Genomic DNA, 57196 nt, shown 5'->3' on the forward strand with positions numbered 1-57196 from the left:
CCGCCCCCCTGCCGACACGGCGGCCGCCGTGCTTCTTCGACCCGCGCCACGGCATGTCCGTGGTGGACGTGCCCTACACCCCGCCCGGCGGCGCCCGGCGTGACGTCCCGGCCTGCCAGCTCGACGCCGAGCGGGTGCGGGTCGGTGCAGAGCCCGACATCCGCAAGGTGATGGTCGGCTCGCGGCGGGTGCCCTACTGGCAGGGCGGTCGCGCCTACCAGCCCTACGCCCAGGGCTACTTCGGCGGCTTCGGCCCGATGGACTGGATGTTCATGGGCATGCTCTTCGGCGGTGGCTTCGACGGCCTCGGCGAAGGCATCGGCGCGTTGGGCGAGGGCCTCGGCGACATGTTCGGGAGCATCGGCGACGGCATCGGCGGGATGTTCGACGGGTTCGACTTCTAGTCGGTCCTCCCGATTGGCGCATCGCTGCGTGCTGACACACTGACCCGGTGAGCGCGACGCAGCTGAACGTGACCCGGCTGGGGGAGCAGGGCCCCCAGATCGCCTTCTGCCACGGCCTCTTCGGGCAGGGCAAGAACTGGACGCAGATCGCCAAGGCGTTCGCCGCGGACCACCGGGTGCTGCTGATCGACATGCCCAACCACGGTCGGTCGGCGTGGACCGAGGAGTTCTCGTACGCCGACATGGCCGACACCGTCGCCACGCTCTTCTCCGCCGACGACCCGGTGACGCTGGTCGGCCACTCCATGGGCGGCAAGATCGTGATGACCCTGGCGCTGCGCCACCCCGAGCTCGTCGAGAAGCTCGTCGTGGTGGACGTCTCGCCCGTCGCCTACGACGCCGGGCGGCGTGAGTTCGCCGGCTACATCGAGGAGATGCGGGCACTCGACCTGGGCTCGCTCTCGAGCCGGGCTGATGCCGACGCGGCGTTGCGCGGCGCCGTACCCAACACGACGGTGCGCTCCTTCCTCCTGCAGAACCTGCGCCGGGACGGTGACTCCTGGCAGTGGCAGCTGAACCTGGAGCTGCTCGGCGACGAGCTCGGCGCGCTCGGTGACTGGCCGACTGTCGAGGGGGTCTTCGACAAGCCCGTGCTGTGGATCGGGGGAGCCAACTCGCCCTACGTCCTCGACGACTACGCCCCGGCGATGGAAGGGCTGTTCCCGCGCGTGCGCCGGGTGACGATCAAGGGCGCGGGGCACTGGGTGCACTCCGAGCAGCCCGAGGTGTTCGTCGAGGTGCTGAAGCGGTTCGTGCCGGCCTGAGTCAGGCCTTCTGCCGAGCGCGGTAGGCCGCGACGGCCTCGCGGTTTCCGCACGCCGTCGAGCAGTAGCGACGCGAGCGGTTGCGCGACAGGTCGACCACGAGACCGTTGCAGTCGTCGGCAGCGCAGAGGTCGAGCCGGTTGTGCTCGTCGGCGCGGATCACGTCTATCATCGCCATGGCGGTCTCGACCATCACCCGCTGGGCGAGCGGGGCCTCGTCGTCGATGGCGTGGATGTGCCAGTCGAGTCGGTCGTGGCGCACCAGTCGGGGCACGGCCCGGGCGTCGGCGAGGATGGCGTTGACCAGCTCCACGGAGCGTGCGCGGTCGGCGGTGAGGAGCTCGCGCAGGGCGTCGCGGATCGCGCGGACGGCCTCCAGCTCGCCCTCGTCCTGCTGGTGCCCGCCGGAGTACTCGTGCTCGGCATAGAACTCCGACAGCGCCTCGACGGTCGTCAGGGTGTCCGGCTCCAGGGCCGTGTTGGCGAGGGCGACGGCGGACTGGAGAGCCGCCGCGGTGTCATGAGTGAAAGCCACATTGACACCTTACCAATGTCGGACTAGCGTCATGACCCATGGCGACCATGACTCATGACAGGCTGGTGGCGGGCCGCTCCGGCACGACCACCGGACTGGCTTTCGCGGTCGCGTCGGCCGTCTCGTTCGGGCTCTCCGGTGCGCTGGCCCGCGGGTTGCTCGACGCCGGCTGGACGGCCGGCGCCGCGGTGTCGGCCCGCATCGCCATCGCCGCGCTGGTGCTCGTCGTGCCGGGCGCCCTCGCGCTGCGCGGCCGCTGGCACCTGGTGCGTGACAGCCGCCTGACCGTGCTGACCTACGGCATCGCCGCGGTCGCGGGCGCGCAGCTGTGCTACTTCTACGCCGTCAGCTACATGCAGGTCGGGGTGGCGCTGCTCATCGAGTACACCGCACCGGTTGCGGTGGTCATGTGGCTGTGGCTGCGCCACGGCAGCCGTCCCACCCGGCTCACCGTCGTCGGGGCGGTCATCGCCGCCCTGGGGCTGGTCCTCGTGCTCGACGTCGTCTCGGGTGCCGACCTCAGCACCACCGGAGTGCTCTGGGCGCTCGGTGCGATGGTCGGCGCGGCGACGTACTTCGTCATCGGCGCCGACACCGAGAACGGGCTGCCGCCGATCAGCCTCGCCGCCGCCGGACTGGTGGTCGGGGGAGTCGTGCTGCTCGCGGCCGGCTGGCTCGGAGTGCTGCCCATGCGGGCCACGACGGCGGACGTCGTCTACGACTCGCGCGTGGTCGTGTGGTGGGTGCCGGTGCTCGCGCTCGGCCTGGTGACCGCCGCCTTCGCCTATGTCACCGGCATCGCGGCCGGCCGTCGCCTGGGCTCGCGCCTGTCGTCCTTCGTGGCACTGCTCGAGGTGTTGATGGCGCTGGTCTTCGCCTGGGTGCTGCTCGGCGAGCTGCCGCGCACGGTGCAGATGCTCGGCGGCGTGCTGGTGCTGGCCGGCGTCGTCGTGGTCAAGCTCGGCGAGGGCACCAGTGCTCTCGCGGTCGAGCCGCTCCCGGAGGAGCAGGACCTCAGCGAGCGTCCTGCCTCTTGAGCAGCACCTCTCGGTGCAGCAGCAGCAGGGCGGCGGCGACGGGTACGGCGAGGAGCGCGCCGACGATGCCCATGAGCGAGCCGCCGACGAGTGCCGCGATCACCGTGACGGAGCCCGGGATGTCGACCGAGCGCTTCATGATCCGCGGATAGATGAAGTAGGACTCCACCTGCTGGTAGGCGACGTAGTAGATCGCCGAGATGATCGCCACCGTCGGTGAGACGGTGAGCGCCAGCAGGGTGATGATGATGCCGGAGACGACGGCACCCACGACAGGGATGAGCGACAGCAGCGCGACGATGAAGGCGAGCGCGAAGCTGTAGTCGCGCAGGCCGACGACGAACGTGAAGATGAGCGTGCTGACACCGGCGCACACCGCGACGAGGAAGGCCCCGGCGACGTAGGAGCCGGTGGAGCGGATGATCTGGTCGCCCAGGTCGCTGACGCGGGCCCGGCGCGAGGCGGGCGCGAGGTTGTAGGCGGCGTGCTTGATGCTCGGCAGCGAGGCCAGGAAGTAGACCATCAGCACGACCACGATGAACGCGTTGGCGAGCGCCGACAGCACGGCCAGGCCGACGCCCAGGGCGCCACCGAAGACCCGCTGGCCGAAGTCGCCCTCGGTGACGTAGTCCTGCAGCTTGTCGATGACCGCGAAGCGCTCGTCGAGCTGCTGGACGCGCTGGTTGCGCTGGAGGTCCTGCAACCAGCCGGGCGCGTTCTCGGTGATCTGGGCGATCTGCTCGCTGATCACCGGCGCCACGGCGATGACGAAGAGCGCGATCACGCTGATGACGACGGCCAGCACGATCAGCACGGAGATGCCGCGGCGCACACCGCGCTTCATGAACCACTCGACGGTGGGGTTGAGGCCGATCGCCAGGAACATCGCCATCACGAGCAGGATCAGAACGGACGAGATGCTGAGCAGCTGCTGGCTCAAGAACACCGCGATGATCGCGCCGAGGGCCCCGAAGAAGCCGATGTTGAAGGGAGAGTGGCGCAGCAGCGAGGGCGTCTCGGGTGCGGGCACGGCCGGGGGATCGGCGTACGCCGCTGTGCTGGCGCCGTCGACGACCAGGTCGGTCGCGTCGTCGATGCGCTCGGCGACGGCCACCGAGGTCTCCGCGGAGTCACGGGCGTCCTCGGCGGCCAGGTCTGCACGGTCGGCGGAGGCCTCCGCGCGGTCAGCCTGGTCGGCGGCCTGGTCGACCGCGTCCTCGACGTAGTCCTGGAGGGAGTCGAGACCCGGTGTCGGTCGTGGGGTGTCCTTGCCGGGGGTGACCGCCCGGAGGCGGTCGAGCCAGGTCAGGACTCGTCCTCGGCGAAGCCGGACACCACGTCGCGCAGCGCACCGAGCTGGGCGGAGACCGCGTCGCGGCGCTTGGTCATCCGCTCGACCTCGGCCTGGACGGCGGCGAGCTCGCGCTCGGCGTCGGCCGCGCCGCTGGACGCGATCGAGTCGGCCTGCGTCGTCGCGGAGGCGACGATCTGCTCGGCCTCGCGGCGGGCCCGGGTGAGCAGGCCCTCCGCCTCGCTCTGGGCCTGCTGGCGGTGGGCGTTGGCCTGCGTGGTCGCCTCGCGGGCGCGCTGCTCGGCCGCGTTGGCACGCTGCTCGGCCTCCTGGACCAGTCGCTGCGTCTCGGAGGTGGCGTTGGTGTGGTGGTCGGTGGCCTCGCGGGCGAGGCGCTCCTTCTCCACGGCCAGCGTGCGCCGGGCCTCCTGCACCTCGCGGTCGGCGGCGGCACGGGCCTGCTCGGCCTCGCGCTTGGCCGTCGTGAGCAGCTCGTTGGTCTCCTGCTGGGCGGCCAGGCGCACCTGGTCGGCCTCGCGCTTGGCGGCGGCCAGGAGGTCGGAGGCCTCGCCCTTGGCCAGGGTGCGCTCCTGCTCGGCGTCGGCGGTGAGCCGGCTGCGCATCTCGTCGAGCTCCTTGAGCTGGACCAGGCGCATGTCGTCGGCCTCGCGCGCTGCTTCGGCGCGCACGGCCTTGGCGTCGCGGTTGGCCTGGAGGCGGATCTCCTCGGCGTCGCGGGCGGCGGCAGTGCGGACGTCGGCGGCCTCCTCCTCGGCGAGCTTGAGCATCGAGGTCGCCCGACCGCCCAGGCCGGCGTAGGAGGGGGACTTGTTCTCGGCCAGCTCGGCGCGCAGGCTCTCCAGCTCCGACTCGAGCTGCAGCACGCGCTGCTCGGAGGCGCTCAGGCTGCTGCTCAGGCCGGACTTCTCGGCGGCGAGCTGCGCGAGGCGCTGGTCGACGGCGGGCTTGTCGTAGCCGCCACGGCGAACGACGGGCAGGGCTGCTCCGGCGGCTGCACCCGACGGCGACGAGGTCGCGGTCGTGGTCGGCGCCGGGGTCGAGGTCGAGGGGCGGGCGGACCCCTGGGCCAGCGACTCGCCGAGTGTCTGGGTGGAGGTCCTGGTCGGCGCGGTGCGCGCGGGCGCCGGGGGCTTCTTCGCCGAGACGCTGGGCGCCGTGGTGGCGGGCTGGGGTGCGGACTTCGAGACCGTGGGCATCACCTGGGTGGCCGTGTCATCCACCGAGGCGCCCTTCTGGGGCGCGCCCTTGGCTGCGGTCGGGGACGACACCTCGGCGTCGAGGTCGGTGTCGGGCTCCGGCTCCTCGTCGAAGATGGACAGGCCCTGATCGCTGCTCATGGTGGAGCACCCACTCTCTACGTCTCTGTGTCGTGCTTGTGTCGTGGCCGATGGCCTTCGCACCAGTCTGTCTGACCAGCGCGGACAAACACACCCCGGCTCGCGGACGAATCGCGTGCCGGGGTGTGAATGCTGTGTGTCCGGACTGGATCAGACCCCGCGGAAGCGGTTGATCGCGTCGATGTGCTTGGCCCGCATCTCCGGGTTGCGCACGCCGAGGCCCTCCTCGGGCGCGAGGCAGAGCACGCCGACCTTGCCCTGGTGGGCGTTCTTGTGGACGTCGAGCGAGGCCTGGCCGACCTCGTCGAGCGAGTAGGTCTTCGACAGGGTCGGGTGGATCTTGCCCTGCGCGATGAGGCGGTTGGCCTCCCACGACTCGCGGTAGTTGGCGAAGTGCGAGGAGATGATGCGCTTGAGGTTCATCCACAGGTAGCGGTTGTCGTACTCGTGCATGTAGCCCGAGGTCGACGCGCAGGTGGTGATGACGCCGCCCTTGCGGGTGACGAACACCGAGGCGCCGAAGGTCTCGCGGCCCGGGTGCTCGAAGACGATGTCGATGTCCTCGCCGCCGGTGAGCTCGCGGATCTTGGCGCCGAAGCGCTTCCACTCCTTGGGGTCCTGCTTGGTGTTCTCGTCGTTCCAGAACTTGTAGCCCTCTTCGGAGCGGTTGATGATCAGCTCCGCGCCCATGCTGCGGGCGATGGCGGCCTTCTCCTCGTTGGACACGACACAGATCGGGTTGGCGCCACCGTTGAGGGCGTACTGCGTCGCGAAGCCGCCGAGGCCGCCGGACGCGCCCCAGATCAGGACGTTGTCGCCCTGCTTCATGTCGCCGCCGTTCTTGGAGACGAGCTGGCGGTACGCCGTGGAGTTGACCAGGCCGGGAGCGGCGGCCTCCTCCCAGGTGAGGTGCGCGGGCTTGGGCATCAGCTGGTTGGACTTGACCAGGGCGATGTGCGCGAGGCCACCGAAGTTGGTCTCGAAGCCCCAGATGCGCTGCTCGGGGTCGAGCATCGTGTCGTTGTGGCCGTCGGGGCCCTCGAGCTCGACGGACAGGCAGTGCGCGACGACCTCGTCGCCGGGCTTCCAGGAGTTGACGCCCAGGCCGGTCTTGAGCACGACGCCGGCCAGGTCCGAGCCCACGATGTGGTGGTCGAGGTCGTGGCGCTTGGTCAGCTCGGAGAGGCGGCCGTAGCGCTCGAGGAAGCCGAAGGTGGAGACGGGCTCGAAGATCGAGGTCCACACGGTGTTGTAGTTGATGGCGGAGGCCATCACCGCGACGTAGGCCTCGCCCGGGCCGAGCTCGGGCAGCGCGACGTCACCGATGTGCAGCGACTTGCGCGGGTCCTTCTCCTTGGTGGTCATGCCCTCGAACATGTCCACGTCCTCCTTCTTCACGAAGGCGGCGCGGTAGTGGTCGGGGAGCTCGAGGTTCGCGAAGTCGTCGGACGTCGCGTTGCCACTCTGGATGGCGTCGAGGATGTTCTGCACGTATGTCTCCTGGTGAGGCAGTTGTGGCCAAGATCGAGGGTCAAGGTACCCGTGAGTAACCGGGTGTGGGGCGGGTTGTGACGTACTTCCCAACCGGCCCGTCGTAGGTCAGTGTGCTGCGGCCGGCTGCACCAGCTCGACGAGCACTCCGCCGGCGTCCTTCGGGTGGATGAAGTTGATGCGGCTGTCGGACGTGCCGCGCTTGGGTGCGTCGTACAACAGTCGCACGCCGCGCTCGCGCAGGATCGTCGAGACCGCCTCCACATCGGTGACGCGGTAGGCCAGCTGCTGCATGCCCGGGCCGGAGCGGTCGATGAACTTGGCGATCGTCGACTCCGCGTTGAGCGGGGCCAGGAGCTGGATGTGCGAGCCCGAGTCGCCGACGGCGAGCATCGCCTCGCGCACCCCCTGCTCCTCGTTGGTCTCCTCGTGCGCGACGTGGAGCCCGAACGTGTCGCGGTAGTAGGCGATGGCCTCGTCCAGGTCGGGGACGGCGATCCCCACGTGGTCGATGGCCGTGAACAGGTGCTGGGGGATCTCGACGGAGGCTGTCATGGGGACATCGTCCATCAGCGTGTCTCGTCAATCACCTCTCCGGGCGCACAGTGAGACACCGGCGGTATCGTCAGGAGCAGACGTCAACCCTGATTCTCCTGGAGGCAGCACTCATGTCCACATCTGTCATCGTCGCGGGCGCCCGCACCCCGATCGGCCGCCTCCTGGGCGGTCTCAAGGACCAGTCCGCTGCCGACCTCGGCGGCGTCGCCATCGCCGGCGCCCTGGAGAAGGCCGGCGTCACGGGCGACCAGGTCGACTACGTCATCATGGGCCAGGTCATCCAGGCCGGTGCCGGCCAGATCGCCGCCCGCCAGGCCGCGGTCAAGGGCGGCGTCCCGATGAACGTGCCTGCCATCACCATCAACAAGGTGTGCCTGTCGGGCATCAACGCCATCGCGCTGGCGGACCAGATGATCCGCGCCGGCGAGCACGACATCGTCGTCGCCGGCGGCATGGAGTCGATGACCCTGGCCCCGCACCTGCTGCCGAAGAGCCGTGACGGCTTCAAGTACGGCGACACCAAGCTGGTCGACTCCATGGCCTACGACGCGCTCTACGACCAGTTCACCGACCAGGCGATGATCAACCTCACCGACAGCCACAACGTCGCCGGCGCCAAGCTCACGCGCGAGGAGCAGGACGCCTTCTCCGCCCAGTCGCACCAGCGTGCCGCGCTCGCGCAGAAGAACGGCCTGTTCGACGACGAGATCGTCCCCGTGACCATCAAGTCCCGCAAGGGCGACATCACGGTCAGCCAGGACGAGGGCGTGCGTGGCGACACCACCGTCGAGTCGCTCGCCGGTCTCCGCCCGGTCTCGAAGGACGGCACCATCACCGCCGGCTCCGCCTCGCAGATCTCCGACGGTGCCTGCGCCGTCGTCGTGATGAGCAAGGCCAAGGCCGAGGAGCTCGGGCTCACCTGGCTCGCCGAGATCGGCGCCTCCGGCCAGGTCGCCGGCCCCGACTCCACGCTCCAGCTCCAGCCGGCCAACGCGATCGCGAAGGCCGCCGAGAAGGAGGGCATCGCCGTCTCCGACATCGACCTCTTCGAGCTCAACGAGGCGTTCGCGGCCGTCGGCATCGAGTCGGGTCGCCAGCTCGGCGTCTCCGACGACAAGATCAACGTCAACGGCGGCGCGATCGCGCTCGGCCACCCGGTCGGCATGTCCGGCGCCCGCATCGTGCTGCACCTGGCCCACGAGCTCAAGCGTCGTGGCGGCGGCGTCGGTGCGGCCGCCCTGTGCGGTGGCGGCGGTCAGGGCGACGCCCTGATCATCCGGGTCCCGCAGGCCTGATCCGTCCCCGAGGTGAGCGCACGCTCCACCACGAGCTCCACGGGAGGGGGCCGACGCCGCGCAGCGGTGTCGGTCCCCGATCTCGTCTCCCGCGCACGCGCCGGTGACGCCCGTGCCGTGGCCCGGCTGATCTCGCTCGTCGAGGACGAGTCGCCGCTGCTGCGCGAGGTGATGGCGTCGCTGGCGCCGCATGCCGGGCAGGCCCAGGTCGTCGGCATCACCGGCTCGCCCGGGGTGGGCAAGTCCACCTCCACCAACGCGCTCGTCACGGAGCTGCGCAAGGCCGGCAAGCGCGTCGGCGTGCTCGCCGTCGACCCGTCGTCGCCGTTCTCCGGCGGCGCCCTGCTCGGCGACCGCGTGCGCATGCAGGAGCACGCGCTCGACAGTGACGTCTTCATCCGCTCGATGGCCTCGCGCGGCCACCTCGGCGGGCTCGCCTGGACGACCCCGCAGGCGCTGCGTGTGCTGGATGCAGCGGGCTGCGACGTGATCCTGGTCGAGACCGTCGGCGTCGGCCAGAGCGAGGTCGAGATCGCCGGCCTCGCGGACACCACGCTCGTGCTGCTGGCTCCGGGCATGGGCGACGGCATCCAGGCCGCGAAGGCCGGGATCCTCGAGATCGGCGACCTCTACGTCGTCAACAAGGCCGACCGCGACGGCGCCGACCAGGTGCGTCGCGACCTGCGCTCCATGCTCGCGCTCGCCGAACGCCGCGAGGGAGCCTGGAAGCCGCCGATCGTCAAGACGGTCGCCGCCAAGGGCGAGGGCCTCGACGAGGTGGCCGCCGAGATCGACCGGCACTTCGCCTGGCTCGCGGACAGTGGCGAGCTCGCCCGTCGCCGTACGCGCCGCGCACGCGACGAGATCGAGGCGATCGCGGTGACCGCGTTGCGAGCCCGCTGGGGTGACGTGCACGGGCGCTCCGAGCTCGACGAGCTCGCTGCGGCGGTCGGCGCGGGGGAGTCGGACCCCTACGCCGCCGCCGACACGCTGCTCGCCGCCTTCGAGTCCTAGCGCGGGCGCGCCTGCGCGATCCGGGGACCGGGTGCTGGTAGACATGGGGCCGTCCTGTGCACTGCTTCTCGAGGAGTACCCGATGAACGTCAAGAAGCTCGCCATCGTGCTGGTCGTGGTCTTCCTCGGCTTCTGGATGTTCACCGACCCTAATGGGCTGGCCGAGGCTGCCAAGTCGGGGGCGGACCAGGCGTGGGTCCTCACCCAGCAGCTCTTCACGGCGATCATCGACTTCGTCGGCGCCCTGTCGTGAGGTCGTGACTCGGGACATGGGCTGCTGACGTGAGGGGCATCTTCGACCCCAACATCCGCCGGCACCTCCTCCGTGAGGAGGGCGAGGTGATCGTCGACGAGGTCCGCCACCACGGCATCGTCTACCTCCAGCCGATCGCGGAGGCCGTCGTGGCGCTCGCGCTCGTGGTCGCGGTCCCGTTCGTCGACCTCGACCTGGCGTGGTTGCCCTTCGCGCTGGCGCTCGCCATCCTCGCGCACGCGACCTGGCGTGCGCTGAGCGAGCACATGGACCGCTTCGTGATCACCAACATGCGGGTCTTCCGCGTGCACGGCGTGCTCTCGCAGCAGCTCGCCACCATGCCGTTGTCGCGGATCCTCGACATCACGGTGAAGAAGCCGCTGCACGGTCGGCTGCTGGGCTTCGGGCACTTCGTCTTCGAGTCCGCCGCGCAGGAGCAGGGGCTGCGCGACATCCGGTTCGTGGGCCGCCCCGACGACCGCGACCTCGCCATCCAGCGCGTCGTGCAGCGGTCCGGCCTGCGCGGGCCGCGCGTCTCCAACTGAGGGCCCCGCGGTGGACGAGCGGCTCGTCGAGCTGGTCCTGAGGGCGGTGGACCTGATCCCGCCGGGTCGGGTGGCGACGTACGGCGATCTCGGCCGGATCGTCGGCATCGGTCCGCGGCAGGTCGGAGCCGTCATGAGCCGGTACGGCGACGGCGTGACGTGGTGGCGAGTGACCAACGCCAGTGGGGGATTCGCGCCGGACCTGCTCGAGCGCGCCCGTCCGCACTGGCTCGAGGAGGGCATCCTCGTCAGGACGAGCGGTGGTGGCTGCCGGATCGAGGAGCACCGCGCGGACCTCGAGCGGCTCGCGGCCGACTGGCGTGACGCGGTGGCCGACCTCGCGCCACCGGAGGAGTGAGCAGGACCACTCCGCCTGAAGGTGCACGATGGTGCAAAGTTGCCTTACAGTGCAGGTATGACCATCGACCTCGCCTCCTGCGGGCTGCGCGCCATGAAGAAGGAGCGCACTCGTCAGGCCCTGAGCCAGGCGGCGGTCGCGATCGTCGCGACGGATGGCATCGACGCCCTGACGGCTGATCGGATCGCGGCGGAGGCAGGCGTCTCGCGCCGGACGCTGTTCAACTACTTCGCCCGGGTCGAGGACGTCCTCACCGCCTCGATCGAGCAGGTCACCCAGGACACCGTGGCCGCGTTCCTCGCCCGACCTGCCGTCGAGCCGCTGCGCGAGTCGGTCGTCGCTGTACTGGCCGGCCTGCTCGACGACCCGGTCTTCGCCCAGGCCTTCGTGCTCGAGCGGGCAGCGGAGTCGTCGCCGGCGACCCGCCGGTTCCTCCGCGAGTTCTCCGACTCCCAGATCGACGCCTTCGAGGTCGGCCTGCGACAACGCCTCGGGGCGGACGCCGACCCGGTCTACGTCGCCGCTCTGGCCGCGTCCGCAGGCGCCATCCTCACCCGGATGACACGCCTGATCGTGGCCGAGACCCCCGACGCCGACCCCAACGACGCCTCACTCGCCCGCCGCCACCACGACGCGATCCGGCGGGCCTTCGACCTTCTCTTCACCGGTTTCGACGAAGCCGCACTCTCGGAAAGCGACAGCTGACATGGCCTCCCTCCTCTACCGACTCGGCCTCGGCGCTGCCCGGCGCCCGATCGCGATCGTCATCGCGTGGCTGCTGGTCCTCGCCGCGGTCACCGCCGCGATGGTGTCGTTCCAGCGGCCGCTGACCAACGAGTTCGAGCTGCCCGACAGCGAGTTCGCGGCGGTGCTCGACGAGCTCGGCGAGCAGATCCCGGAGGTCGCCGGCGGCACCGGCACGGTCGTGCTGCACAGCGAGGACGGGTTCACCCCGGCCCAGCGCAGGGTGATCGACGAGACCATGGCGCAGTGGCGCACGCTGCCGCACGTGACCGGGACGGTCGACCCCTTCGAGACGCAGCGCCAGCTCGACCAGAGCTCGGCCGACCTGGCCGAGGGCGAGCAGAAGCTGATCGACGGCCGCAAGAAGTACGAGAAGGGCGCCCGCAAGCTCTCCCGGCTCAGGTGGCTGGTCGGCGAGGGCGAGCGCGACATCGCGCGCCTGCAGCGCACCGACCCCGACAACGCGACCCTGCCCTACCGCATCTCCGGCCAGGCCGAGCTCGACGCCATGCTCGCCGACGGTGAGCGCAAGCTCGACCGGGCTCGCACCCGGCTCGAGCGGGGACAGGACAAGTACACCGACGGCGCCACCCTGCGGGGCTTGGGCGACGGAGTCCGGATGGTCAGCGAGGACGGCACCACGGCGCTGGTGCAGGTCCGCTTCGACGAGAGCATGCAGCAGATCTCGCCCGACGACCTCGCGCTCGTCCCGCAGGCGGGAGAGCAGCTCGAGGACGCGGGGGTGGAGGTCGACTACGGCCAGGAGCTCGTCTTCGTCACCCAGGTCGGCGGCATCGGCGAGATCATCGGCGTCGCTGTGGCGGCCGTCGTGCTGCTGGTGATGCTGGGATCGTTCGTGATGGCCGGCCTGCCGCTGGCGATCGCCTTCGCCGGCGTCGGCGCCAGCCTGATGGGCGCGATGGCGCTCACGCACTGGCTCGACATCCAGCAGATGGCGCCCGTGCTCGGAGCCATGCTCGGTCTCGCGGTCGGCATCGACTACGCGCTCTTCATCGTCAACCGGCACCGCCGACAGCTGGCCGACGTCGTCCGCGGCGGAGCCGTCACCACGCGCGAGGAGATCCGGCACAGCATCGCGCTCGCGACCGGCACGGCTGGTACGGCGGTGGTCGTCGCCGGAGCGACGGTCATCATCGCCCTGGCGGCCCTCCTGGTGTCCGGCATCCCGACGCTGATCCAGATGGGCCTGCTCGCCGCGGCGACCGTGACCGTGACGGTCCTGGTCGCGCTGACCCTGACGCCGGCGCTGCTGTCCTTGGCGGGGCGCCGCGCCGTACCCCGCAAGGCCGTGGCGTCCACGGCGCCGCACCGTGACGGCTGGCCCGAGAAGTGGGTGGGTGTCGTGACCCGCCGTGCACCCGCAGCGATCGTGGCCGTGGTGATCGTCATGGGCGCGCTCGCCGTACCTGCCCTGTCGCTGCGGCTCGGCCTGCCCGACGGCGGCTCGGAGAGCCGCGACTCGACGGCCTTCCAGGCCTACGAGCGGGTCGCGGACGCGTTCGGCACGGGCGCCAACGGCCCGATCCTGGTCTCGGCGACGCTCGAGACGCCGATCGCTGCCGGTGAGCTCGTCGGCACCGAGGCACGCATCGGCGAGGAGATCGCGGCCGTCGAGGGTGTGCGCGACGTGCTGCCGATCGGCGTCAGCGAGGACCGGCGCACGGTCGCCTTCCAGGTCGTCTCCGAAGAAGGACCGTCGGCCGAGCGGACCGTCGCGCTGGTCGACGCGCTGCGCGGACCGGTGACGGAGTCGTTGGCAGGCGAGGGCGTCGACCTCGGCGTGACCGGCCAGGCGGTCGCCAACATCGAGGTCTCCGAGCGGCTCGCCGGAGCACTTCCGCTCTACATCGCGCTCGTGATCGGGCTCTCGCTGGTGCTGCTCACGATCGTCTTCCGGTCCGTGCTGGTGCCGATCCTGGCGACCGCTGGCTTCCTGCTGTCGGTGGTGGCGAGCTTCGGTGTCATCGTCGCGGTCTACCAGTGGGGCTGGCTGGGTGGCGTCTTCGACGTGCACAACCCCGGCGCGGTCTTCAGCTTCATGCCGACGCTGCTGATCGGCATCCTGTTCGGGTTGGCGATGGACTACCAGATGTTCCTGGTCTCCGGCATGCGCGAGTCCTACGTGCACGGCCAGACCGCGGGTCAGGCCGTGCGCAACGGGTTCGCGTCCGGTGCCCGTGTCGTCGCGGCGGCCGCGCTGATCATGGTCGCGGTGTTCTCCGGCTTCGTCTTCTCGCACATGACGATGGCCCGTCCCATCGGGCTGGGTCTCGCGGTCGGCGTGCTGCTCGACGCGTTCCTGATCCGGATGACGCTCACGCCTGCGGTGATGTCGCTGCTGGGCGACAAGATCTGGTGGATGCCGGTGTGGCTCGACCGCCTGCTGCCGCACCTCGACGTCGAGGGCTCGGCCCTGGTCGACAAGCAGCGTCCGCCGCGTCGCTCGGCGTCGCGGGAGGACGTGCTCGTCTAGCCTGCCTCCCATGGTCACCTCGGACGACGTCCGGCGCATCCTCGACCCGCTGCCGCGCAGCTACGAGGTCGAGGTGCGCGGGCGCTGGAAGTTCCGGGTCGGCCAGATCGTGTACGTCGCCTTCTCGGCCGACGAGGAGGCGATGGGCTTCGGCTACCCGAAGGCTGCGCGCGACGGGCTGGTCGCGTCGGCTCCGGAGACGTTCTTCCTGCCGCCGACCTCCGACCTGCGGTTCCAGTGGGTCTGTGCCCGGCTGGGACCGCTGGGTCTCGACGAGATGCGGGAGCTGGTGCTCGACGCCTGGCGCATGTGCACGCCGAAGATGCTGCACGACCTGCCGGAGCTCCCGGCGCCGGCGATGGCGGCCTGGTCCTTCATCGACGAGTCCGACTGGGCCTGGCTGTCACCGCTGCTGCACCCCGACGTGCACTGGCAGGACCGGTCGGTGGTGCTGCGCGGACGGCTCGACGTGCTGTCCCACCTGCGTCAGGTGCCGACCCCGAGGCCGCCGACGTCGGTCGAGGTGAGGGACGGACAGGTCCTGCGCTGGACGCGCTAGTGCCTCACGCCTGGTCGTCCTCGGTCAGCCGCTCGACGCGGATGGGATCGGCGAGCTCCTTGTGGTGGCTGCGGACGGCCGCGAACGTCCAGAGCTTGTTGAGCACGAACGACAGTGGGGTCACCACCGCGATCACGATCAGCTGGGCCCAGTAGAGGCGGGTCCGGAAGCCCGTCGAGTCGTCGAAGACGTCCGTCGGCAGGCTGAGCGGCGAGTGCGGGTGCAGGAGGGCCGTGAGCAGGGCCAGGCCGATGGCCTGCCCGGCGAGACCGACTGCGAGGAAGGGGAGGTACTCCCTGATCCAGGGGGAGTGGCCGGCGCTGCGGAAGGTCCAGCTGCGGTTGAGCTGGAAGTTCCAGAGGTTCGCGACGAAGAAGGCGACCGTCGAGTAGACGTGGTACCAGCGGAGGTTGAACTCGCCGAGCGGCAGCGCGAAGACCGCCTCGTCGAAGCCGGGGCCCAGCTTCTTGACCAGGATCAGGGTGACGAGGTTGACCAGGACGCCGGAGGCGCCGACGACGCCGAATCGACCGAGCAGCACGACGTTGTGCCGGTGGCGGGCGAGGAGGTCGGTGGCAGGCACGCGGCGAGGCTACCGGCGCCTCGACGTCGGGGGCGCATTCGCCCCGGCTGGGGCTGACACGGAACAATGGGGGCCATGACGCAGCAGCCGTTCTCCCGTCCCGGTGCGATTGACCTCTCGGCGCTCAAGCGCCCCGCCCAACCGCCCGCGGGCTCGCCCGCCCCGGCGTCGGGTGCGCCTGCCTCCGGTGCCGGCCACTCGGCGTACTCCGTCGACGTCACGGAGGCCAACTTCCAGCAGGTCATCGAGTCCTCGATGGCCGCGCCGGTCCTGCTGGTGTTCTTCTCGCGCACGCAGATGCCCGAGAGCGGCAACCTGGCCGACGACATGGTCGCGGTCTCGGGCGAGTTCGAGGGGCGCTACCTCGTGGGCCTCGTCGACATCGACGCCGTGCCGCAGATCGCGCAGGCGATGCAGATCCAGTCGATCCCGCTCGTGGTGGCGGTGGTCGACGGGCGACCGATGCCGTTGTTCCAGGACATCGTGCCGATCGAGGAGCTGCGCACCGCGCTGACCCAGGTCGGGCAGCAGCTCACGACCCAGGGCATCACCGGGCGTCACCAGCCGCGCGGCGTCGAGCCGGTCGAGGGCGAGGAGCCCGAGGTCGACCCGAGGTATGCCGCAGCGCAGGACGCGCTGGGGGAGGGCGACATCGATCGCGCAGTCGCGGAGTACCAGAAGCTCGTCGACGCCAACCCGGCCGACTCGGAGGCCGTCGCGGGACTGGCGATGGCGAAGGTCCTGCAGCGGACCCAGGGCGCAGACCTCAACGCCGCGCGCGCAGCTGCCCCTGCCGCTCCCGACGACGTCGAGGCGCAGACGCTGGTGGCCGACCTCGACCTCCTCGGCGGCCATGTCGAGGACGCCTTCACCCGCCTCATCAACCTGGTCGCGCGTACGGCGGACGCCGACCGCGCCAAGGCACGAGACCACCTCCTGGCGCTCTTCGCGGCCGTCGGCAACGACGACGAGCGGGTGCTGGCCGGGCGGCGGGACCTCGCGTCAGCGCTGTTCTGACCGCCTAGTGCCAGGTGACGGTGTCGGCGAGCGCGGCGCGCGAGGTCCGGAAACCGTTGACCGGGTGGTCGCGGTCGGCGTAGCCGAACGAGATGCCCACGACCACGCGACGATTGTCGGGGATGTCGAAGTGCTCGCGCAGGAACGGTGAGTACGACGCGAGTGCGGCCTGGGGCGCGGCGGCGAGCCCGAGGCTCTGGGCGCCGAGCAGGAACGTGTTGACGTAGAGGCCGCAGTCGACCGCGCCGTACACCCCGAGGTCGTCCTCCGTGGTGATGATGGCGACGTGCGGGGCGTCGAAGAGCTCGAAGTTGCGCAGTCCCTGGCGGAGGCTCGCGTCGGCGTCGCCCTTGACGATGCCGACGCTGTCGTACAGCTGGAATCCGCACTCGCGCCGACGGGCGCGGTGCTCGCCGGTGTAGGCAGCGGGGAAGTCGAAGTCCGGTGCAGGGGGCTGGCTGGCCACGTGCTCGAGCAGCCCCTTGCGGAAGCGGTGCGTGCCCTCGCCGCTGGTCACGATCACCTGCCACGGCTGGGTGTTGCACCACGACGGTGTCCGCTGCCCCAGGGCCAGCAGGCGCTCGATGGTCTCCCGCGGCACCTCGTCAGCGAGGAACTGGCGGCAGGTCCACCGCTCGTCGAGCAGGCGCGCCAGCGTCGCGTACGGGTCCTGGGGGTCAGACATGGATGCTCCTTGGGGCGGTCTTGTTTCGAGACTGGGGGCCGGGTCTCACCGGCCAGGCATCGAGCTGACTGTCAGGAGAGGTCGCCGACGAGCACCGGGCGGGCTGCTCCGCCGAGTGTGCGCGCGGCCCTCGGCAGGCCGGCGGTGTCCGCCGGGACCACCCGGAGGTTGCTCCACGTCAGGTCCCGACCGCGTCGCGTGATCGTCGCGGAACCTGCCGAGCGCACGTTGCGCACCCAGTCCGACTCGGGGCCGTAGAACAGCACCACCGCGAAGGTCGAGCCGGACCGGAAGCCCACGACCGGGGTGCGGTAGGTCTGCCCGGACTTGCGGCCGACGTGCGTGATGACCGCCCATGGCGCGAGGTGCGGTGCGTACGTCGACTGGATCGGGTTGGTCACGCGCTTGTTGAACCGTGCCAGTGCTCGAGGGGCCTTCATGGGACCACCCTAGTTTCGAGCGCCATGATTGCGTTCGCCCGGAGCGAACGGCGGCAAATCGCTCCGGTTGGGCCTTCCCTCGGTGTTCGAACGGGCGTACGATTGCTTCAGCACATGGTCCACAGCGGACCAGATCAGCGGGTGAGCAAGCTGCGGCTCATCCCATCGTGGAACTGCTGGTCGAACCCACCACCCGGAAAAGGCGCCCCGGACCCCAGTCACACGACTGCGGGTTGGTTCCAGCCGATGGAGGGGGTGCGCGATGACGACCGACGAGCAATGGCGTGCGCCGGGTGCCCCGGTCCCGCCATCGCCGGTGCTGACCGCCGTGCTGGAGCGGTTGGACGCGGCGTACGACGACTTGTCCGGGCTCCCCGTCACGACCCTGTCCGATGCCGACCTCACACGGTTGCTCGACGTCGCGACCCGGCTCGTCGACCGCTCGACCGGTGCCGTCACCGCTGCGGTCGGGGAGGCTGATCACCGCCGACTGGGTGACGTGATCGGGGCCCGGCACACCGGGCAGTGGTGGGCGGGGCGTTCGCTGCTCACGCGTCCCGAGGTCAACCGGTTGACCCACCTGGGGCGACGACTGTCCGAGGAGCTGCATGCCCCGGTGCAGGCCGCGCTGGCGGGTGGTGGGGTGCATGTCGACCAGGCGTGGGTGATCGTCAAGGCCGTCGATGCCATCCCGTCGGCGCACCAGCACGTGAAGCCGCGGGCCGTCGAGCACCTCCTGGTGCTCGCCAAGGACCACGACGCCAAGGCGCTCAAGGTCCTCGGGCGCCGGATCCTCGACACCGTCGCCCCCGAGGTCGGCGAGGCCGCCGAGGCCAAGGCGCTGGCCGACGAGGAAGCCGCCGCCGCGCGCAAGGTCTCCCTCACGCTGCGCGAGAACCCCGACGGCACCACCACCGGGAAGTTCACCCTGCCCACCGCCGGCGCCGCGGAGATGCTCCGCAAACAGCTCATGGCGATCACCGGACAGGCGCCCCGCGACGAGCGGCCGCTCCACGAACGCCTCGGGTGGGCGTTCATCGAGTGGATCGAGCGATACGCCGCCGACCGCCTCCCCACCAGCGGCGGCGTGTCCGCCACTGTCGTGGTCACGATGGGTCTCGGGACGCTGATGGGCGGACTCGCGGCGGCGTCGCTCGACACCGGTGGCCGGCTCAGCGCCGGCCAGGCCCGACGGCTCGCGTGCGAGGCCGGGATCATCCCCGCCGTCCTCGGCGGGACCTCCGAGGTCCTCGATCTCGGCCGCACCCGCCGGTTCCACACCAGGGCGCAACGCGTCGCGATCGCCCAGCGCGACGGCGGCTGCACCGCCGAGGGCTGCGACCTGCCGCCCGCCGCGTGTCACGTGCACCACGACCAACCCTGGTCCCAGGGTGGCCCCACCGACACGACCACCGGCCGGCTGCTGTGCCACCGACACCACCGCGTGATCCACGACGAGCGTTACGGGACCACCCACCTGCCCAACGGCAACGTCAGCTTCCACCGGCGGACGTAGGCCGACTGAGGACGACGTACTGCGTCCGATTGTTGGAGGACTCGAACTCGCCGACCGGCCGGAAACCGAGGGATGCGACAGTTCGAAGAGCGCGTGCATTGAAGGACGCGACGGTGACCCGAAATGCCTGTGGGTGGAACTTCTCGGTTCCGAACGCCAGGCCGGTCTGGATCGCGGCCTGTCCGAATCCCTGCCCGATGAGCGACGGCCGCAGGCCCCCGCCGGTGTCCAGCGCGTCGTCGTCGTAGGCCCATCCGGGGACCTGTCCGTCGGCGCCGAACGAGCGAAACCCGATGAGTTCGTCCGCCATGAGGACCGCGTTGAACCCGGCCACAGGGTCGAGCAGTCCCGCGGGCGTCGCGCCAGTCATGTCATAGCAGTGGTACGGCGACGAGTACTGCCACGTGCAGATGTCCTGGGCGTGGGCCATGTTCAGGGGTGCGATCCGCATGGCCGGACGTCGATCGGGCGACGGGGCCCAGTCGGTGGTCGTCATGCGCCTCATCCTCGCGCGCCGCGCGGTAGCGCGCCACCGACATCGAGCGGGCCGCGCCAGTCGGCGAGGATGAATGGGTGACGAATCAGCTGACCGATGTCGAGATTGCTCTCGTGGCCGCCGAAGCTGGCGCGCGGGTGGTGCGAGCTGCCTACGGGACCGGCCTGACCAGGCACGCCAAGTCGGGGCTCGACTTCGCGACCGACGCGGACCTCGACGCCGAACGCGCGATCTTCGAGGCGATCGCGGCTGCTCGCCCCGAGGACGTTCGGGTCGGCGAGGAGAGCGGTGAGGTGAGGGGCGTGGGTGGCGGCTCGGGCTCTCGCCGCTGGCTCGTGGACCCACTCTGCGGGACGTTGAACTTCGCCGCGCAGACCCCGCTGGTCGCCGTCAATGTCGCCCTGGTCGACGGGGCGGACGCGGTGGTCAGCGTGTCCGCTGATCCGATCACCGGCGAGACGTTCTGGGCAGACAAGCAGGGAGCGTTCGTACGCCGCGACGGAGCCGACGAGCCACTCCTCCCGTCGTCGCGATCACACTCGTCGACGTCAACTGCGACGGCCCGCTGGATCGACCCTTCCTGGGCCCGCAGCTGCTCGCAGACGCAGCCTTCCGGGCGTCGTTCGGTCCCCGGGTGACGTCCACGACGCTGGCAGTCGCCTGGGTGGCCGCGGGTCGCCGGGCGGCGTACATCAGTGACGGCACGTTCGTGGACAACGTGCACTTCGCGGCGGGGATCGGGGTGTGCCGCGCAGCCGGGTGCGTGGTCTCCGACTTGGCGGGCGATGCGCTGAACACACGTCGCGGGCTCATCGTTGCTGCTGATCGCGATGTCCACGACCAGCTCGTCGCGGTCATCGGCCCACACCTGGCGGCGCTGGACGACCAGGGGTGATTCACCGGAAGAAGGTGAACCACCGCTGCCCGGGCAGCAAGGCGACGCTGGGCTCAGCGAGCGGACAGTGCCTGCACGACGGCCGTCACTGCGGGGGAGTCGACCATCGACGCACGGTGCAGGACGGTGATCTCGCGGGTGGGCGCCGGCCGGTGGGCCGCGACGGCGACGACGTCGTCGCCCAGCGGGGCGCGACCGAGCCGCGGGATCAGCGCGATGCCCAACCCCGCGCCGACGAGAGCGAGGTGGGAGTCGAACTCCATGGCGACGTGCGCGATCCGGGGCGCACGCCCGGTGCCGTCGTACATCCGCATCAGCCACTGCCGGCAGATGCTGCCCTCGGGTGTCGCCACCCAGGGCTCGTCGACGAGGTCGCGCGGCGAGACCCGGGTGCGGCCGGCGAGCCGGTGACCCCGCGGCACGATGACGTCGGCGACATCGCGAGCGATCGTGACACCGACGAGGTGCTCGGGGACGTGCAGCGGCACGTCGCCCCAGCTGTGCACGATGCCGAGGTCCTGCTGGCCGGAGGCGACGAGGTCGATGGTGTCCCAGGGCTCGCGCTCGGTCAGGGTCAGCGCGAGGTCGGGGTGCTCGTCCAGGAGGGCACGGACGACCGGCGCCACGAGGCCGCGCATGGCAGTGGAGAACGCAGCGATCCGCAGCCGCCCGGCGACCCGGCCGGCGTCGCGGTGCAGCCCGGACTCGAGCTGCTCCAGGTCGGTGAGCAGGCGTGATCCGTCGGTGACGAGCCGCCGACCGTGCTCGGTGAGCATCACGCCGCGGCCCACGCGCTCGAGCAGTGCCACGCCGGCCTGCTTCTCCAGGCGCTTGACCTGCTGGGAGATGGCGCTCGGCGTGTAGCCCAGCGCCTCCGCCGCGCCGACCACCGAACCGTGGGTGTCGACGGCGCGCAGGCTGGTCAGGGCGGCGAGATCGATCATGTAGTGATGCTACTGCTTTCGATGTGCGACACATTGCTGGTGCTTCATGATCGTCCCCGGGACACTTGAGCGGTGAATACCCGTGACTCGCTCCTCGCTGCCCTCGTCGCGACCATCTGGGGCTTCAACTTCGTCGTCATCGACTGGGGCATGGCCGATGTCCCACCGCTGCTCTTCGTCGCCCTCCGGTTCGTCGCCGTCGTGCTGCCCGCCATCTTCTTCATCCCGCGCCCGGCCGCCCCGTGGCGCAGCATCCTGGCGATCGGGGTGTTCATGTCGCTCGGCCAGTTCGGCTTCCTGTACGTCGCGATGGCGGCCGGCATGCCGCCGGGACTCGCCGCCCTCGTGCTGCAGGCGCAGGTCGTGTTCACGATCGTGATCGCGGCCGGCGTGTTGCGGGAGGTGCCGACCATCGCGCAGTCCGCCGGGGTGGCGCTCGGGGTGGTGGGACTGGTCGTCGTCGGCCTCGGACGCGGCGGCCACGTCACCCTCGCCGCCCTCAGCCTGTGCCTGCTCGGGGCGCTGTCGTGGGGAATCGGCAACGTCGTGGCGCGCGCGACCAAGGTGCCCGGCGGTCTCTCGCTCACCGTGTGGTCGGCACTGGTCGTGCCGGTCCCGCTGCTCGCCCTGTCGTTGGTCATCGACGGCCCGACCGCGGTCGCGACGGCGCTGGCCGGCTTCAGCTGGCAGGCAGCGCTGTCCACGCTCTACACGGCAGGACTGGCCTCGCTGGTGGGCTACGGCATCTTCAACACCCTGCTGGCGCGCTGGCCCTCGAGCGCCGTCGTACCGTGGGTGCTGCTTGCTCCTGTGGTGGCCATGGCCTCCGCGTGGGCGCTCCTCGACCAGCGTCCCAACGCTGCCGAGGTCGGCGGGGGAGTGCTCCTGCTGGTCGGTGTCCTGGTGGCACTGCGGCCACGCAGCGCCGTACAAGAACAAGATGATCTCGTGGAGGAAGACCTGTGCCTGACGTGAAGATCGGCGACCGCACGGTCGCCCAGCTCGGCTTCGGCGCCATGCGCCTGACGGGGGCAGCCCCGTTCGGTGACGCGCCCGACCGCGACACCGCCATCGCGGTCGCGCGCGCTGCCGTCGAGGGCGGCTGCCAGCTCGTCGACACCGCCGACGCCTATGCGCTGGGCCTCAACGAGGAGCTCGTCGCCGAGGCGTTGAGCCCGTACGGCGACGACGTGCTGATCGCGACGAAGGCCGGCCAGGCCAGGCCGGGCACGCGGTGGGTGCCGCTCGGACGACCGGACTACCTGATCCAGCAGGCCCACGTGTCACGGCTGAGGCTCAAGCTCGACGTGATCCCGCTCTTCCAGCTGCACCGCGTCGACCCGACGGTGCCGCTCGCAGACCAGGCCGGGGCGTTGAAGGACCTGCTCGACGACGGTGTCGTGGCCGCCGTCGGGCTCTCCCAGGTGAGCGTCGCGCAGCTCGAGGAGTTCCGCAGCATCGTGCCCATCGCGTCGGTGCAGAACAAGTTCTCCATCTCCGACCGCTCCGATGACGACGTGCTCGAGCACTGCGAGCGTGAGGGCATCGCCTTCCTGCCGTGGCGACCGCTCGAGGTGTCGGACGCGGTGGCTGCGACCGTGCAGCCGATCGCGGACCGGCTCGGTGCGACCCCGTCGCAGGTCGCGCTGGCGTGGCTGCTCCAGCGCTCGTCAGTGATGCTGCCGATCCCGGGCACCGCCTCCTTGGAGCACCTCGCGCAGAACCTGGCGGCCCGGGACCTCACCCTCGATGACGAAGCGCTGGCCGCGCTGGGCTAGAGGGGCCTCGGTTTCGACACGGCGCTGGCGCGCCTGCTCAACCAGCGGGCAGCGCCGCGCGACCCGCCTCCAGCCTCGCGACAGGGACGCGGAACGGCGAGCAGGAGACGTAGTCGAGCCCGACCTCGTGGAAGAAGTGGATCGAGGCGGGGTCGCCGCCGTGCTCGCCGCAGACGCCGAGGTGCAGGTCGGGGTTCGCCTCGCGGCCGTCGGTCGCGGCCTTGCGGACCAGTGCACCGACGCCCTCGACGTCCAGCGACTCGAACGGGGAGACCGGGAAGACGCCCTGCTCGAGGTAGGTGCTGAAGAACGAGGCCTCGACGTCGTCGCGGGAGAAGCCCCACGTCATCTGCGTCAGGTCGTTGGTGCCGAAGGAGAAGAACTCCGCCGACCCGGCGATCTCGCCGGCCGTCATGGCGGCGCGCGGCAGCTCGATCATCGTGCCGATCTTGTGCGGGATGGTGACCCCGAGCTCGGTCTCGACGTCGCGGGCGATGTGCTCGATCCGGCCCTTGACCAGGTCGAGCTCGCGCACGCTGGCCACCAGCGGGATCATGATCTCGGGCTCGGCCTGACCACCGTCGCGGATCCGCTCGGCCGCGGCTTCCAGGATCGCGCGCGCCTGCATCGTGAACAGCCCCGGGATGGCGATGCCGAGACGCACACCGCGCAGGCCCAGCATCGGGTTGGACTCGTGCAGCCGCTGGACCGCAGCCAGGAGCTTGCGCTGCCGCTTCTTGCGGTGGCCGTGGATGTCGGCGACCGCCATCGCGACCGAGAGATCGGTGAGGTCGGGCAGGAACTCGTGCAGGGGCGGGTCGATCAGGCGGATCGTGACGGGCAACCCGTCCATCGCCTCGAAGATCTCCAGGAAGTCCTGACGCTGCAGCGGCAACAGCTCGTCGAGCGCTGCCTTCTGCCCCTCGTCGCCCTCGGCCACGATGAGGTTCTCGACGAGCTGGCGACGTTCGCCGAGGAACATGTGCTCGGTGCGGCACAGTCCGATGCCCTGCGCTCCGAAGCGGCGGGCGCGGGCCGCGTCGTCTGCGGTGTCGGCGTTGGTGCGCACCGCGAGCCGTCGCTTGGAGTCGGCGTGCGCCATCAGCCGGGCGACGGCCTCGACGAGGGGTTCGTCGACCTCCTCGCCCTCGAAGTGGCGCACCACGAAGGAGTCGGCGACCGCGACGGCCCCGTCGAAGACCTCGCCGGTCGACCCGTCGATCGAGATGACGTCGCCCTCGACGATCGTCTTGCCACCGCGGACGGTGAACTCGCCCGCGCGGGTGTCCACGTCGAGCGCCTCGGCGCCGCAGACGCAGGTGCGGCCCATGCCGCGGGCGACCACGGCCGCGTGCGAGGTCTTGCCGCCGCGGCTGGTCAGCACGCCCTTGGCGACCATCATCCCGTGCAGGTCCTCGGGGGTGGTCTCCTTGCGCACGAGGATGACGTCCTCGCCCTGCTCGGCCCACTCCACCGCCGTCGCCCAGTCGAAGACCGCCTTGCCGACGGCCGCACCGGGAGAGGCGTTCATGCCGACGGCCAGCAGCGTCTTGTCCGCCTTGGCGTCGAAGCGCGGGAACATCGTGTTGGCCAGCTGGTCGCCGGTGACCCGCCGCAGGGCCTCGTCCATGTCGATCAGGCCCTCGTCGGCCATGTGTACGGCGATGCGGAACGCGGCTTCGGGAGTGCGCTTGCCGACCCGGGTCTGCAGCATCCACAGCTTGCCCTGCTCGACGGTGAACTCGATGTCGCACATGTCGCGGTAGTGCTGCTCGAGCGTGGACATGATGTCGAGCAGCTGGTCGTGCGATGCCTGGTCGACCTTCGCCATGTCGGCCAGGGACACCGTGTTGCGGATGCCCGCGACCACGTCCTCGCCCTGGGCGTTCTGGAGGTAGTCGCCGTACACGCCCTGGTCGCCGGAGGCGGGATCGCGGGTGAAGGCGACACCGGAGCCGCTGGTCATGCCGCGGTTGCCGAAGACCATCGCCTGGATGTTGACGGCCGTGCCGAGGTCCTCGGGGATGCGCTCCTGGCGGCGGTAGAGGACGGCCCGGTCGGTGTTCCACGAGTCGAAGACGGCCTTGACCGCGAGGTCCATCTGCCGGCGCGGGTCCTGCGGGAACTCGATCTCGGCGTGCTCGCGGATCAACGCCTTGAAGGTCTCGACCAGGGCCTTGAGGTCGTCGACGTCGAGGTCGAGGTCGTCGGTGACGCCCTTGGCGTCCTTGGCGCCGTCGAGCGCGTCGGAGAAGTGCTCGCCGTGGATGCCCAGCACAGTGCCGCCGAACATCTGCAGCAGCCGACGGTAGGAGTCCATGGCGAAGCGCTCGTCCTCGCTCTGGCGCGCGAGCCCGACGACGGACTCGTCGTTGAGGCCGATGTTGAGCACTGTCTCCATCATCCCGGGCATCGAGAACGCCGCGCCGGAGCGGACGCTCACGAGCAACGGGTCGTCGGCGTCGCCGAGGGTGCGGCCCATGTCCTTCTCGAGCTTGGCGAGGTGGTCGTCCACCTCGGCGGCCAGGCCGTCCGGCTCGGTCCCGTGCTGGAGGTAGGCCCGGCAGGCCTCGGTGGTGATGGTGAACCCGGGCGGCACCGGCAGCCCCAGGTTGCTCATCTCCGCAAGATTGGCGCCCTTGCCCCCCAGCAGGTCCTTCTTGCTCTTGTCTCCCTCGGCGAAGTCGTAGACCCAGTTGCTCATACGTTGCATCTTGCCCCCAGGCGAGCCGCTTCGGACAGGGGGTCCGGTCGCGACCGGGTCGTCAGCTGCCGGACTCGGTGTACGTCGACGAGCCGCCGACCCCGCCCAGGACCGCCGCCTCGATCCGCCGTGCCGTGAAGTCCGTCGCACGTTCGCGCACCTGCGCCGGCGTGCAGAACTGTGCGTCGCGGATCTCGCGCTCCTGCTTGACGATCGTCTCGACGATCGCTGCGGCGTGGACCCCGCCGTCGAAGACCAGGCAGATCGCGTCGTCCCACCCTCCCCACGGTGGCAGCCAGTCGGTGAGCAGCAGGTCGCCGGCAGGGATGGTGAGGCCGAGCTCCTCCTCCACCTCGCGGCTGACCGCGAGGCGGGGTGACTCGCCCACCTCGACCACGCCACCGGGCAGGTCCCAGTCGGTCTTGTAGGTGAGCTGGCACACCAGCACGCGCCCGAGCTCGTCGCGGATCAGCATCTGGCTGATCGCCCGCTTGCGCGGCAGGAACGAGTTGAGCAGCGCGCGGAAGCCACCGGGCTCGTCGAGGGGCGCGTCGGTGCTGAGCCGTGCGTAGACGATGCGGTCCACGGCCTCGTCGCCGAGGGTCACTCCGCGCATCACGCCTTCGCGGTGCATCCCGGACCAGGTCGCCACCCGCTGACCGGTCTTGTCGTCGGGGTCGACCCAGACCTCGACGCGGGCGTGCTCGACGAGTGCGGCGCTGACCTCGCGGCGTACGTCCTCGACCGAGTGCTCGTGGCCCCAGGCGAGGCGCGCGATGCCCTCGGCCACCGTGGTCACGTCGATCGGCTGCATCACCCGGTCTTGTCGATCAACGCTGTTCTCCTCGGCCACAGCGCCACCCTAGCGAGGGCTGGGAGGGCTAGCGCACGACGTCGAAGCGCGCCATCATGCCGTGGTCCTCGTGGTCGAGCATGTGGCAGTGGATCATGAACGGTCCGGTGTAGTCCTCGAACCGGGCCGCCACCTCCACGACCTCGCCGGGCTCCAGGCGCCAGGTGTCCTCGAGGCCCTGCTCCCACGGCGGTGGGGCCTTCCCGTCGCGCAGGACGGTGCGCCACTGCTCGGCGTGGATGTGCACGTAGTGGGTCAGGTCGCTGGTGTTGCGCAGGCGCCACCGCTCGACGGTGCCGAGGCGGGCCCGGTGGTCGACCCGCTCCGGGTCGTAGGCGTGCTCGTTGACCGACCAGAAGGTCCCGTGCTCCTTGGTGCCGTCGAGCCCGAACGTCCAGGTCTTCGACACCTTCTTGGGCACGCGCACCAGGTCGGGTGCGGGCAGGCGTGCGGGCAGCCGCGACGGGTCGGCCGCCTCGGCGCCCACCCGGAACTGCATGAGCGCCGCCGCGCGCGCGTCGTCACCGGACTGGCCGGCGGTGGCGGGCACCGAGTCGAGCACGAGGTCGCGGCCGCTGGCCCCGTGGAAGTCGACGATCACGTCCGCGCGCTGGGCGGGGCCGAGCAGCACCCGGTCGCGCACCACCGGCCGCGAGAGCAGGCCGTTGCCGGTGCCGATCTGGAGCAGCGGCCGGCCGTCGGAGAGCCCGATCGAGTAGGCCGAGAAGTGGGACGCGTTGAGCAGTCGCAGCCGGTAGCGCGTCGCGCTCACCGGGAGGTACGGCGCGTGCCGACCGTTCACGAGCACGTGCGTGCCCACCGTGGCGTCGTTGGGCGGCGCGTGCGGCCCGACCCAGGCCATCGCCCCGTGGTGCCCGACCATCCGCGGCCCCTGCGCGAACGGGTTGGTGAGCGCGTTGTCGCTGCGGAAGGACCGGTCGGAGATCATCAGCGGCACGTCGCGGCTGCCCGCCGGCAACCGAAGCCTCGACTCGCTCGGGTCCTCGACCACGAACATGCCCTGCAGTCCGCGCCAGTTGTTGCGAGCCGTCCGGTCCATGCGGTGGTCGTGGTAGAAGAAGAATGAGCTCGGCTCCGGCAGCCCGCCGTAGGTCAGGGGGTAGTCGTAGGTGCGTGACTTCCCGGGGCGCACCAGGTGGGTCGTCGGCTGTCCGTCGTGCTCGGGCGCGTGGTGGTCGCCGTGCAGGTGCACCGTCATCGCGCCCGCCTTGCGGGGCAACCGGTGCACGAACCGCACCCGCGTCTCGCGACCTGCCGGGCGGACGATGGTGGGGCCGGGGTAGCTCCCGCCGTACGTCCACATCCGGGTCGTCGGTCCGGACGCCAGCATCCGCACGCGCGCCTCGCGGATCGGCACGGTGATCCGCGCACCCCGCACCTCCCGGGGTACGGCGAGTGGCTGGTCGAAGGACGGCAGCTGCGGCGTCACCGTCCCGCCACCGCCCTCGACCCGCACCTGTCCGCGCATCTGCGGGTGCAGCTTGCAGAAGAAGTCGTAGGCGCCCTCGGCCAGCGCCTCGACGCCGGTGACGGTGGCGCTGGTCCCGGCCGCGACGCGCACGTCGAACAGGGGAGCACCGGCGGTGTCGGTGGCGACCGAGGTGACGGTGTGGTCGAAGGTGTCGAGGTTGACCAGCGTGAGCGAGCCGCCCCCGCCGAGGGTAACCGTGGCGGGGGAGAACGACACCGCGCCGCGGTTCACGACGATCGTGGCGGACCCGGACGATGCGGTGGCACCGGCGCCCGGGGACGATCCCGGCGCGGCCGTGAGGGCGAGGGCGAGCGCGAGCCACAGCAGGCCCAGCAGCCAGGGGACGCGTCGAAGCCGGTGGTTCGGGATCACCGGCCAGTTATCGCACGCCGAGCGGGGCGCACGGGGCACGAACGGCCCGGCTATACGCCAACGTGGGGATGACGGGCCCCTGCGCCGGTAGAACAGTGATGGGCTCCACTCTCACATCTCAGGAGTCGCTCATGCGGGTTCTCAGCTCAGCACGCGCAGGAATCGCTGTGGCCTGCGCAGCAGTCATGGTGACGGCACCGGTCCTGGTGTCCACCACGGCAACGGCCAGGACGGCCGAGGCCGCAATCCAGTCCATCACCATCAAGGTCGCCAAGCAGGCGATCACGGTCCGCGGGGCCCGTGGTCTGGACGCCGGCCGCGTCAAGGTCAACGTCAAGGGGGCAGGAGCCGCCGAGATCGTCAGGTTCGACCGGGGTTACGAGGACCGGGAGTTCATGAAGGACCTCGCGGCCGCCGGCAAGGGCGACATCAAGGCCCTCAAGCGAGCCATCGCCAACGTCGAGTTCCTCGGCGGCTTCGAGTCGGGTGGCAGCGGGACCGTCGTCCTGCCCGGCGCCGGCGAGTACACCGTCTTCTCCTTCGCGTCCCGCGACCTGGCCCACTTCCGCGCCGGAGCCGTGCGGAAGGCCCCGAAGCCCGACGTTGACGGCAAGATCGTCGCCAGGTCCGGCCCGACGTGGGGTGGCTCGTCGATGATGCCGGCGAAGGGCGCGTTCTGGTTCAAGAACGCCGACCGGACCGTCCCGCACTTCGTGATCCTGCAGCAGGTCGAGGAGGGCACCACGACCGATGAGGTGCTGAAGTTCCTGCAGACCGAGGAGGGCCCGCCGCCGTTCCTCAAGGCCGGCATGGAGACCGCGTCGATCAGCTCAGGTCGCTCGATGACGGTGAACTACGACCTGCCGCCCGGCCAGTACGTGATCATGTGCTTCTTCCCCGACCCCAACATGGGCGGCATGCCGCACGCGTTGATGGGGATGCTGAAGATGATCCACCTGCACTGACGTGAGGGTCACCCCTCGTGACGGAACCACACCGTCGCGAGGGGTGGCACCACGATGTCGGCGTAGGCCGGCTGCCCGTTCGTCGCACCCGCGAGCGCGGTGATGCCGCCGAGGTTGCCGACACCCGATCCGGTGTACGCCGCCGCGTCGGTGTTCAAGATCTCCGCCCAGCTCCCGGCCGCCGGCAGGGGGAGCCGGTAGCCCTCGTGCGGGACGGCCGAGAAGTTGGCCAGGCACACGACGTCCGGCTCGCCGGGGGAGCGGCGGACGAACGACAAGAGGTTGCGGTCGGCGTCGTTGGCGTCGAGCCACTGGAAGCCCTCGGGTGAGTTGTCCCGGCCCCACAGCGCGCCGGACGCGGTGTAGGCGCGGTTGAGGTCGCGCACCATCGAGTGCACGCCTGCGTGCTCGGGGTGCTCCAGCAGCCACCAGTCGAGCTCGCGGGACTCGGCCCACTCCGACTCCTGGCCGAACTCGCAGCCCATGAAGAGCAGCTGCTTGCCGGGATGGGCCCACATGTAGGCGAGGTAGGCGCGGAGGTTGGCGAGCTGCTGCCACCGGTCGCCGGGCATCTTGCGCAGCAGCGACCCCTTGCCGTGCACGACCTCGTCGTGGCTGATCGGCAGCACGTAGTTCTCGGTGAAGGCATAGACCAGCGAGAACGTCATCTGGCCGTGGTGGTGGCTGCGCCACAGCGGGTCGTGCGCGACGTAGCCCAGCGAGTCGTGCATCCAGCCCATGTTCCACTTGAAGCCGAAGCCCAGCCCGTCGTCGGAGGTCGGTCCGGTGACGGCCGGCCACGACGTCGACTCCTCGGCGATGGTGACGACCCCGGGCACCCGCTTGTAGACGGTGGCGTTCAGCTCCTGGAGGAACTGCACGGCCTCGAGGTTCTCCCGGCCGCCGTGGACGTTGGGGGTCCACTCGCCGGGCTCGCGGGCGTAGTCGAGGTAGAGCATCGAGGCGACGCCGTCGACGCGGAGGCCGTCGGCGTGGAACTCCTCGAGCCAGTAGAGCGCGTTGGCGTAGAGGAAGTTGCGGACCTCGTTGCGTCCGAAGTTGAAGATGTGCGAGCCCCACTCCTTGTGCCAGCCGCGCTGGGGGTTGGGGTCCTCGTAGAGCGGGGTGCCGTCGAAGTTGGCGAGCGCCCAGTCGTCGGTCGCGAAGTGGCCCGGGACCCAGTCGAGGATGACGCCGATGCCGGCCTGGTGCAGGCGGTCGATGAGCACCTTGAGCCCGTCGGGGTCGCCGAAGCGCGCGTCCGGCGCGAAGTAGGAGGTCACGTGGTAGCCCCACGAGCCGCCGAAGGGGTGCTGCATGACCGGCATCAGCTCGACGTGGGTGAAGCCGAGGTCGGCGAGGTAGGGCACGAGTGCGTCGGCGATCTGGTGCCAGTCGTAGAGCTCGGCCCCCTGCTCGTGCCGGCTGGGGTGCTTGCGCCAGGAGGCGAGGTGCATCTCGTAGATCGACATCGGCGCATCGACCGCGACGGTGGCAGCACGGGCCGCCAGCCACTCCTCGTCGTGCCAGGTGTGGTCGGAGGCCCAGACCACCGAGGCGGACCGTGGCGGCTTCTCGGCGTAGCGGGCCATCGGGTCGGCGTGGTCGACCCAGCTCCCGTCGGCCGTGCGGATGCGGAACTTGTAGTGGGCGCCGACCCCGATGCCATCGACGTGTGCGCTCCAGATGCCGGAGTCGCCGACGCGGACCATGGGGTGCCGGGCGCCGTCCCAGCCGGCCCAGTCGCCGGCCACCTGGACCTCGAGGGCGTTGGGGGCCCAGACCCGGAAGGACACCCCGCTGCCCTCGACCTGGGCGCCGAGCACCTTCCACAGCTCTTCGTGACGACCCTCGTGGATGAGGTGGATGTCGAGCTCGCCGGGGGCTCCGGTGTTCATCGTGACTCCGTCCTGTCCTGGGCCGCCTCGCGGGCCAGGCGGTCGAGTGCATCGAGCGGGATGGCCAGCCAGCCGGGCCGGTTGCGGGCTTCGTAGACGGCCTCGTAGACGGCCTTGTCGGCGACGTGGGCGTCGAGCAGGGTCTGCTCCGCGGCGGTGAGCTCGCGCTCGGCGTAGGCCGCGAGGAAGGCGTGGGAGTTGCGCTCGGACCACTCGGCGGCGCGGTAGGCCTGCTGGCCCTCCTCGTCCACGTCGGCGTCGAGCGCGTAGCTGGTCATCGTCACCGCACGCGGCGCGTAGTCGAAGGAGCGCAGCATCCCCGCGACGTCACGCCACGGCGAGTCGGGCAGGAGCCGCTCGGACAGGGGCTTGGCCGGCTCGCCCTCGAAGTCGACGATCTTCCAGCCCTTGACGGTGCGCAGCGTCTGGCCGAGGTGCAGGTCGCCGTGGATCTGCTGCACGGGCACGTCGGCCAGGCCCGCCACTGCGTCGTACGTCGCCTGCAGGGCCGGCGCATGGTCCGCGAGCGCAGGCACCACGTCGATCGCGGCGCTCAACCGCTCGCGCATCGCCCCGGCCAGGGCGGCCATCTCGTCGGCCGAGCGCACGGACACCGGGAAGTGTGCGGCCAGCGTCTCGTGCGTCTCGGCCAGGGCGCGACCCAGGCGCGCGGCCTCGCCGGCGAAGTCGCCTCCGACCTCGTCGGCGTGCAGGTCGGCCTCGGCGAACAGGTTGCGCACGCTGGCCAGCGCCAGCTCCCAGCCGTCGGTGGCGGTGCGGAGGAACTGCTGGAGCATCGCGAGCTGGATGGTCGAGTCCGTCGTCTCGTCGACGACGTCGAGCCAGCCGAAGAGGGCGGCCACGTGGTCGGAGCCGGCGCGGGTGAGCACCTCGTGGATCGACACGTCGGGATTGACGCCGGGCGTGACCTTGCGGAAGACCTTCATCAGCGAGTCCTCGCCGAAGGCGACCGAGGAGTTGGACTGCTCGCCGGTGAAGAGCGTCGAGTGGGCGTCGGTGTCGAGCTCGTGGCCGGCGACGCGGTGGAACGCGAGCAGGTCGGCGGTGACCTTGCCGTCGGCAGCGGCCGCGAAGGCCTGCAGCCACAGGGCCATCGCCTGCCGGTCGTGCACCGCGTCGTAGGCGACGAGCTCGCGCCCACCCTCGGTGAGGGTGCCGATCTGCGCGTGGTCGAGGCGCTCCTCGCGGTGCGGGTAGAGCGCGAGCGGGACCTGGTAGAACTCGGGGTCGGCGCCGGCCGGCGCATCGGCGTACGAGATCTCCACCAGCTCGATGACGACGGTGAGGTCCGGCGTCGAGCCCGGCAGCGTGCCGACCCTGCGGACCTCGCCGACCTCCCAGTCGCGGCCCTTGCCGCCGAACCAGCGGGCGTGCTCGATGTAGTCCTTCAGTGCCGGGGCAAGCGTCATGCGTGGCCTTCCTCGCTGGGCTGTCCGTCGATCAACCGCATCCAGTAGAAGCCGTACCCGCCGAGCGTGAGGAGATACGGCAGCTCGCCGATCGCGGGGAACGGGACGCCGCCCAGCAGCTCGATCGGGACCATGCCCTCCCACGGGCGCAGGTCGAGCTCGACCGGCTGCGGGAAGCGGGACAGGTTGTTGATGCACAAGATGACGTCGTGCGACCCGTCCGCGTCGACGTGCTCGCGGATGTAGGAGAGCACCGTCGGGTTGGAGCCGCCGAGGTCGGTGAACGTGCCGAGCCCGAAGGCGGGGTGCCGCCGCCGGGCGTGCACGAGTCGGCGGGTCCAGTGCAGCAGCGAGGAGGAGTTCTCCAGCTGTGCCTCGACGTTGACCGACTGGTAGCCGTAGACCGGGTCCTGGATCGCGGGCAGGTGGAGCCTGCCGGGCGTGGCCGAGGAGAAGCCCGCGTTGCGGTCGGGGGTCCACTGCATCGGGGTGCGGACACCGTCGCGATCACCCAGCCAGATGTTGTCGCCCATCCCGATCTCGTCGCCGTAGTAGAGCACCGGCGAGCCGGGCAGCGACAGGAGCAGCGCGGTGAACAGCTCCATCCGGTTGGTGTCGTTGTCGAGGAGCGGGGCGAGCCGGCGCCGGATGCCGATGTTGGCCTTCATCCGGGGGTCCTGGGCGTATTCGCCCCACATGTAGTCGCGGTCCTCGTCGGTCACCATCTCGAGCGTCAGCTCGTCGTGGTTGCGCAGGAAGATGCCCCACTGGCAGCCGTCGGGGATCGCCGGCGTCTGTTCGAGGATCTCGGAGATCGGGAACCGCGACTCGCGTCGCACAGCCATGAAGATACGCGGCATGACGGGGAAGTGGAACGCCATGTGGCACTCGGGGCCGTCTTCGTCGCCGAAGTAGGCAACCACGTCGGCGGGCCACTGGTTGGCCTCGCAGAGCAGCACCCGACCGGGGTAGTTGGCGTCGACGAACTGGCGGCAGCGCTTGAGGAACTCGTGGGTCTCGGGGAGGTTCTCGCCGTTGGTGCCGGGGCGCTCGAAGAGGTAGGGCACGGCGTCGAGGCGGAAGCCGTCCAGGCCCATGTCGAGCCAGAACGCCATCGCCTCCATGATCGCTTCCTGGACCTTGGGGTTGTCGAAGTTGAGGTCGGGCTGGTGGTGGAAGAACCGGTGCCAGTAGTACTGCTGGCGCACCGGGTCCCACGTCCAGTTCGACGGCTCGGTGTCGACGAAGATGATCCGCGCGTCCTGGTAGAGCTCGTCGGTGTCGGACCACACGTAGAAGTCGCCGTAGGGCCCGGTCGGGTCCTGGCGGCTGGCCTGGAACCACGGGTGGGCGTCCGAGGTGTGGTTCATGACGAAGTCGATGATCACCCGGATGTCGCGCTTGTGGCACTCGTCGAGGAACTCGTGGAAGTCCTCGGTCGTGCCGCACTCGGGAAGGATGTCGGTGTAGTCGGCCACGTCGTAGCCGCCGTCGCGCAGGGGCGAGGTGAAGAAGGGCGGCACCCACAAGCAGTCGACGCCGAGCCAGTGGAGGTAGTCGAGCTTCTCGATCAGGCCCTTGAAGTCACCGGTCCCGTCGCCGTTGGAGTCGCGGAACGAGCGGACGAGCACCTCGTAGAAGACCGCGGTGCGGAACCACTCCGTGTCGGTGCCCGTGTTCAGGATCTGGGTGGCGTCACTGCTCAACGGGGGTTCCTCACGGTCAGGATGTGGGCGGGTTCGGTGCCGGGGTCGAGCCGGACGTAGTTGTCGGTGCTCCAGGTCCAGTCCTCGCCGCTGAGCTCGTCGTGCACGGCGAAGGACTCCTGCCCCTCCAGGCCGAGGGCGGCCAGGTCGAGGTGCACCATCGTCTCGCGGGTGCCGTGCGGGTCGAGGTTGACCACCACGATCACGACGTCATCGGGCTCCCCGGCGGTCGAGCCCGTCGAGATCTTGGAGAAGACCAGCACGCTGTCGTCGTCGCTGCCGTGGACCGTCAGGTTGCGCAGCAGCTGCAGCGCCGGGTGGGCACGCCGCAGGGCGTTGAGCCTGGTGATGTACGGCGCCAGCGACCGCCCGTCGGCATCCGCCTGCTTCCAGTCGCGGATCCGGATCTGGTACTTCTCCGAGTCGAGGTACTCCTCGGACCCCGGGCGCACCGCGACGTGCTCGAACAGCTCGTAGCCGGCGTAGACGCCCCAGCTCGGCGAGCCGCAGGCGGCCAGCACCGCGCGGATCTTGAACGCCGCGGGACCGCCGTACTGCAGATAGGCGTGCAGGATGTCGGGGGTGTTGACGAAGAAGTTGGGCCGCATCAGGTGGTCGGACTCGGTGGCCACCTCGGTGAGGTAGGACGCGAGCTCGGCCTTGGTGGTGCGCCAGGTGAAGTAGGTGTAGCTCTGGTGATAGCCGACGGCGCCCAGGCCGTGCATCATCGCCGGGCGGGTGAACGCCTCGGACAGGAAGAGCACGTCGGGGTCGGTGCGGCGGACCTCCTTGAGCAGCCACTCCCAGAAGGCCAGTGGCTTGGTGTGCGGGTTGTCGACGCGGAAGATCCGCACGCCGTGGGACATCCAGAGCCGCACGACGCGCAACACCTCGCGGCAGATGCCGGTCGGGTCGTTGTCGAAGTTCATCGGGTAGATGTCCTGGTACTTCTTCGGCGGGTTCTCCGCGTAGGCGATCGTGCCGTCGGCGCGAGTGGTGAAGAACTGCGGGTGGCTGGTCACCCAGGGGTGGTCGGGCGCCGCCTGCAGGGCGAGGTCGAGCGCGACCTCGAGCCCGAGCTCCGCGGCGCGGGCGACGAACGCGTCGAAGTCCTCGAAGGTGCCGAGCTCGGGGTGGATCGCGTCGTGCCCGCCGTCCTTGCTGCCGATGGCCCACGGCGACCCGGTGTCGTCGGGACCCGGGGTGAGGGTGTTGTTGGGGCCCTTGCGGTTGACCTCGCCGATGGGGTGGATGGGCGGCAGGTAGACCACGTCGAAGCCCATCGCCGCCACGGCGTCGAGGCGCTCGGCCGCGGTCCGGAAGGTGCCGGACGTGATCCGGCCCGTCTTCTCGTCCTGCGTCGCACCCTCGGAGCGCGGGAAGAACTCGTACCAGGAGCTGAACAGGGCGCGGTTGCGGTCGACCTGGAACGGATAGGGGCCCTCGTGGGTGACCAGCTCGCGCAGCGGGTGCCGGGTGAGCACGTCGACCAGCTCGGGGCTCTGCAGCGCCGCCAGCCGGGCCGCGACCGGGCGCGTGTCGTCGGCCGCCGCGTGGGCGCCGCCGCTGAGGATGCCGACCTCGCGGTCATCCAGGCCACCGCCGGCGATCACGCGGTTGAGCAGCAGGCGCGCCTCGGTGAACATCAGCTCGACGTCCACGCCCGCCGGGACCTTCAGCCCGGCGTCGTGCTCCCAGGTCGCGAGCGGGTCGGACCAGGCCTGGATCTCGAAGCTCCAGGCGCCCTCGACGTCAGGGGTGACCCACGCCTCGTAGCGGTCGGGCACCTCGGCGTGCTTCGTCATCCGGACCGGTGGGCGCTTGGTCCCGCCCGGGTCGGTGAGCACGACCTCGGCGCTCAGCTGGTCATGTCCCTCACGGAAGACGGAGGCACGGATGGGCAGGGGCTCGCCGATGGTCGCCTTGGCTGCGTGACGGCCAAGGTCGACGACGGGGGAGACGTCCATGACGGGGATACGGCCAACCATGCGTCCACACTTGCGACTCGGCGGGCCGCACGCAAGCCGGGGACATGCAGCGACGGCGGGGCGGCCCTCCCGAGAGGCCACCCCGCCGTCGTGACGGGTCGGAAGTTGCGCTGGTCAGCGCACCGTGATCCGCAGCGTCCGCGAGCGAGCCGGCTCGACCGCGTCGCGATCGGCCGGACGGAAGAGCACCACGAGCTTGTGGGTGCCCGGCGCCAGCCGGCGCTTGATCAGCGACGTCAGGCGCAGCGAGGAGGCATCCGCCTTCCGGTAGGTCCGGCCGTCGAGCTTGACCACGAACTTCCCGAGCACACCGGCCTGCTCGCCCGGCAGGACGAGTCGCGCGACGAGCTTGGGCGCAGCGTTGCGCGACGTCTGCACGGCGCGGAACAGGCGCACCTTCAGTCCGGTCTCGACCCGCGAGGTGCTGGTGCTCTCACCACTGGTGGGAGCAGCCGTGGTGGCCCCTGCCGAGGGCGTCGGCGACGCGGTCGGCGTGGACAGGTCCGACGCCGGCGGCGTGGTCGGGGACTGTGATCCCGGACCGCCCGGCGCCTTCGTCGCCGTCGTGAAGACCTGCAGCTCGGAGGCGTGCACGATGGTGCCGCGGTCCGAGGCAGTCTTGCAGTCGGTGTCGTTGGTCGGGTCGTTGTCGAGCTCGCCGGAGTAGCCCGCCTGGCCCGTGCACTGGTTGTGCAGGGTGACGAGGCGTACGGCGGCGGCCTGGGTGTCCGGCACGTCGAACTCACGCATCGTGAGGTCGGGGGCGACCGGACGGGGCAGCACGCTCGGGAACGCGTCGGCGGGCGAGGTGTAGAACCGTGTCCACGTGGCGGCGGGCGTCTCGCAGCTCGCCGTGCACGCCTCGAGGGCGAACTGGCGCAGGGCCGTGAACCGCGAGCCGGAGTCCGGGTCGTCGACCGCCAGCAGCGGCAGCTCGTTGGGGTCGGCGGGCGCCGGGTTGAGCATGGCGCTCACCTGGACCCGACGCACGGTCTGCTGGTCACCGGCGAGGTCGATCGACACCGACGGGTTGGTCTCGTCGACGTTGCCCTCGGTGACCCCTCCCCAGTTGGTGGCCTCGGTGCCGTCGATGAGCTGCTCGGCGTTGAGCGATCCCTCGGTGGCGCCGATGACCTTGGCGCCGGCAGCCGCACCGGCGACGTTGAGCTCGTCGGCGACCTTGACCGTCCGCGCCTTCGCGCCGTCGACCGTGAGGGTGAAGCGGGTGAAGCCGCGGTCGGCCGAGACCGCGAGCATGCGGTAGGTGCCCGGGGTCAGCTCGGCGGTCGCGCCCAGGGGCGTGTCCCCGATCGTGTCGGCGATCGGCGTGGCGCGGGCCTCGTAGGTGCCGACGTAGATCTTCGAGGGGCTCCCGGTCTGGAAGGTGACCGGGGCGTTGGGTGTCATCGCCGCGGCGAAGCTCGGGGTCGGCTCGTGGGAGTCGGCGTCGGGGGTGACCGCGTCGCGACCCATGCCGCGGCGGGCGAAGGCCTGCCACATCACGGCCTTGTCGGCACCGGCGAAGCGCATCTGGTCGGCGGCGAGCATCGCGTCGCGGGCGTCGAGCATCGACGTCGCGCCCTGCTGGAGCAGGAACGAGTCGAACATCAACTGGAGCCAGCGCCGGTTGCCCGGGCACTGCGCGACGGGCGTCATCGGCCGCGTCGGGTCGACACCCGACTGGGCGCAGGAGAGCTGCAGGGTCTTGTCGGAGGAGGGGTACACGGCGTCGTACTTCTCGACCAGGGCCTGGCGGACCTCCCACTGGGTGCCGTTCCAGATCTCGCCGTCGGCGTGGACCTCGGGACCGGTGCTGTCGAAGCCGTAGTCGGAGTAGTTGAGCGGGTTCTTGTCAATGGAGTAGTCGCGGATCGCGACGTCCTTGTTGCCGGTGGCGTAGACGCCGACGGCCCAGACGTTGCCGCCGTTGGAGTAGTCGTGCTCGTAGTGGTACTCGGCGGCGACCAGGTCGCTCCACGACTCACCCATGGCACCACCCTGCTCGGAGGACAGGCCGTCGTCGGGCCCGCCGACCATGCGGTTGCTGATGGCGTGGGTGTACTCGTGGCCGACGATGCCCATGTCCAGGCCGCCGTCGGTGCACGGGGCGTAGAAGGCGCCGGCGATCGGCTGGAAGAGGTACTGGTTGGTGATGCCGGGCGTGCCGTCCTGCAGCGTGATCTGGTTGGCGTTGTCGCGACCGAGGTAGGTCGGGGTGCCCCCGGTCAGGGCGCCGGCCTGGGCGTTGCCGACCTCGGGGTCGCCACCGACGCCGCCGCGCCCGCCGTTCTCCTGCTGCATGTTGTAGTTGCGCTCGGTGAAGCCGAGCTGGTAGCTGAAGTCGTGCATCCGGTTGTGGGCCACGAACAGGTTGGCCACCGACGCGTCGATGTCGTTGCCGCCCGGATGCAGCTCGGTCGGGTCGCACTTGGAGTTGTTCCAGGCGTCGGTGAACTCCGCGGTGTACTCACGGGTGGGGGAGACCGGCGCCTGGAAGAGGCCGCCGGGGGTCAGCGGGCTGACCCAGGCCTCGTGGGTGTTGGCGTTGTTGCCGATCGTGGTCGACGTCGGCACGTTGCCGCCCAGGACGGTGTCCCACGGTCCGAACGCAGACGAGGTCGCGAGGGCTCCGGGCGGGGTGTCGCAACCCGCCTCGGACGTCCAGCAGCCGACGACCGAGTTGGTCGGGACCTGCTCGGGGGAGTCGAGCGTCGGGTTGGCGGGGAAGTAGCGCCACCTCGGGTTGAGCTGGAGGTCCGCAGGCGAGGGAGCGGCCTGGTCGCTCGTGTAGACGCCGAGGGTGTACTGGCCCACGACCGCCGAGGCGGCGTCGAAGGGGCAGACCTGGATCGTGTAGGTGCCGGCCGGGATCGAGTCGGCGGAGTAGGTCATCAGCTCGGGGCTGGTGAGCAGGTCCTGGTCGACCAGCAGTGCGCCGGACGGGTCGAAGAGCTTGACCGTCACGTCGTCGACGGGAAGTGCCGCAGCGAGGGCGTTGATCGACTTGGTGGCGTCGTCGGTCAGCTCGAAGGCGTGCTTGGGACCGCAGGCGATCGCGGTGAAGGAGCCGGTGAAGACGTTCTGGTAGGACTCGTTGTCCACCTGGTTGCGGCGCACCAGAACGGCTCCGGTCACGGCGTCGACCAGCACGGTGTGGGCGAGGGCGTCGCCGGCCTCGGAGTCGACGACGTTGGCCTCGAGGACCGGGCGGACGCTGCCGTCGGCCAGGGCGAGGGCGCGCAGGCGGACCTGCTGCTGCTGAGCCAGGCCCGGGACCGAGAAGGTCGTCCAGTCACCGGGACGAGCACCCTTCACGAGGTCGGTGATCGTCGCGGCGTCCGTGACGCGGCCGACGTTCGCGGCGGCCTTGAGCCAGCCCTGGAGGGGCGTGAGCACCGCGGCGGGGGGAGTAGCGCTCGTGCGCACCAGCGACGACGACGCATAGGCCACCTGGCCGCCGGCGACGCCGAGGGTGACCATCCCGCCGGTGGCGGGGACGAGGGAGCCGTGCTTCTGGCGGAACAGGACCGCGCGGACGCCGTCCCCTGCACCGGCGAGCTGCTGGGCGTTGACGAGCTCGAGCCCGTCCACCTGGGCGGCGCTGAGGCCGAAGACGGCGGAGTTCTGGCGCAGCCACGTGCGGGCACCGTCGGCCGGCGCACCCGGCGCCGCGCCGAGCGAGCCGTCGGCCGGGAGCAGCGAGGAGGGGGTGCCGAAGGAGTTCCAGCGGACGGTCACGTCACCGAGGGCGTCGGCGGCGTTCTTCTGCGCCGCCGTCGGGGCGGCGGTGCCGCGGCTGTCGAGGTCGGCCAGGCCCGCGACGGGGTCGCCGAGGGTGCGGATCGAGTCGACGTCGAGGGTCGGCGGGGCAGCAGGGCTGCCGGAGGCCGGGAGCTGGGTGAGGCCGGCCAGCAGGCCGAGAGCCAGCAGGCCGGCGAACCGACCGCTGCGGCGGGGGGTACGAGAACGGGTCATGCGGCCTCAACTCCCGGACAGGGTCCGGAGTTACGACCCAATTCCCGGACGAATTCAGGCGCGCGTGCGCCTGCGGGCCAGAAACAGCCCGATCAGCCCGGCGTGGACCCGGGGTCACCGGCAAGAAATTGGAACGATCAAGCGTTGGTGGGCTACGGTCGGCCGGGTGCGAGCGATTCGACGATTCACCGTCCGTCCTGTCCTGCCCGAGGCCCTGGCCGGCCTGTCCACCCTGGCCGGCAACCTGCGCTGGTCGTGGCACCCGGAGACGCAGGACGTCTTCGCCTCGATCGACCCGGAGCTGTGGGCCGAGGTCAACCACGACCCGGTCCGCATGCTCGGCGCGGTCGGTCGTGAGCGGCTCGACCAGCTCGCCGGTGACGAGGAGTTCCTCGGCCGGTTGCGCGGGGCCGGGGAGTCGCTCGAGCACTACCTGACGGGCGAGCGCTGGTATGCCCGCAAGGCCGGCGACGACGCGCCGCGCTCGATCGCCTACTTCTCGCCGGAGTACGGCATCACCGCGGTGCTGCCGCAATACTCCGGCGGCCTCGGCATCCTGGCCGGCGACCACCTCAAGGCGGCCTCCGACCTGGGCATCCCGGTCGTGGGGGTGGGCCTGTTCTACCGCCACGGCTACTTCAAGCAGTCGCTCTCGCGTGAGGGCTGGCAGCAGGAGACCTATCCCGTCCTGGACCCCGACGAGCTGCCGCTGTCGCTGCTGCGCGAGGCGGACGGCTCCCGCGCGATCGTCTCGATCGCCATGCCGGGTGGCCCCGACCTGCTCGCCCGCATCTTCGTGGCCAACGTCGGCCGGGTGCCGCTGCTGCTGCTCGACTCCGACATCGAGGAGAACCCGCAGCACTACCGCGACGTCACCGACCGGTTGTACGGCGGGAACTCCGAGCACCGGCTGCGCCAGGAGCTGCTCCTCGGCGTCGGCGGAGTACGTGCCCTGCGGGTCCACTCGCGGCTCACCGGTGCCCCGGCCCCCGAGGTCTTCCACACCAACGAGGGCCACGCCGGCTTCCTGGGCATCGAGCGGATCCGCGAGCTCACCCTCAGCGAGGGCGGCCCCGGCCTCGACTTCGACACCGCGCTCGAGGTGTCGCGGGCCGGCACCGTCTTCACCACGCACACCCCTGTCCCGGCAGGCATCGACCGCTTCCCGCGCGAGCTGGTCCAGCAGTACTTCGGCGGCGGTTCCTCGCCGACCCCGGGCGTGCCCGCCGAGCGGGTCCTGGCACTGGGTGCCGAGGACTACGAGGGCGGCGACGCCGGCGTGTTCAACATGGCGGTGATGGGCTTCCGGCTGGCGCAGCGCGCCAACGGCGTCTCCGAGCTGCACGGCCACGTCAGCCGCGGCATGTTCAACGGGCTGTGGCCGGCCTTCGACGAGGCAGAGGTGCCGATCGGCTCCATCACCAACGGCGTGCACGGCCCGACCTGGATCGCGCGCGAGATCTTCGACCTGGCGACCGAGCTCGGCGCCGACGTCGACAACGACGACACGGACGCGCTCTGGCCGCTGATCGACCAGCTCCCGGGCAAGCGGCTGTGGGACCTGAAGCGGACGCTGCGCGCGCGGCTCGTCGACGACGCCAGGGCCCGGCTGGCCAGGTCCTCGGCCAAGCGCGGCTTCGCGCCGGCCGAGCTCGGCTGGATCGAGACCGCGCTCGACCCCGACGTGCTCACGATCGGCTTCGCCCGCCGGGTGCCGTCCTACAAGCGGCTGACGCTGATGCTGCGCGATCCCGAGCGGCTCACGCGGCTGCTGCTCGACCCCGAGCGCCCGATCCAGCTCGTCATCGCCGGCAAGTCGCACCCCGCCGACGACGGCGGCAAGAAGCTGATCCAGGAGCTGGTGCGCTTCGCCGACGACCCGGCGGTCCGGCACCGCATCGTGTTCCTGCCCAACTACGACATCGCCATGGCCCAGCCGCTCTACCCCGGCTGCGACGTCTGGCTCAACAACCCGCTGCGTCCCTACGAGGCGTGCGGCACCTCCGGCATGAAGGCCGCCCTCAACGGCGGACTCAACCTCTCCATCCTCGACGGCTGGTGGGACGAGTGGTACGACGGCAACAACGGCTGGGCGATCCCCTCGGCCGATGGGATCGACGACGTCGACCGTCGCGACGACCTCGAGGCCGACGCGCTCTACGACCTGCTCGAGCACGAGGTCGCGCCGCGGTTCTACGACGTCGACGCCGAGGGAGTGCCGACCCGCTGGCTGGAGATGGTCCGGCACACGCTCAAGTCGCTCGGGCCCAAGGTGCTCGCCACGCGCCAGGTGCGCGACTACGTGCGCGAGCTGTATGCCCCGGCGGCGCACACCTCACGCACCCTCAACTCCGACTACCACGGTGCCCGCGAGCTCGCCCAGTGGAAGCAGCGCGTCCGGGCGGCCTGGCCGTCTGTGCGCGTCGAGCACGTGGAGTCCGGCGGCGTCGGTGACGCCGCCGAGGTCGGCGCGACCCTCGCCGTACGCGCCTTCGTGGCGCTGTCCGACCTGGGCGTGGACGACGTCGAGGTGCAGGTCGTCCACGGGCGCACCAGTGCCGACGACGAGCTGCTGGACGCCGCCACGACCGTCATGCACGTGAGCGAGTCCTACGACGGCGACCGGCACCGGTTCGACGCCGACGTCGCGCTCGACCAGTCCGGGCCGTTCGGCTACACCGTCCGGGTCGTGCCCCGCAACGCCGCCTTGGCGTCCGTCGCGGAGATGGGCCTGGTCGCCACGCCCGCCTGAGCGATCAGTCGGACTTCGGGGCCCGCATCGCCGTCCGGGTGACGGTGAGCGCGATCATCCGCGCCACCACGAGGGCGAGGTAGAGCATCCCGGCGATCTGCTCGATCATCACGAACGAGCGCGCGTGCGGCCGGACCGGATAGATGTCGGACAGGCCGGTGCTGGTCATGGTGGTGACGGAGAGGAAGAGCATCTCGAACCAGGCCCTGGCGTCGAGCGGGTTGCCGACGACCGAGAACGAGCCGGGCCAGACGATGTCGACGGCGAGGTAGACGTAGGCGAAGCCCCAGGCCACGACGGTGAAGGTCGCGCCGGTCGCATAGAGCTCGTCGGTGGTCACGACGTGGTCGGCGAACATGTACCTGAGCAGCGCGTAGGCGGTGTAGAAGTAGAAGACGGCGTGGGAGACCGACGACCACAGCACCACCGACTCGACGCCGGGGGAGACGGCCTCCCAGATGGTGAGGACGACCACAGGCAGGCCGAGGATCGCCGAGACCCAGTTGAGTGCCGGGGTCATCCGCACCGCCATCACGGCCAGCACGAGCACGAGCAGCGCGAAGGTGGAGAACACAGCCCGGCCGAGCGGCGCGTCCCCGAGGAACGGGTAGATGACGATGCCCAGCAGCTGGACGATGAGCAGATCGGCGCACGGGTGCTTCACGACCGGGATGCGTCGCCAGTTCATCACGTCACTTCACCTCGCGCAGGACGATGACGGAGCGGGCCTCCTGGGTCATCGTGCTGCCGGTCTCGACGAACGTCCCGACCGGGTTGCCCGGGTCCGTCGAGAGCACCACCTCGCCGGAGTGCACCCAGTCGTTCTTCGGCAGGGTCACCTCGACGTCGTGCGCGCAGGCGCTCAGCCAGATGACGAACGACGCGTCGCGGAGCTGCTCGCCGTGCGGGCCGGGGGAGCGCAGGGGGTCGCCCGAGACGAACATCCCGACGACCTGCAGCCCGTCGTCGTGCCAGTCGTCGGCCGTCATCTCGCGCCCGGTCGGGTGCAGCCACACGAGGTCCTTGGGCCCGCCCTTGATCGTGGGCCGTCCCTCGAACCAGTGCCGCTGCCGCAGGGCCGGGTGGTCACGCCGCAGCCGCAGCGCGGTCTTGGTGATCTCGTAGACGTCGAGCCACGCGTCGTCGGGTCGCCAGTCGATCCAGGAGATCTCGTTGTCCTGGCCGTAGGCGTTGTTGTTGCCGCGCTGGGTGCGCCCGCGCTCGTCACCGGCGGTCAGCATCGGCACGCCGTTGGAGAAGCACAGCGACACCATCAGGTTGGCGGCCTGGCGACGGCGCAGCGCGATGATCTCGGCGTCGTCGGTCTCGCCCTCGACGCCGCAGTTCCACGAGCGGTTGTTGTCGGTGCCGTCGCGGTTGTCCTCGCCGTTGGCCTCGTTGTGCTTGTCGTTGTAGGAGACGAGGTCGCGCAGCGTGAAGCCGTCATGGGCGGTGATGAAGTTGACCGAGGCGTACGGCGAACGGCCGTCGTCGGCGTACAGGTCGCTCGACCCGGCGATCCTGGTGGCGACGGTGCGCACCCCCGAGGTGTGCCCGCGCCAGAAGTCGCGCATGGTGTCGCGGTACTGGTCGTTCCACTCCACCCACGGCGGCGGGAACTCGCCGACGCGGTAGCCATCCATGGAGGCGTCCCACGGCTCGGCGATCAGCTTCACGTGGCGCAGGACGGGGTCCTGGCCGATCGCGGTGAGCAGGTGGCTGCCCATGTCGACCTGCTGGTCGGTGCGGGCCAGCGCGCTGAGCAGGTCGAAGCGGAAGCCGTCGACGTGCATCTCGTTGACCCAGTAGCGCAGCGAGTCGAGGATCATCCGCAGGCTCTGCGTGTGGGTGGCATCGACGGTGTTGCCGCAGCCGGTGACGTCCCAGTAGGTGTCCGACGGCGCCTCGGCCAGCGCCTCCACCACGTTGTCGGCGTTGACGCGCTGGTAGTAGCCGAGGTCGTCGAGCCCGCGGAAGGACAGCGTCGGACCGAGCGGCCCGGCCTCGGCGGTGTGGTTGTAGACGACGTCGAGGATGACCTCGAGACCTGCCTCGTGGAAGGCCTTGACCATCTGCTTGAACTCACGCACCTGCTCGCCGCGATCACCCGAGGCGGAGTAGGCGTTGTGGGGCGCGAAGAAGCCCAGCGAGTTGTAGCCCCAGTAGTTCACCAGCCCGCGCTCGGCCAGCGACGGCTCGGAGAAGAACTGGTGGATCGGCAGCAGCTCAACGGCGGTGACGCCGAGGTCGCGCAGGTAGTCGGTGACGGCCGGCGTCGCCAGTCCCGCATAGGTGCCGCGCAGCTCCTCGGGGACCCGGTCGTGCAGGGCGGTCATGCCCTTGACGTGGAGCTCGTAGATCACCGAGTCGCGCCACCGGCGCCGCTGCGGGACCTCGCCGCCCCAGTCGAACTCGTCGTTGACCACGACGCTGCGCGGGACGTACGGCGCCGAGTCGAGCGTGCTCCGTTCCTCGGGCTCGCCCAGGACGTAGCCGAAGATGGCGGGCTCGGGGGTGAGGGTGCCGGAGACGGCCTTGCCGTAGGGGTCGAGCAGCAGCTTGTCGGCGTTGAACCGCAGACCCCGCGTCGGGTCCCACTCGCCGTCCACGCGGTAGCCGTAGCGGGTCCCCGCGGCCAGACCGGGCACTGCGCAGTGCCAGATGCCGAGGGAGTGCTCGGTCAGCTCGATGCGCTGCTCGGTGTCGTCGCCCTCGTCATCGGAGAACAGGCAGACCCAGGCGGCGGTGGCGCGGGGGGCATAGACGGCGAAGTTGGTCGACTCGGCCGACCAGGTCGCGCCGAGCGGCCAGTTGCGCCCGGGCCAGACCATGGTCGTCTCGCCTGCGTGGTTCCACATTCCAGGTGTCACCCGGGCATTGTGCCCGCACCCCGCATGGACGCGGGAACGGACCTGAGGATAGGAATGCCCACATGAGCGACGCGAACCAGGACAGCACGCAGGATTGGGTCCGGCTGGAGGTGGCCGACGGCGTCGGCACCATCCGCCTCGACCGACCGAAGATGAACGCCATCAGCTTCGCCGTACAGGCCGGGCTGAAGGCCGCCGCGGAGGAGGCGACCGAGCGTGACGACGTCAAGGCGGTCGTGCTCTACGGCGGCGAGCGGGTCTTCGCGGCCGGCAACGACGTCAAGGAGATGCAGGACCTGGCCTATCCCGACATGGTCAAGGCCGCCGCGTCCGTCCAGGGAGCCGTCACGGCCATCGCGCGGATCCCCAAGCCGGTCGTGGCTGCCGTGCGCGGATATGCGCTCGGCGGCGGGTGCGAGCTCGCGCTGGCCGCCGACATCCGGATCGCCGCCACGGACGCCACGTTCGGCCAGCCCGAGGTCCTGCTCGGCATCATCCCCGGCGCCGGCGGCACCCAGCGGCTCTCGCGGCTGATCGGCCCCAGCAAGGCCAAGGACCTGATCTTCACGGGCCGCTTCGTCAAGGCCGACGAGGCGCTGGCCCTCGGCCTCGTCGACCGGTTGGTCGAGCCGGACGAGGTGTACGCCGCTGCGCTGGCCTGGGCCGGACAGTTCTCCGGAGCTGCCGGCCTGGCCCTCCGGGCGGCCAAGACGTGCATCGACCGGGGACTGGAGACCGACCTCGACACGGGCCTGGAGATCGAGCAGCTGCAGTTCGCGTCAGTTTTTGCGACCGAGGACCGTGCCATCGGCATGCGCTCGTTCGTTGAGAGCGGGCCGGGCAAGGCGACGTTCGTGTCCCGGTAGCGAACTCACGACCACAAGCAGCACGTAGTAGGACCCGAACACCCCGACGGAAGGACGCACGTGGCCAAGGAAAAGATCGACACCGAGGACAACAGCTCGACCCGCAGGTCCCGCGCAGCGGGGGCCACCTCCGCAGTGCGCGCGCGCATCGCCCAGGTGGTGTGGCTGATCTGCGTGCTGGCCGCGCTGACGCTCGCGCTCGGTGCCCTGCTGATCGCGCTGAAGGCCAACCGTGCCAACGACCTGGTGCAGTTCGTGCTCGATGCCGCCAATGCCGTCGACCTCGGTGTCTTCGACAAGAACGAGGGCATCAAGCAGTTCACCGGCTCCAACGCCGAGACCAAGAACGCGCTGTTCAACTGGGGCCTCGGAGCGATCGCCTGGCTGGTCGTGGGACGCATCCTGGATCGGATCATCCGCCCCTGAGGGTGTTTCCTCCCCTGACGACGATGTGCCTATGGTCGATGGAGCTCGGGCCCGCCCCGAGTGATCGCTGGACACACCATCTCTCGAGGGGGACATTGCATGTCTGCATCCATCCGCACCAAGCACGCCCTGGCCACCGGGCTCGCCGTCGTGCTCAGCGGCGGCGGCCTCGCGGTCGTCGCCGCACCGGCGCACGCCACGACGGGCAGCGTCACCTACACCTGCTCGGCAGCCGGTCAGACGTTCGACCTGCCGGTCGTCATCGACAGCGATGCCCCGGCCAAGATGTATGTCGGTGACTCCGTGACGCCGACCATCACCGCGGACACCGCCCTGCCGGGCTCGCTGGCACAGCTCGCCAAGACCTCCTTCGGGGCAGAGTCCTTCGACGGTTCGGTCGTGGCCGATGGAGCGCTCAACGGCACGCCCGTGCCGGTGAACCAGACGATCCCCAACACGTTGCTGGGGGACCAGACGACGCCCACCCCTGTCCCGTTCAGGGCCACTGGCCAGGCTCCGCTTCCGCTGAAGCCCGGTGCTCCCGGTGACCTGGTCCTCACTGCCGGCAACTTCGACGCCACCTTCAACTTCAAGAAGGCAGATGGCACGGCCGCCGCTCCGCCGATCGGCGCCACCTGCACGCTGCCCGGCGGCAAGGCGCCGGTGATCGACACCGTCGTCGTGGTCTCCAGGTCGAGCACCGCGCTCACGCTGAGCCGCACCCGAGCCGGCTACGGCGCCCCCGTGACGGCCACCGCCAAGGTGACCACCCCCGGTGGCACGCCCGCGGGTGACGTCACGTTCGTCGTCGACGGTGTGTCGACCAAGGTCCAGGTCAAGGACGGCGCGGCCTCCCTGGTCATCAACCAGGCCGCGGTGGGCGACAACCCGGTCAGTGCGACCTTCACGCCGAAGGACACCACCCACTACGAGGGCAGCTCGGCCACCCCGGTCAACCTCGAGGTGACCAAGGCGGCCACGTCCACCCGGGTCAAGATCATCGGCAAGCGGGTGGGCGAGCGCACATCCGCCAGGATCAAGGTCGTCGGCATCAACAAGACGGTGCCGACCGGGAAGGTCAAGCTCGTGCTGCGCAAGGCGGGCAACAAGGGCTTCCACAAGGTCCGGCGGGGCACGCTCGCCAAGGGCACGCGCGGCTTCAACCTGGGCCGCCTGGGCAAGGGCAAGTACAAGGTCGCGGTGAAGTACAAGGGCGACAGCAACCACCGCCGGTCCAAGACGGTCAAGCGGTTCCGCGTGCGCCGCTGACGCGGTCGCGAGGCAACCAGCACGATCACGACGCCGCCCGGAGCACTGCTCCGGGCGGCGTCTCGGTATGTGACTGGCGAGTAATCAACCCTTGGAACCAGTTGCACGTTCATGACAGGGTGCTGCGCGGCGTCTCGTTCTGGGAGGAAAGGGCCGCCGGGTCGTGGCTCGGCCACGCTCAACTCAAATTCCTGGGAGGGAAACTGATGGGTTCCATGCTGTCCAAAAAGTGCTCCATCGCTGCTGTTTCGGCCGTGATGATCGGTGGCACGGCGCTGCTCGCCGTGCCGGCCGAGGCGGTCTCGCAGACGCTCACCTACACCTGCCCCGTGGGTGGTGCCGACCGTCAGTTCAAGCTCATCGCTGACACGACGCTGCCCGACACCGCCGTCGCCGGCAGTGCCCTGAGCGGTGCTGCCAACGCGTCGGTCGTGATCGGCGACGACGTGCGCAGCCTGATGTACGGCTTCCTCGGGGCCCGTGCTGTCAAGGGCACTGCCTCGATCTCGACAACGGCCTTCGGGGCGCCCAAGGCCTTTGCGGCGACCATTCCGCTCACCACCGTTCCGGCGACCGGCGAGCTGACCGTCCCTGCCGCTGGTCCGGTTGCGCTGACGGCGCCGGCGACCGCGGGCGTCTACGAGATCCGGGCCGGCAACTTCACGACCGCGATCACCCTGGTCAAGGAGGACAACTCCGAGGTCGGTCCGATCAACGTCTCCTGCACGCTCGACGCCGGGCAGAACACGCTCATCGACACGGTCACCGTGACGGCACCGACCACCGCGACGCCGCCCCCCACGACCGCCCCGGTCGTGAAGGTGGCCACGACGACGACGGCCAAGGCCAAGTACGCCGCGGCCAGCAAGAAGGCCACGGTCAAGGTGCTCGTCAAGGCGGCCACCGGCACCCCGACCGGCAAGGTCGCGGTCACGGTCAAGAAGGGCGCCAAGAAGATCAAGACGGTCAGGGTCGACCTGTCCGCGGGCAAGGCCAAGGCGGTCTTCAAGAAGATCTCGGCCCAGGGCAAGTACAAGGTCGCGGTGAAGTACGCCGGCTCCGCCACCACCAACCCGTCGTCGGCCAGGACCACCTTCAAGGTCGCCTGACGCCGTACGCCTCGTAGGCTCCTGAGGAGCCGGTTGTGAGTAACCCCACCGCGGACGGTGTTCCGCGGTGGGGTTACTCGCTTGTAACCTCACCACCACAATCCTCGGATTCGAGCGGGCCGGCTGGCTCGCGGGAATCAACATCACAGGAGGGGCCGCGAGGCCACACACCATGAACATTGTCGTCTGTGTGAAGTACGTACCTGATGCGACTGCTGATCGGCAGTTCGAGTCGGACAACACCGTTGACCGCGTTGGCGTGGACGGACTGCTGTCGGAGCTCGACGAGTATGCCGTCGAGCAGGCCCTGCAGATCAAGGAGAAGGCCGGCGAGGGCGAGCACACCGTGACCGCGCTGTGCGTCGGTCCCGAGAAGGCCGTCGACGCTGCCCGCAAGGCCCTGCAGATGGGCGCCGACGCGGCTGTCCACGTCGTCGACGACGCGATCGCCGGCTCGGACGCCGTCGCGACCTCGCTCGTGCTGGCGAAGGCGATCGAGAAGATCGGCTCGCCGGACCTCATCGTCTGCGGCATGGCCTCGACCGACGCCTCGATGAGCGTCGTGCCGGCCATGCTGGCCGAGCGCCTCAACCTGCCCCAGGTGACGCTCGCCTCGGTCGTCGAGGCCCAGGGCGACCAGGTCCGGATCAAGCGCGACAACGAGGGCTCGACCGAGGTCATCGGCGCGACCCTGCCGATCGTCCTCTCGGTGACCGACCAGACCGGTGAGGCCCGCTACCCGTCCTTCAAGGGCATCATGGCGGCCAAGAAGAAGCCGCTGGAGACGCTGTCGCTCGCCGACCTCGGTGTCGAGGCCGACCAGGTCGGCCTGTCCGTCGCCTGGTCGCAGGTCGAGGACACCACCGCCCGCCCGCCGCGCACGGCCGGCGAGATCGTCACGGACGAGGACGGCTCGGGCGCGGTTGCGCTGGCCGACTTCCTCGCCTCCAAGAAGTTCATCTAAGGGAGCGCCATCAATGTCTGAAGTTCTGGTTGTCATCGACCACGCCGACGGCGTGGTCAAGAAGCCGACGTTCGAGCTCCTCACCATCGCGCGTCGCCTCGGCGAGCCGTCGGCCGTGTTCTTCGGTGCGGCCGCGCAGGCCGACGCCGTGGCCGAGAAGGTCAAGGCCTACGGCGCCGAGAAGGTCTACGTCATTGACGATGCCGAGCTGAAGGGCTACCTCGTGGCCCCCAAGGCCGAGGCCATGCAGCAGCTGGCGGAGAAGTCCTCGCCGGCGGCGATCCTCTTCCCCTCGACGTTCGAGGGCAAGGAGGTCGCGGCTCGCCTCGCGATCAAGATCGAGTCCGGTCTGATCACCGACGCCGTCGACGTCCAGGCCGGTCCGGTCACGACGCAGTCGGTCTTCGCCGGCAGCTACACCGTCACCGCGAAGGTCACCAAGGGCACGCCGATCATCACGGTCAAGCCCAACTCGGCCGCCCCCGAGGAGGCCGCTGGCGCGGCCGCCGTGGAGGCGTTCACGCCGACCATCTCCGACGGTGCCAAGACCGCGCAGATCATCGCCTCGCAGCCGCGTCAGTCCACGGGTCGCCCCGAGCTGACCGAGGCCGCGATCGTGGTCTCCGGTGGTCGCGGCACCGGCGGCAACTTCGAGCCGATCGAGAAGTTCGCCGACTCGCTGGGTGCCGCTGTCGGCGCCTCGCGTGCCGCCGTCGACTCGGGCTGGATGCCGCACGCGTTCCAGGTCGGCCAGACCGGCAAGACGGTCTCGCCGCAGCTCTACGTCGCCAACGGCATCTCCGGTGCGATCCAGCACCGCGCCGGCATGCAGACCTCGAAGACGATCGTTGCCGTCAACAAGGACAACGAGGCCCCGATCTTCGAGCTCGTCGACTTCGGTGTCGTCGGAGACCTGCACACGGTCCTCCCGGCCGCGACCGAGGAGATCACCAAGCGCAAGGGCTGATCGCTCAGCCTGTACGTCGAACGCCCCCGACCACCAGGTCGGGGGCGTTCGTGCGTTCCGGGGCAGAGGTGTCGAGCCGCCAAGGTCAGTAGATCGTGCGCCGCACCTGCCAGCCGTCGCCCGCGGCGCTGACGGTGAGCGCCACGGCCCGGGTGGAGCCGTAGAAGGAGTACATGACCGGGCTCTCGTAGAGCTCGGGCACCACCTGGCGGCAGCGATCGGTGCCCACGCGCAGGCGCGGGAAGCGTGTCCTGGTCTGCTGCCAGCCGTCGGGCGTCGACACGTCGAGCCTCGCGGGCCAGCCGCGCGCGTTGGTGGTGGTCAGCCGGATCGCCGCGTCGGGCGCCACCGGCTGGACCACGTCGCAGCGGGCCCGGGTCGGCAGTGGCAGACGCACGAGCCCCCGCTCGCGGGAGAAGACCAGCGTCCGCTTGCGGTTGGACGCGGCGACGTACGACCCGTCGGGGGAGACGCCCAGCGGGCTCGCGCGGAGGCCGACGTTGTGCCAGGTGCGCGCGTCGGGGCTGACCAGGACCCGGTCCTGCCCGCCACACCTCAGGCGGAGCGCGAACACCCCCAGCGGCTCGCCGTGGAAGTTGTCGCCCCAGGTGCACCGGTCTGCGGTGCGGGCGATCCCGACCGGCGCCGACCACCGCTGTGCCACCGGGTCGTAGGACTGAGCCGTGAACGCGTGCTTGTCGGCGGAGCCCACCGCGAGCATCGGCAGGCCGGGCGAGGTGGCGAACAACGTGGGAGCCGTGCCGCGGCCGCGGTGCCGCACCAGGCCGGGTGCGTGTGCGGGCGCGATCGCCGTGACGGCCCAGGGCGACGCCGTGTCGGGCCGGGTGATGCCGACCACCGTCTCGGGGAAGTCGGGGGCGCCGAAGAGCACGGTGGTCGCGTCGACGTTGGCGAGGTCCAGGTCGGCGCAGGCGTCGTCGACGGTGAGGTCCTGCCTGGACGTCGCGCCGGACGCGGAGACGTTGAGCACCCGCACCACTCCCGCGCACCTGCCGTCGTCGTCGTGCGCGCCGCCGTACAGGACCGAGACGTCGCCGGTGTCGGAGATCGTGCCGGTGATCGAGTACTCCTGGCCGGGCAGGTCGCGCTCCACGATCCGGAAGCCGGCCGCGGACCGCGTCACCCAGCCGTCGTGCAGCGGCCAGATCGCGTGGGCGCCGCTGGGCGAGATACCGGGTTCGTCGTGGGCCTCGCCGGGCAGCGTGAACTGGCTCCACGAGACGGTGTCGGGGGAGTGCAGCGCCTGCGAGTGGGTGGGTGCCTGGTCCTCGGCATAGCTGCCCTTGTCGCACACGGCGATCAGCGCGACCGCGTTGCCGGCGGCCCGGCCGTCCACGTCGCCGCAGAAGAGGTTCTTCTTCCTGAGCACGGCGACGCGCTTGCCCCACGAGCGGGTGGCGGCGTCGTAGCGGCTGCCCCACACGGTGCCCAGGTCGCGCGAGACGGTCGCCTTGAAGCGGTCGCCGTCGGCGAGGTCGAGGATGACGCCACCGTGGACCTCCTCGGGCAACCCGGTCACCGGGTTTCCCCGCTCCTGCCCGGTGGCCGGGCCGGCGCTGACCAGCAGTCCGGCCGCGAGCAGTGAGACGAGTGCGATGTTCCCCCGCATGACGAACCCCTTCCGAGCGTGAGACGCATGCAGGCACCGGCCGGTGCCGACCTACGCTTTCAAGCATGAGCACTGCCTATGACGCCGACGGCGTGCGTGAGGTTGCGACGCGCGCCCGGATCGCGAGCCACGACCTGGCCCTCGCGACCCGAGCGACCAAGGACGCGGCCCTGCACGCCATGGCCGACGCCCTCCTGACCTCCGCTCCTGCGATCCTGGCCGCCAACGCCGAGGACATCACGCGGGCCGAGGACAACGCGACCCCGCCCAACATCATCGACCGCCTGCGCCTCACCGACGAACGGCTCGAGGCGATGGCGTCCGGCCTGCGCGACGTCGCCGGCCTGGCCGACCCGGTCGGCGAGGTCGTGCGTGGCTCGACGCTCGCCAACGGCCTCGAGCTGCGCCAGGTCCGCGTGCCGTTCGGCGTGGTCGGGATGATCTACGAGGCACGCCCCAACGTCACCGCCGACGCGGCCGGCATCTGCCTGAAGTCCGGCAACGCGGTGCTGCTGCGCGGCTCCTCCAGCGCCCGCTCGAGCAACGCCGCCATCGTCACCGCCCTGCGCTCGGCCCTGCTCGCTGCCGGTCTCCCGGAGGACGCCGTACAGCTCGTCCCCGGCGACACCCATGACTCGGTCAAGGCACTGATGCGCGCCCGCGGCCTGGTCGACGTGCTGATCCCGCGCGGGGGAGCGGGCCTCATCCGCAGCGTCGTCGAGGAGTCGACCGTGCCCGTCATCGAGACCGGTGTCGGCAACTGCCACGTGTACGTCGACGCGTCGGCCGACCTCGAGATGGCCCTGTCGATCGTGGTCAACGCCAAGACCCACCGCACGAGCGTGTGCAACGCGGCCGAGTCGCTGCTGGTGCACGCCGACATCGCCGACGACTTCCTGCCGCAGGTCATCGACGCGCTGCACGAGCGCGACGTGACGATCCACGGCGACGAGCGGTTCCGCGAGTACGACGGGGTCGTCGAGGCGACCGAGGAGGACCACGGCGCCGAATACCTCTCGCTCGACATCTCCGCCGCCGTGGTGGACGACGTCGAGGGTGCGATCGAGCACATCCGCGCCCACTCGAGCGGGCACACCGATGCCATCGTCGCGAGCGACCAGGCCACGATCCGCCGCTTCATTGCGGCCGTGGACTCGGCTGCCGTGCTGGTCAACGCCTCCACCCGCTTCACCGACGGCGGGGAGTTCGGCTTCGGCGCCGAGATCGGCATCAGTACCCAGAAGCTGCATGCCCGCGGGCCGATGGGACTGCCCGAGATGACCTCCACCAAGTACGTCGTCATCGGCGACGGCCACACCCGATAGGATCGCCCCCATGTCGCTGAGCACCCTGAGCACCCTTGCCGCCGAGTCCCACGGTGAGCCTGCCGTCCACCCCTACGTCATCGGCGCCGTCGCGCTGGCGATCCTGCTGGGCATGCTGCTGGCCCTGATCTCCTTCGGCGGCGGGCGCGAGCACTCCTGATGCGCCGCGTCGGTGTGATGGGTGGCACGTTCGACCCCATCCACCACGGCCACCTCGTGGCCGCCTCCGAGGTGCAGGCGTGGTTCGACCTCGACGAGGTCGTCTTCGTGCCGACGGGTGCGCCCTGGCAGAAGGCCGACCGCGACGTGTCGCCGGCCGAGGACCGCTACCTCATGACCGTGGTGGCGACCGCCGCCAACCCGCTGTTCCGGGTCTCGCGCGTCGACATCGACCGCGACGGCCCGACCTACACGATCGACACGCTCCGCGACCTGAAGGCCGCCATGCCCGATGCGGAGCTCTACTTCATCACCGGTGCCGACGCCCTCGCCGACATCTTCACCTGGCGCGACGTCGAGGAGCTCTTCGAGCTCGCGCAGTTCGTCGGCTGCACGCGACCGGGCTATGAAATGGACAAGAAGACCCTCGATGCGATCCCCTCGGATCGCGTGACCATGGTCGAGATCCCCGCGCTGGCGATCTCGTCCACCGACTGCCGCGACCGCAAGCGTCGCGGCGAACCCGTCTGGTACCTCGTGCCGGACGGCGTCGTGCAGTACATCGCCAAGCACGGCCTCTACGCCTCATCGACAGTCAAGGATCCTCAATGACCGCCACCGACCACGCCATCGAGCTCGTCCAGATCGCCGCCCTCGCTGCAGCCGACAAGATCGCTCTCCAGGTCGTCGCCTACGACGTGAGCGAGGCCATCGCCATCACCGACGCCTTCCTGCTCGCCTCGGCCTCCAACGAGCGCCAGGTCAAGGCCATCGTCGACGAGATCGAGGACAAGCTCCGCGAGGCCGGCGCCAAGCCGATCCGTCGCGAGGGCCACCGCGAGGGTCGCTGGGTGCTGCTGGACTACGGCGAGATCGTCGTCCACGTGCAGCACGAGGAGGAGCGCGTCTTCTACGCCCTCGAGCGCCTGTGGCGCGACTGCCCGTCGATCCCCGTGCCGCAGCCGGGACCGCCCGCGGAGTCCTCCGAGGCGTGACTCCTCCGCTGGTTGAGCAGCGAGGAACGAGCGTGTCGAAACCTAGGACGCTCGTCCTGCTCCGTCACGGCCAGACGTCGTGGAACGCGGAGCAGCGCGCCCAGGGCCACACCGATGTCGAGCTCGACGCAGTCGGGCGTGCCCAGGCGGCTGCCGTCGCGTCGGCGATCGCCGCGCTGCGTCCGGCCGCGCTGTGGAGCTCCGACCTGCTCCGCGCCAGCGCCACGGCCGACGAGGTCGCTCGCGCCACAGGCCTGACCGTGCGCCTGGACAAGCGGCTGCGTGAGTACGACGTGGGGGAGCGCTCGGGCCTGACGATGGCCGAGTTCGCCGCGGCCTTCCCCTCCGAGCACGCGGCCTGGATGGCCGCCGGAGGAGCCTTCGAGGGCGCCGACCTCGTGCCGGGCGCCGAGAGCACCCACGACGTCCAGGCGCGCATCGTGCCCGCCCTGCGCGAGGCGCTCGCCTCGGTCGAGCCGGGAGAGACCGTGTGCGTCGTCGGGCACGGCGCCGCCACCAAGGTCGGCCTCGGCGGGCTGTTGGGGTGGGACGCCGCCACCCGGCAGAGCCTCCGCGGCCTGGACAACTGCGGGTGGGCAACGCTGGTCGAGACCGGCGTCCAGGACGGGCTCCGGCTGACGGCGTACAACCGAGTGGCACCCGATTTCACATCTGCCGGAAGCGTTGGCTAAGATTCCGCGAGTTGTTCGACGCAAGGTTGGTCGGACAGTCCCGATGGGGGTGTGGCGCAGCTGGTAGCGCATCTGCATGGCATGCAGAGGGTCAGGGGTTCGAGTCCCCTCACCTCCACCATCACCGCAGGTCAGAGGCCATTTTCTCGCTAAAGAGAGTGGCCTCTGGTCGCATTTATGGCCCAATTGTGCTGCTTTTCTGCTGCCGGCACCGGGGGTTCGAATCGATGGAGGATTCTCGGGAACGCGCGGACCGCATCACAGGGTCACGGTTCGAGTCCCCTCACCTCCACCGACAGCGCAACTCGGGCCACGGTGGGTTCGCTCCGACGCAACCCGCCCGCACCGAGTCGGGATGTCATGAGAAGCGTCCGTCCGAACCCCGTTTCCCAAGGCCTACCGGTGTTGGCGGCTGCGGTGGACGGCTCTAGGTTGATCGAGTGAGCGGCACGCACAGCCCCCAAGCCATCGTCGCGTCGCCGGCGCAGGCGGCGCTGTTTCTTGTCCTGACCGTGAGGTCCGGGTCAGAGGAAGTCGTGCGCGACGCCCTGGCCGGCGTCCCGGCCTTGACCCGCGCGGTCGGGTTCCGCGCACCGGATGACGAGCTCAGGTGCATAGTCGGGATCGGCGCCGAGTTCTGGGACCGGTTATACGACCGACCGCGACCGGCTGGTC

The 57196-nt window shown here is 70.4% G+C and carries 51 protein-coding genes, 1 tRNA gene and 1 pseudogene (1 of these 53 cut by a window edge); 32 read left to right on the forward strand and 21 right to left on the reverse strand.

What is annotated here, in order from left to right; translation table 11 throughout:
- Positions 1–404, forward strand: a pseudogene (locus CF8_RS22985) (hypothetical protein); the annotation flags it as partial.
- Positions 405–451: 47 nt separating this feature from the next.
- Positions 452–1228 carry an alpha/beta fold hydrolase gene (locus tag CF8_RS06960; protein ID WP_010832420.1) on the forward strand — a complete coding sequence of 259 codons (777 nt, stop codon included), beginning with the start codon at positions 452–454 and terminating at the stop codon, positions 1226–1228.
- A gap of 1 nt (position 1229) precedes the next feature.
- On the opposite strand, the gene CF8_RS06965 is transcribed toward CF8_RS06960, so the two are convergent.
- Complete coding sequence (locus tag CF8_RS06965; protein WP_010832421.1) at positions 1230–1763, reverse strand: CGNR zinc finger domain-containing protein; 534 nt, start codon at positions 1761–1763, stop codon at positions 1230–1232.
- A 38-nt stretch (positions 1764–1801) separates the two neighbouring features.
- On the opposite strand from CF8_RS06965, the gene CF8_RS06970 reads away from it, so the two are divergent.
- The gene (locus CF8_RS06970; protein ID WP_010832422.1) at positions 1802–2800 is read left to right on the forward strand and encodes an EamA family transporter; all 999 of its coding nucleotides are present in this window, start codon (positions 1802–1804) and stop codon (positions 2798–2800) included.
- Here the strand turns inward: CF8_RS06970 and CF8_RS06975 are convergent.
- The 4 genes from CF8_RS06975 to mce all read right to left on the reverse strand — a co-directional run bounded on the left by CF8_RS06975 (position 2778) and on the right by mce (position 7495).
- Positions 2778–3914, reverse strand: a complete 1137-nt coding sequence (locus CF8_RS06975; protein ID WP_010832423.1) for an AI-2E family transporter — start codon at positions 3912–3914, stop codon at positions 2778–2780. The two genes, CF8_RS06970 and CF8_RS06975, sit on opposite strands and share 23 nt — an antisense overlap.
- Before the next feature lie 191 nt (positions 3915–4105).
- Entirely contained in the window at positions 4106–5449 is a 1344-nt protein-coding gene (locus CF8_RS06980) for a hypothetical protein (RefSeq protein WP_010832424.1), read from the reverse strand.
- Between the two features lie 150 nt (positions 5450–5599).
- The gene (gene ccrA / locus CF8_RS06985; RefSeq protein WP_010832425.1) at positions 5600–6940 is read right to left on the reverse strand and encodes a crotonyl-CoA carboxylase/reductase; all 1341 of its coding nucleotides are present in this window, start codon (positions 6938–6940) and stop codon (positions 5600–5602) included.
- Between the two features lie 108 nt (positions 6941–7048).
- Positions 7049–7495 carry a methylmalonyl-CoA epimerase gene (mce, locus tag CF8_RS06990; protein WP_036492422.1) on the reverse strand — a complete coding sequence of 149 codons (447 nt, stop codon included), beginning with the start codon at positions 7493–7495 and terminating at the stop codon, positions 7049–7051.
- Between the two features lie 113 nt (positions 7496–7608).
- Between mce and CF8_RS06995 the strand changes: the two genes are divergently transcribed.
- From CF8_RS06995 to CF8_RS22990, 8 genes are all read left to right on the forward strand, one after another.
- A complete protein-coding gene (locus CF8_RS06995; protein WP_010832427.1) occupies positions 7609–8793 on the forward strand; it encodes an acetyl-CoA C-acetyltransferase in 1185 nt (394 codons plus the stop codon).
- Between the two features lie 12 nt (positions 8794–8805).
- Positions 8806–9807 carry a methylmalonyl Co-A mutase-associated GTPase MeaB gene (meaB, locus tag CF8_RS07000; protein WP_408635545.1) on the forward strand — a complete coding sequence of 334 codons (1002 nt, stop codon included), beginning with the start codon at positions 8806–8808 and terminating at the stop codon, positions 9805–9807.
- 82 nt (positions 9808–9889) lie between these two features.
- Positions 9890–10060 (forward strand): hypothetical protein, encoded by a 171-nt coding sequence (locus CF8_RS21910; protein ID WP_156887169.1) that lies wholly within the window; start codon positions 9890–9892, stop codon positions 10058–10060.
- Between the two features lie 29 nt (positions 10061–10089).
- Entirely contained in the window at positions 10090–10605 is a 516-nt protein-coding gene (locus tag CF8_RS07005; protein WP_010832429.1) for a PH domain-containing protein, read from the forward strand.
- Positions 10606–10615: 10 nt separating this feature from the next.
- On the forward strand, positions 10616–10963 hold the full coding sequence (locus tag CF8_RS07010; RefSeq protein ID WP_010832430.1) for an MGMT family protein: 348 nt from the start codon (positions 10616–10618) through the stop codon (positions 10961–10963).
- A 57-nt stretch (positions 10964–11020) separates the two neighbouring features.
- On the forward strand, positions 11021–11668 hold the full coding sequence (locus CF8_RS20785; protein ID WP_010832431.1) for a TetR/AcrR family transcriptional regulator: 648 nt from the start codon (positions 11021–11023) through the stop codon (positions 11666–11668).
- Between the two features lies 1 nt (position 11669).
- The gene (locus CF8_RS07020) at positions 11670–14201 is read left to right on the forward strand and encodes an MMPL family transporter (protein WP_010832432.1); all 2532 of its coding nucleotides are present in this window, start codon (positions 11670–11672) and stop codon (positions 14199–14201) included.
- 10 nt (positions 14202–14211) lie between these two features.
- A complete protein-coding gene (locus tag CF8_RS22990) occupies positions 14212–14760 on the forward strand; it encodes an MmcQ/YjbR family DNA-binding protein (RefSeq protein ID WP_010832433.1) in 549 nt (182 codons plus the stop codon).
- A gap of 4 nt (positions 14761–14764) precedes the next feature.
- Here the strand turns inward: CF8_RS22990 and CF8_RS07030 are convergent, their stop codons facing one another.
- Positions 14765–15343: a GtrA family protein gene (locus CF8_RS07030; RefSeq protein WP_010832434.1), complete on the reverse strand. Its 579-nt coding sequence runs from the start codon at positions 15341–15343 to the stop codon at positions 14765–14767.
- 75 nt (positions 15344–15418) lie between these two features.
- On the opposite strand from CF8_RS07030, the gene CF8_RS07035 reads away from it, so the two are divergent.
- The gene (locus tag CF8_RS07035) at positions 15419–16360 is read left to right on the forward strand and encodes a co-chaperone YbbN (RefSeq protein WP_010832435.1); all 942 of its coding nucleotides are present in this window, start codon (positions 15419–15421) and stop codon (positions 16358–16360) included.
- Positions 16361–16364: 4 nt separating this feature from the next.
- Here CF8_RS07035 and CF8_RS07040 read toward each other — a convergent pair whose 3' ends face one another.
- Both CF8_RS07040 and CF8_RS07045 read right to left on the reverse strand, forming a co-directional pair.
- Positions 16365–17045, reverse strand: coding sequence for a nitroreductase (locus CF8_RS07040; protein ID WP_010832436.1), 681 nt, complete (start codon positions 17043–17045; stop codon positions 16365–16367).
- Between the two features lie 71 nt (positions 17046–17116).
- Positions 17117–17485 carry a nitroreductase family deazaflavin-dependent oxidoreductase gene (locus CF8_RS07045; RefSeq protein WP_010832437.1) on the reverse strand — a complete coding sequence of 123 codons (369 nt, stop codon included), beginning with the start codon at positions 17483–17485 and terminating at the stop codon, positions 17117–17119.
- 262 nt (positions 17486–17747) lie between these two features.
- On the opposite strand from CF8_RS07045, the gene CF8_RS20790 reads away from it, so the two are divergent.
- Entirely contained in the window at positions 17748–19001 is a 1254-nt protein-coding gene (locus tag CF8_RS20790) for an HNH endonuclease signature motif containing protein (protein WP_051204143.1), read from the forward strand.
- Here the strand turns inward: CF8_RS20790 and CF8_RS20795 are convergent.
- Positions 18979–19497, reverse strand: coding sequence for a GNAT family N-acetyltransferase (locus tag CF8_RS20795; protein WP_051204144.1), 519 nt, complete (start codon positions 19495–19497; stop codon positions 18979–18981). The two genes, CF8_RS20790 and CF8_RS20795, sit on opposite strands and share 23 nt — an antisense overlap.
- A gap of 77 nt (positions 19498–19574) precedes the next feature.
- Between CF8_RS20795 and CF8_RS23435 the strand changes: the two genes are divergently transcribed.
- Entirely contained in the window at positions 19575–20135 is a 561-nt protein-coding gene (locus tag CF8_RS23435) for an inositol monophosphatase family protein (protein WP_198016960.1), read from the forward strand.
- Positions 20132–20392: an inositol monophosphatase family protein gene (locus tag CF8_RS23440; protein ID WP_010832441.1), complete on the forward strand. Its 261-nt coding sequence runs from the start codon at positions 20132–20134 to the stop codon at positions 20390–20392. Before CF8_RS23435 ends, CF8_RS23440 begins: the two co-directional genes overlap by 4 nt.
- A 53-nt stretch (positions 20393–20445) precedes the next feature.
- Here the strand turns inward: CF8_RS23440 and CF8_RS07065 are convergent, their stop codons facing one another.
- Positions 20446–21336 carry a LysR family transcriptional regulator gene (locus CF8_RS07065; protein WP_010832442.1) on the reverse strand — a complete coding sequence of 297 codons (891 nt, stop codon included), beginning with the start codon at positions 21334–21336 and terminating at the stop codon, positions 20446–20448.
- 72 nt (positions 21337–21408) lie between these two features.
- Between CF8_RS07065 and CF8_RS07070 the strand changes: the two genes are divergently transcribed.
- Both CF8_RS07070 and CF8_RS07075 read left to right on the forward strand, forming a co-directional pair.
- Positions 21409–22311, forward strand: coding sequence for an EamA family transporter (locus CF8_RS07070; RefSeq protein ID WP_010832443.1), 903 nt, complete (start codon positions 21409–21411; stop codon positions 22309–22311).
- The gene (locus CF8_RS07075) at positions 22299–23114 is read left to right on the forward strand and encodes an aldo/keto reductase (protein ID WP_010832444.1); all 816 of its coding nucleotides are present in this window, start codon (positions 22299–22301) and stop codon (positions 23112–23114) included. Before CF8_RS07070 ends, CF8_RS07075 begins: the two co-directional genes overlap by 13 nt.
- 37 nt (positions 23115–23151) lie before the next feature.
- Here the strand turns inward: CF8_RS07075 and ppdK are convergent, their stop codons facing one another.
- The 3 genes from ppdK to CF8_RS07090 form a co-directional block, all read right to left on the reverse strand.
- Positions 23152–25818: a pyruvate, phosphate dikinase gene (gene ppdK, locus CF8_RS07080; RefSeq protein WP_010832445.1), complete on the reverse strand. Its 2667-nt coding sequence runs from the start codon at positions 25816–25818 to the stop codon at positions 23152–23154.
- Between the two features lie 61 nt (positions 25819–25879).
- Positions 25880–26671 (reverse strand): NUDIX domain-containing protein, encoded by a 792-nt coding sequence (locus CF8_RS07085; RefSeq protein WP_010832446.1) that lies wholly within the window; start codon positions 26669–26671, stop codon positions 25880–25882.
- 28 nt (positions 26672–26699) lie between these two features.
- Positions 26700–28535 (reverse strand): multicopper oxidase domain-containing protein, encoded by a 1836-nt coding sequence (locus tag CF8_RS07090; RefSeq protein WP_010832447.1) that lies wholly within the window; start codon positions 28533–28535, stop codon positions 26700–26702.
- Between the two features lie 185 nt (positions 28536–28720).
- On the opposite strand from CF8_RS07090, the gene CF8_RS07095 reads away from it, so the two are divergent.
- Complete coding sequence (locus CF8_RS07095; protein WP_010832448.1) at positions 28721–29500, forward strand: hypothetical protein; 780 nt, start codon at positions 28721–28723, stop codon at positions 29498–29500.
- 8 nt (positions 29501–29508) lie between these two features.
- On the opposite strand, the gene glgB is transcribed toward CF8_RS07095, so the two are convergent.
- From glgB to CF8_RS07120, 5 genes are all read right to left on the reverse strand, one after another.
- Positions 29509–31398 (reverse strand): 1,4-alpha-glucan branching protein GlgB, encoded by a 1890-nt coding sequence (gene glgB, locus CF8_RS07100; protein ID WP_010832449.1) that lies wholly within the window; start codon positions 31396–31398, stop codon positions 29509–29511.
- Positions 31395–32828, reverse strand: coding sequence for a maltokinase N-terminal cap-like domain-containing protein (locus CF8_RS07105; RefSeq protein ID WP_010832450.1), 1434 nt, complete (start codon positions 32826–32828; stop codon positions 31395–31397). The genes glgB and CF8_RS07105 overlap by 4 nt, the downstream gene beginning before the upstream one ends.
- Complete coding sequence (treS, locus tag CF8_RS07110; protein ID WP_010832451.1) at positions 32825–34534, reverse strand: maltose alpha-D-glucosyltransferase; 1710 nt, start codon at positions 34532–34534, stop codon at positions 32825–32827. Before treS ends, CF8_RS07105 begins: the two co-directional genes overlap by 4 nt.
- On the reverse strand, positions 34531–36522 hold the full coding sequence (locus CF8_RS07115) for an alpha-1,4-glucan--maltose-1-phosphate maltosyltransferase (RefSeq protein ID WP_036490465.1): 1992 nt from the start codon (positions 36520–36522) through the stop codon (positions 34531–34533). The genes treS and CF8_RS07115 overlap by 4 nt, the downstream gene beginning before the upstream one ends.
- Positions 36523–36636: 114 nt before the next feature.
- Positions 36637–40497, reverse strand: a complete 3861-nt coding sequence (locus tag CF8_RS07120) for a M36 family metallopeptidase (protein WP_010832453.1) — start codon at positions 40495–40497, stop codon at positions 36637–36639.
- 166 nt (positions 40498–40663) lie between these two features.
- On the opposite strand from CF8_RS07120, the gene glgP reads away from it, so the two are divergent.
- A complete protein-coding gene (gene glgP, locus CF8_RS07125; RefSeq protein WP_010832454.1) occupies positions 40664–43249 on the forward strand; it encodes an alpha-glucan family phosphorylase in 2586 nt (861 codons plus the stop codon).
- Between the two features lie 4 nt (positions 43250–43253).
- On the opposite strand, the gene CF8_RS07130 is transcribed toward glgP, so the two are convergent.
- Positions 43254–43937: an ion channel gene (locus CF8_RS07130; protein ID WP_036492438.1), complete on the reverse strand. Its 684-nt coding sequence runs from the start codon at positions 43935–43937 to the stop codon at positions 43254–43256.
- 4 nt (positions 43938–43941) lie between these two features.
- Complete coding sequence (gene glgX, locus CF8_RS07135; protein WP_036490467.1) at positions 43942–46119, reverse strand: glycogen debranching protein GlgX; 2178 nt, start codon at positions 46117–46119, stop codon at positions 43942–43944.
- Positions 46120–46181: 62 nt separating this feature from the next.
- On the opposite strand from glgX, the gene CF8_RS07140 reads away from it, so the two are divergent.
- The 6 genes from CF8_RS07140 (at position 46182) to CF8_RS07165 (ending at position 51720) form a co-directional block, all read left to right on the forward strand.
- Positions 46182–46985, forward strand: a complete 804-nt coding sequence (locus CF8_RS07140; RefSeq protein WP_010832457.1) for an enoyl-CoA hydratase/isomerase family protein — start codon at positions 46182–46184, stop codon at positions 46983–46985.
- A gap of 60 nt (positions 46986–47045) precedes the next feature.
- On the forward strand, positions 47046–47411 hold the full coding sequence (locus tag CF8_RS07145) for a hypothetical protein (protein WP_010832458.1): 366 nt from the start codon (positions 47046–47048) through the stop codon (positions 47409–47411).
- Positions 47412–47510: 99 nt separating this feature from the next.
- Positions 47511–48680: an Ig-like domain-containing protein gene (locus tag CF8_RS07150; protein ID WP_010832459.1), complete on the forward strand. Its 1170-nt coding sequence runs from the start codon at positions 47511–47513 to the stop codon at positions 48678–48680.
- A gap of 215 nt (positions 48681–48895) precedes the next feature.
- Positions 48896–49789: a hypothetical protein gene (locus CF8_RS07155; RefSeq protein ID WP_232211589.1), complete on the forward strand. Its 894-nt coding sequence runs from the start codon at positions 48896–48898 to the stop codon at positions 49787–49789.
- Between the two features lie 172 nt (positions 49790–49961).
- Positions 49962–50753 carry an electron transfer flavoprotein subunit beta/FixA family protein gene (locus CF8_RS07160; protein WP_010832461.1) on the forward strand — a complete coding sequence of 264 codons (792 nt, stop codon included), beginning with the start codon at positions 49962–49964 and terminating at the stop codon, positions 50751–50753.
- Positions 50754–50766: 13 nt separating this feature from the next.
- Positions 50767–51720 (forward strand): electron transfer flavoprotein subunit alpha/FixB family protein, encoded by a 954-nt coding sequence (locus tag CF8_RS07165; protein ID WP_010832462.1) that lies wholly within the window; start codon positions 50767–50769, stop codon positions 51718–51720.
- Between the two features lie 85 nt (positions 51721–51805).
- On the opposite strand, the gene CF8_RS07170 is transcribed toward CF8_RS07165, so the two are convergent.
- Positions 51806–53350: a hypothetical protein gene (locus tag CF8_RS07170; RefSeq protein WP_010832463.1), complete on the reverse strand. Its 1545-nt coding sequence runs from the start codon at positions 53348–53350 to the stop codon at positions 51806–51808.
- 65 nt (positions 53351–53415) lie between these two features.
- On the opposite strand from CF8_RS07170, the gene CF8_RS07175 reads away from it, so the two are divergent.
- The 7 genes from CF8_RS07175 to CF8_RS07200 form a co-directional block, all read left to right on the forward strand.
- Positions 53416–54675 carry a glutamate-5-semialdehyde dehydrogenase gene (locus tag CF8_RS07175; protein ID WP_010832464.1) on the forward strand — a complete coding sequence of 420 codons (1260 nt, stop codon included), beginning with the start codon at positions 53416–53418 and terminating at the stop codon, positions 54673–54675.
- Positions 54676–54685: 10 nt separating this feature from the next.
- The gene (locus CF8_RS22435; protein WP_198016961.1) at positions 54686–54835 is read left to right on the forward strand and encodes a hypothetical protein; all 150 of its coding nucleotides are present in this window, start codon (positions 54686–54688) and stop codon (positions 54833–54835) included.
- Entirely contained in the window at positions 54835–55446 is a 612-nt protein-coding gene (gene nadD, locus CF8_RS07180; RefSeq protein WP_010832465.1) for a nicotinate-nucleotide adenylyltransferase, read from the forward strand. Before CF8_RS22435 ends, nadD begins: the two co-directional genes overlap by 1 nt.
- The gene (rsfS, locus tag CF8_RS07185; RefSeq protein WP_010832466.1) at positions 55443–55829 is read left to right on the forward strand and encodes a ribosome silencing factor; all 387 of its coding nucleotides are present in this window, start codon (positions 55443–55445) and stop codon (positions 55827–55829) included. The genes nadD and rsfS overlap by 4 nt, the downstream gene beginning before the upstream one ends.
- 32 nt (positions 55830–55861) lie before the next feature.
- Entirely contained in the window at positions 55862–56521 is a 660-nt protein-coding gene (locus tag CF8_RS07190; RefSeq protein WP_010832467.1) for a histidine phosphatase family protein, read from the forward strand.
- A gap of 45 nt (positions 56522–56566) precedes the next feature.
- Positions 56567–56642, forward strand: a tRNA-Ala gene (locus CF8_RS07195).
- Between the two features lie 319 nt (positions 56643–56961).
- A protein-coding gene (locus tag CF8_RS07200) for a Dyp-type peroxidase (protein ID WP_036490470.1) crosses the window boundary here: on the forward strand, positions 56962–57196 show its start. The gene runs 686 nt beyond the window's last position; only the first 235 of its 921 coding nucleotides appear in the window; the start codon lies at positions 56962–56964; its stop codon lies off the right edge, out of view.

The organism is Nocardioides sp. CF8, assembly GCF_000389985.1.
GTDB lineage: Bacteria > Actinomycetota > Actinomycetes > Propionibacteriales > Nocardioidaceae > Nocardioides > Nocardioides allogilvus.

What these genes read in the sequence shown, in the direction of transcription:
- CF8_RS06970 (WP_010832422.1), top strand. Translation starts at nt 1,802, where the DNA reads ATGGCGACCATGACTCATGACAGGCTGGTGGCGGGCCGCTCCGGCACG.
- CF8_RS06980 (WP_010832424.1), bottom strand. Translation starts at nt 5,449, where the DNA reads ATGAGCAGCGATCAGGGCCTGTCCATCTTCGACGAGGAGCCGGAGCCC.
- mce (WP_036492422.1), bottom strand. Translation starts at nt 7,495, where the DNA reads ATGACAGCCTCCGTCGAGATCCCCCAGCACCTGTTCACGGCCATCGAC.
- CF8_RS06995 (WP_010832427.1), top strand. Translation starts at nt 7,609, where the DNA reads ATGTCCACATCTGTCATCGTCGCGGGCGCCCGCACCCCGATCGGCCGC.
- CF8_RS21910 (WP_156887169.1), top strand. Translation starts at nt 9,890, where the DNA reads ATGAACGTCAAGAAGCTCGCCATCGTGCTGGTCGTGGTCTTCCTCGGC.
- CF8_RS20785 (WP_010832431.1), top strand. Translation starts at nt 11,021, where the DNA reads ATGACCATCGACCTCGCCTCCTGCGGGCTGCGCGCCATGAAGAAGGAG.
- CF8_RS07020 (WP_010832432.1), top strand. Translation starts at nt 11,670, where the DNA reads ATGGCCTCCCTCCTCTACCGACTCGGCCTCGGCGCTGCCCGGCGCCCG.
- CF8_RS22990 (WP_010832433.1), top strand. Translation starts at nt 14,212, where the DNA reads ATGGTCACCTCGGACGACGTCCGGCGCATCCTCGACCCGCTGCCGCGC.
- CF8_RS07035 (WP_010832435.1), top strand. Translation starts at nt 15,419, where the DNA reads ATGACGCAGCAGCCGTTCTCCCGTCCCGGTGCGATTGACCTCTCGGCG.
- CF8_RS07040 (WP_010832436.1), bottom strand. Translation starts at nt 17,045, where the DNA reads ATGTCTGACCCCCAGGACCCGTACGCGACGCTGGCGCGCCTGCTCGAC.
- CF8_RS07045 (WP_010832437.1), bottom strand. Translation starts at nt 17,485, where the DNA reads ATGAAGGCCCCTCGAGCACTGGCACGGTTCAACAAGCGCGTGACCAAC.
- CF8_RS20790 (WP_051204143.1), top strand. Translation starts at nt 17,748, where the DNA reads ATGACGACCGACGAGCAATGGCGTGCGCCGGGTGCCCCGGTCCCGCCA.
- CF8_RS20795 (WP_051204144.1), bottom strand. Translation starts at nt 19,497, where the DNA reads ATGACGACCACCGACTGGGCCCCGTCGCCCGATCGACGTCCGGCCATG.
- CF8_RS07065 (WP_010832442.1), bottom strand. Translation starts at nt 21,336, where the DNA reads ATGATCGATCTCGCCGCCCTGACCAGCCTGCGCGCCGTCGACACCCAC.
- ppdK (WP_010832445.1), bottom strand. Translation starts at nt 25,818, where the DNA reads ATGAGCAACTGGGTCTACGACTTCGCCGAGGGAGACAAGAGCAAGAAG.
- CF8_RS07095 (WP_010832448.1), top strand. Translation starts at nt 28,721, where the DNA reads ATGGTGACGGCACCGGTCCTGGTGTCCACCACGGCAACGGCCAGGACG.
- glgB (WP_010832449.1), bottom strand. Translation starts at nt 31,398, where the DNA reads ATGAACACCGGAGCCCCCGGCGAGCTCGACATCCACCTCATCCACGAG.
- CF8_RS07105 (WP_010832450.1), bottom strand. Translation starts at nt 32,828, where the DNA reads ATGACGCTTGCCCCGGCACTGAAGGACTACATCGAGCACGCCCGCTGG.
- CF8_RS07115 (WP_036490465.1), bottom strand. Translation starts at nt 36,522, where the DNA reads ATGGTTGGCCGTATCCCCGTCATGGACGTCTCCCCCGTCGTCGACCTT.
- CF8_RS07120 (WP_010832453.1), bottom strand. Translation starts at nt 40,497, where the DNA reads ATGACCCGTTCTCGTACCCCCCGCCGCAGCGGTCGGTTCGCCGGCCTG.
- CF8_RS07130 (WP_036492438.1), bottom strand. Translation starts at nt 43,937, where the DNA reads ATGAACTGGCGACGCATCCCGGTCGTGAAGCACCCGTGCGCCGATCTG.
- CF8_RS07140 (WP_010832457.1), top strand. Translation starts at nt 46,182, where the DNA reads ATGAGCGACGCGAACCAGGACAGCACGCAGGATTGGGTCCGGCTGGAG.
- CF8_RS07150 (WP_010832459.1), top strand. Translation starts at nt 47,511, where the DNA reads ATGTCTGCATCCATCCGCACCAAGCACGCCCTGGCCACCGGGCTCGCC.
- CF8_RS07155 (WP_232211589.1), top strand. Translation starts at nt 48,896, where the DNA reads ATGCTGTCCAAAAAGTGCTCCATCGCTGCTGTTTCGGCCGTGATGATC.
- CF8_RS07160 (WP_010832461.1), top strand. Translation starts at nt 49,962, where the DNA reads ATGAACATTGTCGTCTGTGTGAAGTACGTACCTGATGCGACTGCTGAT.
- CF8_RS07165 (WP_010832462.1), top strand. Translation starts at nt 50,767, where the DNA reads ATGTCTGAAGTTCTGGTTGTCATCGACCACGCCGACGGCGTGGTCAAG.
- CF8_RS07170 (WP_010832463.1), bottom strand. Translation starts at nt 53,350, where the DNA reads ATGCGGGGGAACATCGCACTCGTCTCACTGCTCGCGGCCGGACTGCTG.
- CF8_RS07175 (WP_010832464.1), top strand. Translation starts at nt 53,416, where the DNA reads ATGAGCACTGCCTATGACGCCGACGGCGTGCGTGAGGTTGCGACGCGC.
- CF8_RS22435 (WP_198016961.1), top strand. Translation starts at nt 54,686, where the DNA reads ATGTCGCTGAGCACCCTGAGCACCCTTGCCGCCGAGTCCCACGGTGAG.
- nadD (WP_010832465.1), top strand. Translation starts at nt 54,835, where the DNA reads ATGCGCCGCGTCGGTGTGATGGGTGGCACGTTCGACCCCATCCACCAC.
- rsfS (WP_010832466.1), top strand. Translation starts at nt 55,443, where the DNA reads ATGACCGCCACCGACCACGCCATCGAGCTCGTCCAGATCGCCGCCCTC.